The following is a 56,680-nucleotide window of genomic DNA, read 5'->3' as shown; positions in this document are numbered from 1 at the left end:
TCGTCACCTATCGTCCGGCGGAAAAGGCAGCATGGACGCTCATGCGGGGCGGCAAGAGCGTGGCGTTGGCCTTCGGCAAGGACTTCGTCAACGAGCCCGTCGCCTCGCGCCCCGACTTCAGGGCGGAGGGCGAGGTCGTGTTCGCCGGCTATGGCATCGTGTATCCGGATGGCCAGCGCGACGATTACAAGGGCCTGGACGTGCGGGGTAAGATCGTCGCGATCCTCGCCGGCGCACCCAAGGGTCTGCCCAGCGACGTCACCGCCCATTTCGGTGATGACGGGCAGAAGGCCCGGCTGGCGGCAGCGCGTGGCGCAAAGGCCGTGCTGGTGATCGAGACGATGGCGCGTCGCCGCGAGATGACGGTCGAGGGCTTTGCGCCCTATTTCGCCTATCCGCGCACCGGTTGGGCAGGCCCGGACGGCGTTGCCAACGACGTTTCGCCCGATGCGCCGATGGTCGGCCAGGTCAGTCAGGCCGGGGCCGCCAAGCTGTTCGAAGGCGCCCGGATCCGCTGGGCCGATGTGCTCGCCGCCGAAACGCGCGGCCGCCGCATCCCGACCGGTCCGCTTGTTGGCACACTCGGCGTGGCCACCAAGACCCGCCTTTCTACGCGCGAGAGCCGCAACGTGGTAGGGATGATCGAAGGGAGCGATCCGGCGCTGAAGAGCCAGGCGGTCGTGCTTTCCGCGCATCTCGACCATGTCGGTGTCGGCGAGCCCGTGAAGGGCGACACGATCTATAACGGCGCGATGGACAATGCGATCGGCGTGTCGATGCTGCTCGAAATCGCCAAGGCGATCGAGCAAGGCAAGCGCCCACGCCGCACGCTGCTGTTCGTCGCGCTGACCGCCGAGGAAAAGGGCCTGATCGGGTCCGACTATTTCGCCCATTTCCCGACCGTACCCAAGGGCACGATTGTCGCCGACGTCAATTTCGACATGCCGATCCTCACCTACCCGCTGGTCGATCTGGTAGTGCTGGGCGGCGAGCGATCGAGCATCGGCACCGTGGTGACGGCGGCGGCCAGAGCGGAGGGGCTGGGCGTGGTGCCCGATCCCGCACCCGAGGAAATGTTCTTCGTCCGATCGGATCATTACAGCTTCGTCCAGGCCGGCATTCCGTCGGTATCGATCGACACCGGCCCCGGCGGCACGGGCGCGGCGGTCGCGCGCAAGTTCCTCGACGAGAATTACCACAAGCCCTCCGACCAGATCGACCTCCCGTTCGACTGGAATTCGGCGGTGAAGTACAAGCATGTCGGACTCGCCACTGTGCAGGCGCTCGCCAATGGCGATGCGCAGCCCAGCTGGAACAAGGGCGATTTCTTCGGCATTCTGTTCAGCGGCACCGGCGCGCGATGAGCACCGTGCGCCTGCTGGTCTTCGGCCCCGGCTATACCGCCGCGCGACTGATGGCAGCGGTGGAGGCGGCTGGAGGATCGACCGCGACGGTGACCCGCGCCACCTTCGGCGATGCGGCTCGAACACGCTCCGAAATAGCCCGCGCCACCCATATCCTTTCCAGCATTCCACCGGGCGAAGCCGATCCGGTGCTGGTGGCTTATGGTGCGGATCTGGCGGCGGGCGGGAAATGGCTCGGCTATCTTTCGTCCACCGGCGTCTATGGGGACACCGGCGGCGGATGGGTCGACGAGAGCGCGCCATTGCGGGGCCGGCGCGGCGGCCGTCTCGATGCCGATCGCGCCTGGGGTCTTCTGCCCAACGCGCATGTCTTCCGCCTGCCCGGGATCTATGGCCCGGAGCGCTCGGCGCTGGAGCGCATGGCGGCCGGTGCAACGCGCGTGTTTTTCCCCGGACAAGTGTTCAGTCGCGTGCATGTGGATGATCTCATCGCCGGCGTGATCGCTGCGTTCGAGGGGCCGCCGGGGGCCTACAACCTGTCCGATGACCTGCCCGCCCCCCAGGCGGAGGTGCTCGCCTATGCAGCCGAACTGCTGGGGATCGACGCCGGTCCGGCGGTTTCGCCGGACGCGGTGGACCTTAGCCCCGCCTCGCGCGCCTTCTATGCAGAAAATCGCCGTGTCGCGAACGGCAAGGCGAAGCGGCTGCTGGGCTGGCGGCCGCGCTACGCCGATTACCGGTTGGGCCTTCGCGCCCTCAAGGCAAGCACCAGCCCGACAAGCACCAGTACGCCGCCGGCCACCGCCAGCAGCGACCAACGATAGCCTTCGAACAACGTCGAGAGCAGCATTGCGATCACGGGGATCAGCACGCTGGTATAGGCGGCCTTGGCGGGGCCGATGGTACGGATCAGCTGGAAGTAGATGGTGAAGGTGATCGAGGAGCCGATCACGCCGAGATAGAGAATCCCGAGCAGATAGGCGGGCCGCGTCTCGATCACGGGCGGGCCGACCGTTACGAGGGCGAAGCCCGCGTCGAGTGCCGATCCGATCAGCATCGCCCAGCCGAGCGTGGTCGCCATCGGATAGGCCTTGGCGGTGCCGGTCGCCTGCATCACGTTCGCGACCGAGGCGGACAGCACGCCCAACAGCGCGATGCCGATGCCGATCAGCGCCTCATGCGGGCCGACGGGGTTCAGCCGAGCCTCGTGGAGGAAGAGCAACGCCACGCCCGCCATTGCCACGACCGATCCGATCAGCAGCTGTCGTCCCATCTTCTGGCCGAGGAAGAGGCGCGCGAGGATCGCGTTGGGAACCAGCAGCAGCGCATAGACCACTGCGACCACACCAGAGGTGACGTGCGATTCTGCCCGATAGACGAAGTTGAAATTGAGCACGAACTGGGCGAGCCCGAGGCACGCCGCAAACGCCAGCCCGCGCGCGTCGAGCCACAGCCGATCGCGCCGTGCCGCCGCCCAGAGCAACGTCGTCACCCCGGCGACGAGAAAGCGATAGCTCACCGACCAGCTCGGCGGCACCACTGCCAGCTGGTCCTTGATGACGAGCCAGGTGGAGCCCCAGATCAGCGTTACCAGCAGAAACGGAATCAGAACCGTCAGCCGGGAGGAACGAGGGGGTTGCGCGCCGATCACAGCGCGGCGATCGCCTCGGCGAGCGGGCGGATCGCGTCCTCCGTCTGGTCCCAGCTGGTGACGAGGCGCACTTCGCCTTCGGCCCAGTCATAGAAGTCGAAGCCGAGCGCGCGCAAGGCATTGGCCTCCGCCGGACTCGCTTTCAGAAACACTTCATTAGCCTGTACCGGGTGCACCAGCCGGTCGCCCGCTGCCTCTGCGAGCAGCCGCGCGCCGGCATTGGCCGCGCGGGCATTGGCGAGCCAGACCCCGTCCTTGAGCATCGCCAGCAGCTGCGCGGCGAGATAGCGGCCCTTGGAGAAGAGCAGCCCGGCGCGCTTGCGGCGATAGAGCGTCACGTCGGCCAGTTCGGGCCGGAAGAAAATCAGCGCCTCGGCGCTCATGCCCCCGTTCTTGACGAAGCCGAAACTCAGCGCGTCGACACCGGCACGCCAGGTCACCTCGCCCGGATGGCAGCCAAGGTGCGCGACGGCGTTCGCGAAGCGGGCCCCATCCATGTGCAGGCCCAGCCTGCGGGCCTTGGCGGACTCGCCGATCGCCGCCACCTCGTCCGGCGTATAGACCAAGCCATATTCGGTGGCGTTGGTGATCGAGATCGCGTGCGGCTGCACCTGGTGCACGTCGTTGCGGATCGGGTCGATCACGGCATGGATCGCTTCGGGCGTCAGCTTGGCGCCGGGCCCGGCGGCAGTGAGCAGCTTGGCGCCGTGCGTGTAGAATTCGGGCGCGCCGCCCTCGTCGCAATTGATGTGCGCGTCGCGGTGGCAGATGATGCCGCCATGCGGCGGACAGAGCGCAGTCAGCGCAAGGCAGTTCGCGGCGGTGCCGGTCGGCACCCACAGCGCGCGAGCCCGGGTGCCGAACAGGTCGGAAAAGGCGCCGTCAAGCTGCTTCGACCAGGCGTCGCCGTCATAGGCGGTGTCGAGCGTGTTGGCCTCGACCAGCGCTTGGAGCACGGGCGAGCAGACGGCGGCGGCATTGTCCGAAAAGAAGCGCATGGCCAGACCCTTGCGGCCTGGCACACGCCCGGTCAACGGTCTGTTACGGCGCCCGGCGCAGCGGCTGAGCCTCACACAGGATCAGCGCGAACCAGTCCTTCTCGTCGGTCCATTGCTCGATCGGCGTCCAGCCCCCCGCCCGGAGCAGCTGGCGGGCGCCGTTGGGGCCGTATTTGTGGCTGTTCTCGGTGTGGATCGTCTCGCCTGCCGCCATCGCAAAGGGCCGGCCGTCGACGGTGAAGTCGACATCGCGCTGCGTCTCAAGATGCATTTCGATCCGCGCATAATCGGCGTTCCAGATCGCGCGGTGGCGGAAGGCGTCGATCGGGATCGTGCCGTCCAGCTCGCGGTTGATCCGCTCGAGCAGATTGAGGTTGAACGCCGCCGTCACGCCCGCCGCATCGTCATAGGCGGGGACTAGGATGTCGGGTGACTTCACCCGATCCATGCCGATCAGCAGCCGGGCGCCCTCGCCCAGCCATTCGCGCATCGCGCGCAGCAGGTCGACCGCGTGCCAGGCGTTCATGTTGCCGATCGTCGAGCCGGGGAAGAAGCCGAGCTTGGGCATCTTGGCTACCTGTTCGGGCAGCGGCACGGGGCGGAGGAAATCGGCCTCGACGGGATAGACCGGCAGACCGGGGAACGCCTGGGAGAGCTGGGCGGCGGAGTGGCGCAGGAACTCGCCCGAAATGTCGATCGGTACATAGGCTGCGGGCTCGATCGCGCGGAGCAACCGCGGCGTCTTCACCGAGGAGCCGGAGCCGAATTCCACCACCGCCGCATTGGGGGCCGCCAGACTACCCAGATCGGCGGAGATCGACTCAAGCAACGCTGTCTCGGTACGGGTCGGATAATATTCGGGGAGTTCGGTGATCTCTTCGAACAGCTCCGAACCCCGACGGTCGTAGAACCAGCGTGCAGGGATCGCACGCGGGCTGGCGGCAAGGCCGGTCAGCACGTCGGCGCGGAAATGGGGGTCGGCAAGGCTGGCCTGGCCGTCTTCGAGTTCCTGCTTGAGCATCAGAGGTCCTTCGCCAGACGTACGCCGGTGAACTGCCAGCGCTGGTGGGGATAAAAGAAATTGCGGTAGCTGGCGCGGACATGTCCGCGCGGGGTCGCGCAACTGCCGCCGCGCAGCACGAACTGCCCGCTCATGAACTTGCCGTTATATTCACCGACCGCGCCCTCGGCGGCACGGAAGCCGGGATAGGGGCGGTAGGCGCTGCCGGTCCATTCCCAGACATCGCCGAACCACGCAGGGCCGCTGGTCGACGGGCGCGGCTCGACCGGCCCGGCTGCGTCGAGCTGGTTGCCCGACAAGGGATCGGCGTTCGCCGCCGCGGCTTCCCACTCGAATTCCGTCGGCAGCCGGGCACCAGCCCAGCCGGCATAGGCGTCAGCCTCGAAAAAGCTGACATGGGTGACGGGCGCGGCCGGGTCGATCGGGCGGCGGCCGTCGAGCCCGAACCGGGTCCAGACGCCGTCGATATGCTGCCAATAAAGCGGGGCCGCGACCTGATTCGCCTGCGCCCAGGCCCAGCCGTCCGACAACCAATGGCGCGGATCGGCATAGCCGCCGTCGGCGATGAAGGCCGCCCATTCCCCGTTGGTGATCGTGCGGTCCGCCAGCGCGTGCGGCGCAAGCAGCGTCTGATGGCGGGGGCCTTCGCAGTCGAAGGCGAAATCCTCATGCGCGCGCGACGCGCGCACGTCGATCCCGACCTCAGTCACCCCCTGCTTTCCCGAGATCCAGCCGATCGGGGCAGGCATCGCCACCGGCACCTTGGCAGCACCAGGCCAGACCGCCGGTTCGAGCGGATTGACCGAGAAATGGTGGAGAATGTCGGTAAGCAGCAGCTCCTGATGCTGCTGTTCGTGCTGGCAACCGAGCACGATCAGCGCCAGAATATCCGGAGCGAGCGTTGGGATCGCATCGCAAATCGCTGCATCGACCGCAGCGCGATAGGCGTGGACTTCGTCCAGCGTGGGGCGCGAGAGCATGCCCCGGCGCGGACGCGCATGGCGCTGGCCTTCGGCCTCATAATAGCTGTTGAACAGGAACGGCCAGCGATCGTCGAACAGGCGATAGCCGGCAACATGATCGCGCAGCACGAACGTCTCGAAGAACCAGGTCGTATGGGCGAGGTGCCATTTCGCCGGGGACGCGTCGTCCATCGACTGGATCGTCGCATCCGCATCCGACAGCGACCCGACGAGCGCGGTGCTGAGCGCCCGCACCGCCGAGAAATGGCGGACGAGCGCATCGGGAGCAGCGAATATGGCCGGTTCCGTTCGCACTCTGTTCTCCTACCGCAAGCATGCCCGCCGGGCAACCCATACGGAGGGATGCGCGAGGCCGGAGGGCTATTGGTCGCTAGGCCCCCCAGGCACCCACAGAACGTCTGCTTCTCCCTTTTGGTTCATGGTGCGCGCTGCCACGAACAAAAAATCCGAAAGTCTATTGAGATAGATGAGTGCGTTAGCGCTGAGACCGCCCTGGTCGTTCGCGGCGACGGCAGCGCGTTCGGCCCGGCGGGTGATCGCGCGTGCGAGGTGGATCGCCGCTGCCGCCGGACTACCGCCGGGCAGCACGAAACTGTTCAACGGCGCGAGGTCTTCGTTGCATGCGTCGATCGCAGATTCCAGCCATGCGATCTGCTCGGCCGTGATCCGCAGCGCGCCTTCGCGATCCCCCGGCGTGGCGAGATCGGCCCCGAGATCGAACAGATCGTTCTGGACACGCGCGAGTGTGGCGTCGAGCGGATCGCCGTCTGCAAGCGTGGTCCGCGCGACGCCGATCGCGCTGTTCGCCTCGTCGACATCGCCGATCGTCTCCATCCGCGCGGAAGCCTTGGAGACGCGCGAGCCGTCGGCGAGGCCGGTGGTGCCGGCGTCGCCGGTGCGGGTGTAGATCTTATTGAGCTTGACCATGGCGGCGGAGCGTAAGGCGGATGGGCCTTCGCGGCTAGAGGGCGAAGGGACAGGGTGCGGGTCCCGGGCGGCGGCGGATGCCACGCAAATGCGGGCGGTCTCCGCTCCCGGCCCCAGCCCGCCCCCTTCCCCCTAGGTCGCACTACTCGCGCCGAGGCGGCCCTCTGGGAGCGGGCGAGTGTTACGCCATTACGTTGCGGCCGCGCTGCACGGTGGCGCTGTGCCCGATGCTTGCCTTGAGGCTGCGCTCGGCGACCGTCTCCACGAACACCCAGTCGTTGCGGGCCTGATCGGGCGTCAGCGTCAGCGCCATGTAGCCGCGGCGGCTGGTGTCGCACCATTTCAGCTCGGGATTCGCCCTCACCATGGCGGCTGCAACCACCTTCGGATCGGTCTTGAGCGCGCTTTCGAACCCCGGGGAGGTCACCGCGTGACCGGCAAACTCGACGCCTGCCGCCTTGCCGTCCTGCGCGAGGTCGAATGCCCAGGCATTGTGGCTGTCGCCACACACCACCAGCAGGTTGGCGCCCATTGCCTGCGAGGATTTGAGGAACCGCGCACGCGCCGCCGGATAACCGCCCCAGCTGTCATAGCCGAGCGGCAGCCCCAGCGTGCCCGCGGTCACGCCGGCCTGGACATAAGCCTTGGCGCGCGGATCCGCGTCCGGCGCCAGCCAGCCCAGCGCCTCGGCCGGCGTCGTCAGGTTGCCCATGATCGTCCCGAAGCCGACCACCTGCCAGCGCTGCCCTGCCTTCACCGAACGACGCATGGCATGATCCAGCCACACTTCCTGCTCGCTGCCGAGCATGGTCACCGCCGGATCCTGCCAGGCACCGTCGCGGAAGGCGGTGAGCGCCTTGACCGGATCGGCCTCCTTGAACAGCGGCGCGACATCGGGCTGCTGGCTGCGCGCGAGCAGCCGGCTCTCGGTGCGGAAGAAGGTCGCCAGCGTACCGATCTCATAGGTGCCCCAGGGCGTTTCGGAGACAGGCATCCACTCGCGGAACACCTGCATCGCCGCCGCCTTGCGGGCGCTCCAATCGCCTTCCTGGTCCGGCTGGTGGTTTTCGGCACCGCCTTCCCAGCTGTCGTTCGCGCTTTCATGGTCATCCCACTGCACCAGCATCGGCTTGGCGGCATGCAGCGCCTGGAGGTCGGGATCGGCGCGGTAGCTGGCATAGCGCAGACGATAGTCGGCGAGATGGATCATCTCGCCCGCCGGCTCGGGCCAGCGCCCGCCGATCGCGCCGCCGGTCGGCGCATAGCCGCCCCTGGCATATTCGTAGAGATAGTCGCCCAAGTGCACCCACACGTCGATGTCGTCGCGTGCGGCCGCATGGCCATAGGCGTTGAAATAGCCGAACGGCAGGTTCGAGCAGGAGAAGATAGCGATTCCGAAGCGACGCGCGTCGCCCAGCGGCAGGGTCTTGGTGCGGCCGATGGGCGAGAAGCTGCCGTCCGGCCCAACGAACCGGTAGAAATAGCGGGTGTCGGGCGACAAACCGGCGACCGTCACCTTGGCGGTATGGTCGCGCCATGGGCCGGTGATCTGCTCGCCCTCCGCGACGATCCGGGTGAAGTCGGCACTGGTAGCGATCTGCGCGCGCAGCTTCACCGCGCCGCCATCGGCGGGGATGTAGCGCGTCCAGAGCAGCATCGTGTCCGGACCGGGCTCCCCGCTCGCCACCGAGTGGGTAAAGCCCCGCGCGGCGGCTTGCGCCAGCGCAAAGCCGGGCAGCGCAAGCGCTCCCAAACCAAAGGTGCCGGTAAGCATCAACGAGCGGCGGTCTATACGGAGGTTCATCTTGTCGCGTCCCTTTGTCGGTCGGTCGCTCCGTGCCGCCGCTTGGTGTCGTGTTCGTGACAGCCGCGCAAAGCTGGGCTAGGCAAAATGACGAATCAGTGTTCGGGGCGTTGAATGATGGGGTCCGCACCCTGCTGGATGGGAAGTCCGCCGGCAGCACAGAGACGAAGGCACACGTGAACCTAACCCGAATCGTGCCGGTTCTTCCCCGGCCTCAACGCCGTGGCAGCACGGCTGCATCCCTCGTCGAGCCTACCGAGGCCGTCTGATGGCGACTCGCATCGACACGCTCGGTATGGCCGCGCCCAGGGCCGGGCTCGGTGCCGTCGTGGCTGCTCTTCCCCGCTGGCTGATGCTGCTCGCCACTGCGATCGCGGTGCGCGCCGTCACCTTCGGCAACCCGCTGATCGCGGTGGACGAGCAATTCTACTGGGTGACCGCACAGCGGATGCTGCACGGCGCCCTGCCCTTCGTCGACATCTGGGACCGCAAGCCGATCGGGCTGTTCCTGCTCTACCTGCCCGCAGCAGCTCTAGGCATGCCCTGGGGCATCCTGGCGTATCAGCTGTCGGCACTTGCGTGCGTCGTACTGACCGCTGGCCTGATCGCCCGCATCGCGGACCGCGTTGGCTGGGGCGCGGGGGCCATGCCGGCGGCACTCCTCTACATTCTGATGCTCAACGTGGCGGACGGCCAGGGCGGGCAGGCGCCGGTCTTCTACAATCTTCTGACCATTGCCGCGGTCGCGCTGATGCTGCCGCGCGCGGACGATCGCGACGGGTGTCCGGTACGGGTAGGCCGCAACCTGCTCGCGATGCTGCTGATCGGCCTTGCCCTGCAGGTGAAATATACCGTCCTGTTCGAGGGGCTGTTCCTAGGCCTGTGGCTGCTATGGCGCGAAGCGCGGCTGGGCGCGGGCGCCCTCCATGTCGTGCGACGCGGAATCGGCTATGCTGGCATGGCGATGCTGCCCACGCTCCTCGCCGCGGCCGTCTATGTCGGGCTGGGGCATTTCGACGCTTGGTTCTACGCCAATTTCGGCTCGATCCTCGACCGGCGGAGCGACCCCTTCATCGATCTGGTCGGCGCGTTCTTCGAAGTGATGGTGCCGCTGGCGCCGCTGCTCGTGCTGAGTACGCTCGGCTGGATGCGGCTGCAACGGGCAGGCGCGGTCAGTCCGGCGGACCGGCTGCTGATCGGCTGGCTGATCGCCGCGATGGTGGGGCTGATCGTGTTCGGTTCCTGGTACCCGCATTATGCGCTGCCCGCGATGGTGCCGGCCAGCCTGTGCTGCGCCGCCTTTTTCGCGCAGGACTCGGTCGGCCGCCGGATCGTTGCCCCGGTGTTGCTGGGCGTTGCGCTGATCGCCGGCACTGCCTGCGTCGTCGTCGCCCAAGCCAAGCGCGGCAGCGCGGCACAGCTTGCGACGCTTTCCGATGCGATCGGACGGGACAGCGGCTGCCTCTACGTCCATTCGGGGGACTCGATGTTGTATGGCGCGACCGGCCGCTGTGCGCTCAGCCCTTGGCTGTTCCCAAGCCACCTGTCGCGCGAGCGGGAGAACGGCGCGCTGGGCGTCGACCAGATCGCCGAGGTAGACCGGATCTTCGCAAAACGCCCGGCGGTGGTGGTGATGCGTACCCCCTTCCGCGGCGAGCGCATTGCAGTGCGAACCCGGGTGCAGCGCTATCTTCATCGCCTGGGCTATGTGGTGCGCGGCACCTATCTGATGGGCACGGTGCCGACCACCGTCTATGCCGCGCCCGACAACGCCCCGGCCGCCACGCCCGGGCGTCTGGCGAGCAGACCGGCATAATAGTCCATCAACGCCGCAGCGTGATCGGCGTCGCTACGCACCTTCGCCGCGCCGTTGCGCGCGGCGTGACGCAGAATCGCCTGGTCTCGGCGAAATAGGCGCCGGATGGCGTCCGCTGCAGACAGCGTATCTCGCGCGGCATAGGTTTCGGCGAAGGGCGGTTCGGCGATCTCGGCAAAACCGCCCTCGTCCGGCCCGATCAGCGGCAAGCCGGAGGCCAGCGCCTCCCATGCGACCAGCCCGAACGGCTCCGCGTCCGATCCGTGGATCAGCGCGTCCGAGCTCGCCAGAATGCGGGACAGGTGCAGGCGATCATAGACGGGCCGGAAGATTCGGATATGCGGGCTGCCCGCGATGAGCGCTTCCAGCTGGTGGCGCTGCGGCCCGTCGCCAAGCAGCATCAGCCCCACCGGCAGATCGTTCGCCGCCGCCTCCACCGCCTCGATCACCAGCGGCCAGCGCTTTTCCTTGTGATGGCGCCCGAGCCCGAGCAGCAGGTGCCCCTCCGGCGGCAGGCCCAGCTGAGCGAGCATGGCGATGCGCAGCTTCTCGTCGCGCAGATCGGGGGAGAACCAGCCGCGATCGATGCCGAGCGGCACGGACGCATCCACCTTCAGGCCGCGCCGTTCGAACCGTTTCGCCAGCGCAGGGCCGTTGGTCACGAAGGCATCATAGCTTTCGAGGAAGCGCGCCATGTAGCGGGTGTACCAGCCAAACGCCTGCTCGACCTGGAGCGGCGTCGCGACGCTGTCCAGCCAGCGTTGCGGATAGGTGCCCACCAGATCGCCATGCGCGAAATAGACCTTCAGCGCATCTCCCCGCCACCGGGCCACCGTCCAGGCCGGAAGCCAGGGCGAGCTGTTCTCTACGATGTCGGGCTGGAGCCGATCGAGCACGGCCCAGACGGGCTCGTCCTTCACGAAGATCCGGTAGTTGCGATCGAGCAGCAGCGGGGGGGCCTTCACCCAATGGATCGCCCCGCCGCCGGGCCGCTCTTCCACTGCATCTTCCACGCCGGGGGCGACGACGATCAGTTCATGCCCCAGATCGGCCATCAGGCCCATCTTGCGATCAAGATAGGTGCGCACCCCGCCGCCGGTAGGCGAGTAGAACTCGTTGACGTCGACGATGCGCATCGGCCCCCTCAGTCGAGCGGGCCAAAGCCTCCCAGCCCGCGCAGATACTGCGCACGAATGTTCACGCGCGTCACTCCGTTCCCGACATGGACGATCGCCTGACGCAATTTGGGACGGCTGCGCCCCAGGCGCTGGTTCGAGGGAAAGCCCGCGCCATCGGTCCAGAAGTCAAACTTGTTCTTGCCGTCACGATCATGGGTGAACAGCACGGCATAGGTACCCGGCGCAGGAACGCGGATGCACATCGTCACCGGATCCGAGGGCGGGGTATTCGCCCAGATGCGACGGAAGGTCTTGCCTTCCTTAACGAGATCACGATCGTCCTTTAGGAAATCCTCCTCGGACGCGGGATAGAGCTCCAGCTTCAGCCGGCCGCTATGATCCTTGAGGCCGGTGATCTCCGCCTGGATGGCGGGGCCGCGGCCGCCGGTGCAGGCGCCGGCATCCTCGCCCAGCACCTGTGCCTGCGCGCCATGCGCGGCGGTGGCGGCAAGCATCGACGCGGCCAGAAGCGCAGTGCGGTTCATGCGGTTTTCCTCGTGAGCAATGCGTGCAGGCCGAAACCCGCGATCAAGACCATATGGGCAACCAGCGAGAGGCCGGCGATCAGCGCCATCAACTCGGAAAGCGCCTCGCCCTGGCCGATCACCATGATCGCGAAGCTGGCGAACAGCAATTCCTTGTTGGGCACGAGCGGCAGGCGCCAGGCGAGCAGCCGCCCTGCCGACAGCAGCAGCCAGATGCCGATCGAAACCTGCGGCATCGCGAAATGCCAGGCAAAGGCGATCAGCACCGAACTGGTAACGATGCGCAGGCAGTGGATGCCGAACACCCACCAGAGCTGTCCGCGCGGCAGCGAGAAGACGCGCTTGGAGAACACCAGGAAGGGCAGCGACATCGCGAAGATCACCGCGATCGAGCCCATCAGCGTGTTGAATTCGGCGGGCTTGAGCAGATCGATTCCGAAGGGCAACGCGAGCGCTACCACCGCCAGGGTCATCGCGTTGCCGGCGATCGCCGACAGGATCGTCACGTCCTTCACCGCGCCGAACGGGGCCGCCACCATCTGGGTGCGCTGGCGGGCCCATGCGTAGAAATAGGCCTCGCCCGAATAGCCGAGCAGCACCTCGTTCGCGATCCGCTTCTTGTGAAGCGCGATCATGCCGTCGATCGGGATCCGCCAGAGCTTGCGGAAGATGATGTAGTCGAAGGTCGGCGAGCCCAGATAATAGAGCACGAAGACCAAATAGAAGAGCGGATTGGTGGGCATCGCCCGCTTCAGGCTATCCACCCCGCCGCCGAACAGCTCGCGCGCGAGGCCCGCGACCATGAGCAGCGTCAGCGCCGCGCCCAGCCACATGGGCCAGCGCCGCTTGATCTTTTCGACGGGCTCCAGCCCCGCCAGGTCCGGTGCAGCGGGAATCGCCGCCGCTTCGACCACGCGGGCGTCCATCGAAGCCTCTCCAGCCTGCCTGTTCAATCCGTTCAAAAGCGCCACCGACAAGCCCGAAACAATCTCAATCTTCCCGCGTTCTGGCGTTTCCCCGGCTCTCCGGCGCCTCGCGCGACGTTGGGCTAATCCCAACACATTGCGGTTTATTCCGGCAGCGATTTGGGCTTTAGAAAGGCAAACCGCAAGTAGATGCTGTATCGCTCGCCCCCCTCCACGCCGCTGCATGTCATGGCCTTCGCAGAGACTCTGCAGGGCGGTGGCGTCGAACGGGCACTGCTGCGCATGGCGACGGGGTGGCTCGAAAGGGGGCATCGGGTAACGCTGGTGCTCGGCGCCTGCGAAGGGCCGCTCGAAGCCGAACTGCCGCCAGGCATCGAGGTGATCGAGCTGGGCAGCCCGCATTACCCCATCCTGCTGCGGCTGCCGGGCGTGGTGCGGAACGTGGATCCGGACGTGATCTTCTGCCCCGGCAACTATTATACCGCGCCCACCGCGATGATCCGCATGCAGCTGGGCAAGCGGTGCCCGCCGATCGTCGCCAAGGTATCGAACGCGCTGGTCCGACCGGAAATGTGGCGGGTCGTCGCCTGGGGCTATCACCGCTGGCTGCGCTGGCACCCCTGGTTTCTCGATCATGTGGTGGCGATGACGCCGGCCATGGCGCGTGAGGCGATCGCCGAAATGGCTATCCCGGCCGATCGGGTGAGCGTGATCGCAAACCCGCCGGCCGAGCGGATCGCCGATGCGGAGGCCATGGCCCTCCCGGTTGGCCGCTATATCGTCGGCGTCGGGCGTCTTGAGCCGCAGAAGCGCTGGGATCGGCTGATCGCCGCGCTTCCGCGGCTTGCGGATCCGTCGATTCGCCTGCTGCTGCTGGGTGAGGGCAGTGCCCGTGCAGCGCTGCAGGCGCAGATCGACCGGCTTGGGCTGGGCGAGCGGGTAACGATGCCCGGCCATGCGGGGGATCCGCTGCCCGCGCTGAAGGGCGCGACGGTGGCAGCGCTCACCTCCGATTATGAAGGCGTGCCGGGCGTGATTCGCGAGGCATTGTCGCAAGGCACGCCGGTCGTCGCCACCGAGGCGAGCGTCGCGGTCCGCGAACTCATCGATTCGCCTGCCGTTGGAACCGTGGTGCCGAGAGAGGACCGCGATGCGCTGGTGTCCGCACTGAACCATTGGCTGGAGCCCGGCCGTGCGCGGCCCGCCCCCCGCGCGGACAAAGGCGATCCCGTCGGCGACTATCTTGCATTGTTCAGCCGGCTGGCGCGTCAGCGCATCGCGTAACGCAAGCCAACCCACAGCGTGCGCGGGGTCGCGCGCTCGATCACGTTGCCGCCGCTGATGGCGGCCTGCACCTCCGCATCGAACAGATTCTCCGCGCGCCCTTCCACGCGGAGCGATCGGGTAAGCGGCAGGCCCAGCGTCGCGTCCACGGTCCAGGCGGCGTCGAGCCGGGCGCTGTTCTGATCATCCTCGAACCGCGCGCCGGCATAGCGCGCCGTCACCGACGCATTGGCCACCGCCGCGCGCCAGGCAAGCGTCGCCGATCCCAGGAAGCGCGGCGTCTGGGCCGGGCGCAACCCCTCGAGCGACATCGCCGCGCCGGAGGCGTGGACATGGGAATCTGCATAGGCCCAGGATCCGGCGAGGCTCCACGCGCCGCGCGTCCACTGCCCGTCCAGCTCGATGCCCTTCGCCTCCACCGCGTCCAGATTCTGCCGCTGGCGATAGGCACCCGCCGCCGAGACGAAACCGACGCCGGGGAAGGTCCCCGGACCTCGCGCCAGGGTCACATTGGCGATCGCGCCGTCGAGGCGGTTCCAATAGCCGGTCGCGCGGAAGATCAGGTCCGGCAGCGGCCGCAGGTCGACGCCCACTTCCCCGCCCCATAACCGCTCGGGATCCAGGCCGGGGTTCGCCGCGGTAGCGTCTGCGCCCGCGCGGAACGGACGGTAGAGTTCGTTCAGGGTCGGCAGGCGCCAGCCGCGATAGCCCGCGGCGCGCAGCGTCACCGGACCGAACGCATAGGCGGCACCGAGCCGACCGGTCGGTTCCCAGCCATGCCGGTTTGCGTATCGCGAATCGGTCAACGCCGGGCCGGACGCCAGCGGCGCTTCGAACAGACTGCCGTCGTAGATCGTCCAATGGTCGAGCCGGCCGCCGGCATCGAGCGTCCAGCCGCCGCTGTTGTAGCTGGCATTGGCGAAGCCGCCGGTGGTGAGGCTGGCGCCCCCCGCGATGCGGCGGCGCGTCGGGTTGGTGCCTACGAAGGTATAGAGTTCCCGTGTCTCACCCGAGACGCGGCGGAGGTCGCCGCCCAGCCGCAGCGCCACACCGCCGCCCACCGGCGGGGCGATCTCGATGCGACCGCCGATGCCGGTTGCGGGCACTTCCTGCTGCACCACGGGGCTCACCGTGTCGCGCGCGGCGGAGATGCTGGCAAAGCCGCTCTCGAACTGGCGCACCTGGAGATAGGCGAGCGCCGACCAGCCCCACGCGCCCTTCTGCCCGTTGCCGCGCCGGACGAGCCGCACGCTGGCATCGGCGCCCTTGCTCAGCACGTCGGTAAAGGCGGTGCCGCGATCGCGCTGGTCGGTAAAGCCGGAGAGATTGGTCTGGAGCTCGGTGCCGCCCCCGACGTCGGTCACACCGCGCACGGCGAGGCTCGCCTGTTCATAGGGGGCGGCACGGTCGACCCGCCCGGGACGGACGATCGGCACGAAGCCATCGCTGCGCCCATATTGCCCCGCGACGGTGAAGAACCCGCCGGTCACCGGCACGGCCGCCACGCCGCCGGCATCGACGCTGTCGCGGCTGCCGGAGAAGGCCCCCAGGTTCAGCCGCCCGAGGTCGACGGGGCTGCCGCTCTCCAGCTCGACCGTACCTGCCAGCGCGCCCGGCCCGGCAAAGCCACTGCCGCCGCCGCGCGTTACCCGCACCTTCGCCAGTCGTCCGGGCATATAGGCGGGGAACGGTACCCAGCCGCCAAAGGGGTCGGTCTGCGGCACGCCATCGAGCAGCAACAGCGCCCGGCTGGAGGCGTTGCCGCCGAGGCCGCGCAGCGTGATACCCTGGCTGGTCGGATGCGCCGAGCTGGAGGTCGATCGGCGGAACTGCGCGAGCCCCGCCACATCGGCGAGCACGTCCTCGATCCGGTTGCTGGCGGTGTCGGCAAGCCGCGCCCGGTCGATCGTCACCACGTCATAGGCGGCGTCGCCCGGCGGCACGTCAAGGCCGCGGCCGGTGACGACGATCTCGGACTGCGAGCTGTCCTGCCCGAAGGCAGGCATCGCCACGCACAGCGCCGCGACGGCGCATCCCAGTTTTTCAAGCATGTGGTGCGACGGTATCCGGATGGGCGGCGACAAAGGCCGGATGGGAGACGGCAGCCGCCTCGGCGCGCAGCAGCAGCGGATAGGCGTCCAGCGGCACGGCAAAACGGCGGGCGTTGAACAGTTGCGGGACCAGGAAACAGTCCGAGATGTCGGGTGCGACACCCCCGAGGAAGGGGCCCTCGCCGCCCGCATTGCGCACCATCGCCTCCAACGCCGAAAAACCCTCGGTCATCCAGTGCGCCGTCCAGGCGGAGCGCGTCGCGACATCGGCGCCGACCGCGTGCTCCAGATGGCGCATCACCCGCAGATTGTTGATCGGGTGTACGTCCATCCCGATCACCATCGCGCGTGCCAGCGCATCCGCCCGCGAATCCGGATCGACAGGGATCAACCGCGGTGCGGGATAGCGCGCATCGAGCCAGTCCAGAATTGCCAGGCTCTGGGTGACGATGCGCCCATCGGCTTCCAGCGCCGGCACAAGTCCCTGGGGATTACGAGCAAGGTGCTCGGGGCTGCGCTGCGCGTTCTCCAGCAAAGGAATCTCATGCCGCACATAGTCCACGCCCTTCAGGTTGAGCGCGATTCGCACCCGGTACCCCGCCGAGGAGCGGAAATAATCGTGCAGCACCAGCATGGGCTTGCCCCCTACGACTTTTCGCTGTCGTCGTCGTCGCTCTTGGGCTTCTTGCCGTTCTGGCGCGCGTTGCTCTCCAACGCCACCTTGATCATCGCCACCATCGGATCGGCGAGCGCCAGCCCGAGCACCCCGAACAACGTGCCGGATAGGATCTGCGACGACAGCGTCAGCGCCGGCGGCAGGTCGACGGTGCGCTTGGCGACCATCGGGATCACGACATAGCCGTCGAAATTCTGCACGGCGAAATAGATGACGATGGCCCAGATGCCGGTTTCCTGGCCCGCGCTGAAGCCCACCGCCGCCATCAGCACGCCCGAGATGATGGCGCCGACATTGGGGATGAAGGCCAGCACGCCCGTGATGATGCCGAGCAACAGCGCCATCGGCACGCCGGCGATGCTGAGAAAGATCCAGGTGAGCACGCCTTCGAACAGCATGCCGAGCAGGCGGCCGGCAAGCAGCCGGCGCATCGTCGTCGCCATGCCGCCGAGCATGTGAGCAAAGGCATGGCGCTGGTCGAGCGGCACCATCCATTGCAGCCCGCGCTCGTAGATACGCGGCTCTAGCGCAATGAACAGGCCAAGGATCAGGATCATGACCATGCTGGTCACCGCGCCGATTGCAGTCCCCACCGCGCTGGTGAGCTTGCCCACCGAGCCCAGCGCCTCGCGCAGCATGCCGTTGATATCGGATCGGCCGGGCATCAGCCCCATGTCGGACGCCCAGCGCGCGACGCGGTTGGCCTGTGCCTCCAGCGTAGTGCGCAGCTGCTCCGCCTGGTCGGCGATCTGCATGCCGGTGCGGTAGAAGACGAGGCCGAAGAACGCGAATACTAGGATCAGCACCAGGCCGATACGCAAGCCGCGCGGAATCGGCAGCACCTTGCCGATCAGCCGGGCTCCGCCGTCCAGCATAGAAGCGAAGACGAGGCCGGCAAAGATGATCAGCAGCGGCTGGATCAGCAGCACGACCAGCGCGATGCCCACCGCCATGCCCAGCCAGACGGCGGCCTTTTTGAATTCGGCGCGGGTGGCGGGGTCGCGAAATTCGTTCGGGCCCGGTTCGCGCACGACGCGGACGTGCGCGGACTCCAGCGGATCGTTGCTCATTTTTCCTCGTGGGTAGGGTGCAGCGAAATGCCGAACCGGTCGCCACGGAAACCCGTGAACCATGTCAGCGGGTTCCATGTGGACGAGCCGTCCCGCGAAAAAGTGATGAATTCGGCCCTGCCGCCGATGTTTTCCCATGGCACTGGGCCGCCCAGGCCATTCTGCTCGAGGCTGAAGCGGCTGTCGGCGCTGTTGTCGCGATTGTCGCCCATCAGGAAGACATGGTTTTTCGGCACGACCGTCGGCGGATAATTGTCGCCGGGGGAATCGCCCAGATCCGCGACATCGTAGCTGGCGCCGTTCGGCAGCGTTTCGCGGAACAGCGTCAGACTGCAATAGGCCTTGCCCTGATGGACCACGCGGCGACCCTCGTAGAAGATCGACCCGCCGCGTTCGGGATCGGGATCGCAGCGGGTGTTGCCGTCGATCGGCACCAGGCGCTCGCCGAGTGACTCGCGCGGGACCGGCTTGCCGTTCAGCCAGACGACGCCGTCTCGCACGGCGATGGTGTCGCCCGGCAGGCCGATCACGCGCTTGATATAATCGGTGCTGTGCTGCGGCGGGGTCACGATGACGATGTCGCCACGCTCCGGCAGCCTGCCGAAGATCCGCCCCGGGATGGGCGGCAGCAGGTGGAAGGTGGGCGTGACAAAGGAGTAGCCGTAAGGATATTTGCTGACGATCAGCTGGTCGCCGACCCGCAGCGTGGGCAGCATCGACTCCGACGGGATGTAAAAAGGTTTGGCGATCAGGCTGTGAAAGGCGAGCACCCCTAGCACCAGCCAGACGATGCCGCGCAGTTCCGCCCACCAGTCTGTGCCCTGCCGGGTGGCGCTTTGGCGTCGCTCGCTTCGCTTGCTGCGCAACACCAGTTCGTCCACCCCCATCACATATCCTTTTCCGCCGGCAAGGCCTCGATCATCACCATCGCGAACGCCCAAGGATGATCGTCCGTAAGCGTCAGATGCACCTTGGCCACGTGTCCCGGTGGAGTCATGGCGTCAAGTCTCGCCTTGGCCCCGCCGGTCAGCGCGAGCGTAGGTGCGCCAGACGGTGCATTAACCACGCCGATATCCTTCATGAACACGCCTCGGCTGAACCCGGTTCCGACCGCCTTGGAAAAGGCTTCCTTGGCCGCAAAGCGCTTGGCAAGCGTGGGGGCGTAATTGTGCGGGCGCTTGGCGGCCTTGGCCAGTTCTACCGCGGTGAACACGCGCTGCTCGAACCGCTGACCATAGCGATCGAGCGAGTTCCGGATCCGCTCGATATTGCAGAGGTCTGAGCCCAGGCCGAGGATCATGCCCTCACCGCGCCGAATCCATCAGGGCGCGCATGCGCTGCACGACCGGCGCGAGCCCGTCGAAGATCGCCTCGCCGATCAGGAAATGACCAATATTGAGTTCCATCACCTGCGGAATCGCAGCGATCGGCACCACATTGTCGAAGGTGAGGCCGTGGCCGGCATGCGGCTCGATGCCGTTGCGCGCGGCGAGCGCCGCTGCATCGGAGAGACGCTTCAGCTCCACCGCGAGCGCCTCGCCGGAAAGCTCGGCATAGCGACCGGTGTGCAGCTCGACGACCGGGGCGCCGAGGCGGATCGCCGCGTCGATCTGACGCGCTTCGGGCTCGATGAACAACGATACGCGGCTGCCATTGTCCCGCAGCCGGGCGACCATCGGCGACAGCAGATCGAACATGCCCGCCGCGTCGAGGCCCCCCTCGGTTGTACGCTCCTCGCGCTTTTCCGGCACGATGCACACGGCGTGCGGGCGATGCCTCAGCGCGATCGCCAGCATCTCCTCCGTCGCCGCCATTTCCAGGTTGAGCGGAACGGTCAGTTCGGTCGAGAGCCGGGCGATATCGGCATCGGTGATGTGCCGGCGATCTTCGCGCAAATGCGCGGTGATGCCGTCCGCCCCTGCTTCCGCGGCAAGCAGCGCTGCGCGCACAGGGTCCGGATAGCCGCTGCCGCGTGCGTTCCGAACGGTGGCGACATGGTCGATATTGACCCCGAGGCGCAGCTTGCCGGTCATGCGGTGATCGCCCGGCTCCCGGGCTTGATCGCCGGGATCGCCGCCAGCTCGGGCGGGAGCTGGTCCGCCGGATAGGCCGGCACGTCGAGCTTGGTCAGCGCGATCAGCGGCACGCCGACATCGGCCTTACCGTTCGAGCGATCTACGAGGCAGGCGGCGCCGACGAGTGTGCCGGGATGCTTGCGGATCGCCGCGATGCACTCGCGCGACGAGAGCCCGGTGGTAACGATGTCCTCCACCATCACGACGCGCGCGCCTTCGGGAATCTCGAAGCTCCGGCGCAGCTGGAACTCGCCGTCCTCGCGCTCGACGAACACCGCCTTGCAGCCGAGCGCACGCGCCGTCTCATAGCCGGGGATGATGCCGCCGATCGCGGGAGAGACGACGATGTCGACCTCGCCGAAGGTCTCGCGAATCAGCTTGCCCAGCGCGCCGCACACCCGCTCCGTGCGGACCGGATCTTCGAAAATACGCATCTTCTGGAGAAATACGGGAGAGCGCAAACCCGAAGACAGGATAAAATGCCCCTCAAGCAACGCGCCTGCGTCGCGAAATTCGTCGAGGATGGCGTCTCCGGTCAATGTCTGGGCTCCTGAAGTCAACGGTGGAACGATCCTTTAAGTGGCGGGCGCTGTCATCGCAACCGCACGCGAAAAAGGTTGAGCATGGCCTTTTCCCAGCTATACCTTTGGTTCAAAGGGCCGCTAGGATGCCCCGGTTGTGCGTTCCTGGAGAGGGGTGACAACACCTTATGCGCAGTTTCTTGGTACCGTCGATCTTGCTGGCCGCTGGTCTGGCCTTCGCTTCACCGGGATCGGCGCAACCCGCCGCCCCGCCCCCTGCCCCGTCTACGGCTGCAGCCGCCCCCGCAGCACCGGCCGCCAAGGTCGCCGATCCGACGCTCGATGCCGCCGGCAAGCCGCTGCACACGGCGGTACCCGGCGTCGGTGAGCCGGTCGACAAGGCCTTCTATCTTCAGCAGCAGGTGACCCCGACCGGCCAGGAAGCGCACTGGTTCCACAACGTGATCCTGCTGCCGCTGATCACGATCATCTCGATCTTCGTGCTGCTGCTGCTGGTCTGGGTGATTATCCGCTATCGCCGTGCGGCCAACCCGACGCCGTCGCGGACCAGCCACAACACCGCGATCGAGATCCTGTGGACACTCGCACCGGTGCTGATCCTGGTGGCGATCGCCATTCCCTCGATCAAGCTGCTCGCGGCGCAGTTCAAGCCAGCGCCCAAGGGCGCGGTGACGCTGAAGGCGATCGGCAACCAGTGGTTCTGGTCCTACGAATATCCGGACAACGGCAACATCCAGCTGACCGCCAACATGCTCAAGGAAGAAGGGCAGGTCGGCAAGGGCCAGCGCTATCGCACCGATGCCGACGGCCCCCGCCTGCTCGCTACCGACCAGCGCGTGGTGCTGCCGGTCGGCGTGCCGATCCGGCTGGTGACGACCGCGACCGACGTGATCCACAGCTGGGCGATGCCTGCTTTCTGGATCAAGCTGGACGCGATCCCCGGGCGCTTGAACGAGACGAGCTTCATCATCCAGAAGGAAGGCGTCTATTTCGGCCAGTGCTCGGAACTGTGCGGCGCGCGCCACGCCTATATGCCGATCGCGGTCGAGGCGGTGAGCCCGGCCAAGTTCGCGCAATGGGTCGCCTCCAAGGGCGGCACGATGCCGGGCGCCAAGGCCGAGCCGGCGAGCACCACCGCGATGGGCAACGACGCGACCGACGCCACCGCCAACGGCACGACGGATCCCGAACCCACCGTCAATGCAACCGCTACCGCGGCACCGTCCAACCAGCCTGCGACCGCGAATCCCGCCGGCGCCGGCAACACGGGCAACTGAGCCATGACTGATACCGCGCTCCCCTACTCCGCCGCGCACGACCATGCGCATGGCGACCATGACGCCGATCACAAGCCCAGCTTCTTCGCCCGTTGGTTCATGTCGACCAACCACAAGGACATCGGCACGCTCTACCTGATCTTCGCGATCATCGCGGGCATCATCGGCGGCGCGATCTCGGGCATCATGCGCGCCGAGCTGATGCAGCCCGGCATCCAGTACCTGCCCTGGTGGGTCGCCAAGCTGCACGGCGAAGGCACGTTCGACGAGGCAATGCACTTCTGGAACGTGCTGATCACCGCGCACGGGCTGATCATGGTGTTCTTCATGGTGATGCCGGCAATGATCGGCGGGTTCGGCAACTGGTTCGTGCCCATCATGATCGGCGCGCCGGACATGGCCTTCCCACGAATGAACAACATCTCCTTCTGGCTGACCGTGGCGGGCTTCATCCTGCTGATGCTCTCGCCCTTCGTCGGGGTGGGCGCGGGCACGGGCTGGACGGTCTATGCGCCGCTCTCCACCTATGGCGAGCCGGGGCCGTCGGTCGATTTCGCGATCTTCTCGCTCCACCTGGCGGGCGCGGCGTCGATCCTCGGCGCGATCAACTTCATCACGACGATCTTCAACATGCGCGCGCCGGGCATGACGCTGCACAAGATGCCGCTATTCGCCTGGTCGGTGCTGGTCACCGCATTCCTGCTGCTGCTGGCACTGCCGGTACTGGCCGCGGCGATCACCATGCTGATCACCGATCGCAACTTCGGCACCGCCTTTTACGACCCGCAATATGGCGGCGATCCGGTGCTCTATCAGCACCTGTTCTGGTTCTTCGGCCACCCCGAAGTATACATCATGATCCTGCCCGGCTTCGGCATCATCAGCCACATCATCGCGACGTTCAGCCGCAAGCCGGTGTTCGGCTATCTCGGCATGGCCTATGCGATGGTGGCGATCGGCCTGGTCGGCTTCGTCGTCTGGGCGCACCACATGTTCACCACCGGCTTGCCGGTGCAGGTGAAGATGTACTTCACCGCCGCCACCATGGTGATCGCGGTGCCGACCGGCGTGAAGATCTTCTCGTGGATCGCGACGATGTGGGGCGGCTCGATCAGCTTCAAGACCCCGATGGTCTGGGCGATCGGCTTCATCTTCATGTTCACCGTCGGCGGCGTGACCGGCGTGGTCCTCGCCAATGGCGGCGTCGACGACTATATGCAGGACACCTATTACGTCGTCGCTCACTTCCACTATGTGCTGTCGCTGGGCGCCGTGTTCAGCCTGTTCGCGGGATTCTACTATTGGTTCCCGAAGATGACCGGCAAGATGTACAGCGAACTTCTTGGCCAGATTCACTTCTGGGTGTTCTTCGTCGGCGTAAACCTGCTGTTCTTTCCGATGCACTTCCTGGGCCTGCAGGGCATGCCGCGCCGCATCCCCGACTATACGGACCAATATGCCTATTGGAACCACACCGCCACGGTCGGCTACATGATCATGGCGGCCGGCATGGCGGTATTCTTCGTGAACGTCATCTACTCGCTGCTCGCGGGCAGGAAGGCGGAAGCCAACCCGTGGGGCGAAGGGGCGACCACGCTCGAATGGACGCTGTCGAGCCCCCCGCCCTTCCACCAGTTCGAGACGCTGCCGAAGATCGACTGATCCGATCCAGGCAGAACGAAAAAGCCCCGGGGGGATACCTCCGGGGCTTTTTGCATGCCGGTCGACGCGCTTTCTATGCAGGTGGACGCGCTGGCGCGAAGGGCGCTGTGTTACCCCATCGTGACGGAGCCGATTTGGCCTCGCACCCAGAAACGGGGAGGGAACGCGGTTTTGCCCCCGCGAACGATGAGCGACCACGCCCCGGGATCCGCCGGATGTCGTCGCACCACTGGCACGGGCCACCGGCACGCGCCGCGCGACACGCCTAGCCGACGAGCGGCGGCAGGGCGTCACGATTGGGTCAACATCATGCCTTCTCGCTCTAGTCTAGAACCGCGTCGACGCCGTGACCCGAACGCTCCGCGGCGCACCCGGCATCGTCCAGACATTGGCGTAGGAACTGGCGATATAATAGGTGTCGAAGAGGTTATCGACATCGGCGCGCACGGTCAGCCTCCGGGTGACCGCGACGCTGAGGTTCGCCCGGGCGATGGTGTAGGCCGGCAGGCGATAGCTGGTTCCAAACGGATCGCCTGCACGGCGCCCGACATGCGTCACCCCGCCGCCCAGCGCCACGCGGCCCAGCGTCTTCTCTACGAACAGGCTGCCCATATCGTCCGGCACATTGTTGAGCGCGGTGCCGATCAGCGCCGAGTTCACGTCATTGCGCACCCGCGCCTGGAGATGCGTGTAGGTGCCGGTGACGAGCATATCGTGTGCCATCTTCCAGTTGAGCTCGATCTCGCCGCCGCGTGAGCGCTGCCGGCCGATCTGGGTCCTCTCGAAGGGATCGATCGCATTGGGGTTGAGCACGTTGCGTTTGATCATGTCGAACAGCGCCGCCTGGCCGGTGAGGCGCTGGCCGAACAACGCCCATTTCACGCCAACCTCGACCGATTCGCTGCGCTCCGCGTTGAAGGTGCTGGTGCCGTCCGACGGATTGAGCCGCAGCGACTGGCCCCAACTGGCGTAGAAGGCCAGCGCATCGCCTGCCTTCCAGGTGAGCGCCGCGCGTGGAGTGATGCCCTTGTCGACCGTCTCCAGGCGGGCTGCGGTCAGGCGATTGACCACCGTCTCTCGGAAGCTGTTCCACCGCGCGCCCAGCAGCAGCGTGAACGGCCCCGCGCTGATAAGGTCCTGCGCATAGACGCTTTCGCTGCGATACCAGCTGTGGCGACTGGCGAAACGCGGTGGCACCGGCAACGGGCCCTGGGCATAGACCGGATCGAACAGGTCGATCGGCAGCAGCGGCCGGGTGGGCGTCCCGCGGGCGCGGTCCAGCACGAAGTCCATGCCGTAACGGACTCGATCGACGCCGATACGCAGATCGTGCGCCATTCCCAACAGATCGGCCTTGGCGGTGAGCTCGGCGCGGAGCGACAGATCGTTCCAGACGAAGTCGTGGTATCGCCGGTCGCGTCCGGCAGTGCGACCATCGGGCTGCAGCCCGCGTGGTCCGAAATCGACCATGGTGCCGAAACCGCGCAGCGATCCGTCGCGCTGGTTGGCGGCCAGTTCCAGGCGCAGATCCTTGCCCAGATCGGCGAACAGGCTGCCTTGCTGCCAGAAGCTGTTCTGCACCACATGGCCGTCGACGGGTTCGCCGAGGAAGGTGGCGCGGTCCATCCCCCGCGCATTGCCGCCCACCGCCGCCACGCCGCGATCGAGTACACTCGTATTGCGCATATATTCGGCCTGGTAGAGCAGCCGCAGACCAGCACCCGGCGACCAGGCGAGCGAGGGTGCGATCAACCGACGCGATCCGTCGACATGGTCGCGGAAGCTGTCATGCCCCTCGGCTACGCCAATCAGCCGCGCGGAAAGCCCTGCCGCGAGCGGACCGGTCACATCGGCGGTGCCACGCCAACTGTTCCAGCTACCCACGCTGACATCGGCAGCCCCCTGGAACGTATCGATCGGCGCCTTGGTGACGATGTTGATCGCCCCGCCCGGTTCGCCCAGTCCGGAGAGCGCCGCCGTGGCCCCCTTGAGAATTTCGACCCGCTCGATCGTCGCTGCATCCACCGGCGCGTTGAATCCGAAATTGCCGCTGAAGCGGTTCACCCGGATGTCCGGCCCTGCATTCTCGTCGCCGGCAAATCCGCGGATCGCCACTTTGTCCCACAGGCCGCCGAAGTCATTCTGCCGGGAAACGCCGCCGGCCAGGTCGAACAGGTCGGCCAGGCGGGTGGGGTTCACGGCATCGAGTACCTCGCGATCGAGCACACGCACCGATTGCGGATAGGCGAGGGGCGGAACGTCCGCGCCAAGGATGCTCGCATTGGCCGCGCGCGCCGTGACGACGATATCGTCGTGCGGCATCCGTTCCTGCGCCAGCGCCGGCTCGGCCGCCGTGCCGGCAAGCAGGACGAGAAGCGCACGGCGCGCGCGTGATGTAGATGCGAACATTTGGCGTGGGTCCCCGCTACCCGGTCTGGATCGTTGCGGGGGCGCATAGGCATAATAATAATTAGTTGCAATAGCAGGAGGTCGACAGCGCCGAATCCACTGGCGCACGGTGGCGGAAGGGCGCATCAACGCCCAAACTTCGTAACTTCTCGCGGCTATCCTGCTGCACCGGCCCCGGACCTGCGGCTCGCGCGTTGATCGGGGACACGGCATTTCCTGGAGACTCGCATGCGTACCTCTTATGCCGACTGGATGAAGATCGGCCTCGACAGCTGGATGCTCGGGATGGAAGCCTCCACCGTCATCGGGCTGCGGCTCACCAAGCTTGCCGCCGGCGGGCCTGCCGCCACGGCAGAGGCCCAGCGCATGGTCGCCGAGAAGATGCAGGCGGCTTGGGAACTGCAGGTCGCTGCCGCCACCGGCCGACTCGGCAGCACGCCGCAAGCCCAGGCAAGCAAGGCGTTGCGGCATTATCGCCGCAAGGTGCGCGCCAACGCCAAAAGGCTTGGTTGACAGGCCCCTTTCGCCCGCCCGAAGCGCGCCGTATATCGGGAGCGATGACGTCCGTGACCAACGCCAATCCCGCTATACCCGCCGATTGGCGCGATTTCCTTGCCCTCACCAAGCCCCGGGTGATGACGCTGGTGGTCTTCACCGGCCTGTGCGGCATGCTCGCCGCCCCGGTACCCATCCATCCGGTGCTCGGCTTCACCGCGATCCTCTGTATCGCGCTGGGCGCGGGTGCTGCCGGTGCGCTCAACCAATGGTATGAAGCCGATCTCGACGCCAAGATGAAGCGCACCCAGGGCCGACCGCTGCCCGCCGGGCGCATGGATCGGCAATCGGCGCTGCATTTCGGCGTGGGTCTCGCGGCATTCAGCCTGGTGCTGATGTATTTCGCGATCAACCTGGTCGCGACGCTGATCCTCGCCGTCTCCATCCTTTTCTACGTGTTCGTCTACACGATCTGGCTGAAGCGCCGGACGCCGCAGAATATCGTGATCGGCGGTGCGGCGGGCGCCTTTCCGCCCTTGATCGGCTGGGCAGCTGCCACCGGCGATGTCGCGGCGCTGCCGCTCCTCCTTTTTGCGCTGATCTTCCTGTGGACGCCGCCGCATTTCTGGGCGCTCGCGCTGTTCGTGAAGACGGATTACGCCAACGCCGGCGTGCCGATGCTGCCCGTCGTCGCAGGCGAACGTACCACCCGCATCCAGATCGGCCTCTACACCCTGCCGATGATCGCCGCCGCCGCCGCGCCCTGGCCGCTGGGGCTTACGGGCATGATCTACGGCCTCACTGCCGCGCTGATGTCGGGCATCTTCCTCGCCATGGCGGTGCAGGTCGCCACGCGCCGGACCGACCCGGACGACCGTATGATCCCGGAAAAGCGCCTGTTCAAATTCTCGATATTGTATCTTTTCGTGCTATTCGGTGCGCTTGTGATCGACAGGTGGGTGGGATGAACGACTCACGCGGAGAGGATGTGATTCGCATGCCGGCATCGGAGCTGGAGTTGATCCGCGCGCGCCAGCGTTCGCGGGCGCGGGTGATGGCGTGGCTGCTCGGCGGCTTCGTTGTGCTGGTGTTCGCGATTTCGGTGGTGAAGATGAAGCTGGGCCACGGCGGATGAGGATCAGCCGCAACCTGCGCGTCGGCCTGATGGGTGCCGTGTTGGTGTGCGGCATGACCGGACTCGGCTTCGCCGCAGTGCCGCTGTACCGGATCTTCTGCGAGGCGACGGGCCTGAACGGCACCACCCAACGCGGGCTGCGCGCGCCCGGCGCGACGGGTCAGAAGATCACGATCGCGTTCGACAGCAATGTCAGCCCCAAGCTGCCCTGGAAGTTTGCACCCGAACGCCGCGCGGACACGATCGACATCGGCGGCCGCGACATGGCGTTTTTCACCGCCACCAATATGTCCAACCATCCGATCACCGGCACGGCGACGTTCAACGTCACCCCCGCACAGGTCGGCAAATATTTCACCAAGATCCAATGCTTCTGCTTCACGCAGCAGACGCTCAAGCCCGGCGAGACCGTACGCATGCCGGTGATCTTTTTCGTGGATCCGAAAATCTTGAACGATCCCGACGCCCGCGACGTCGAGGAGATCACGCTTTCCTATACATTTTATCCTGTGGATTCGCCGAAGACACCAAGCTAGCATCACGCAAAATAGAGAGAGGATTGGGGATACGCCCATGGCTGGAGCAAAGAACCACCAGTACCATATCCTGCCGCCGAGCATCTGGCCGCTATTAGGTTCGCTGGGCGCGCTGATCCTCGCTTCGGGCGGCGTGATGTGGATGCACAAGCTCGCCAACGGCACGCTCGTGCTCACCACCGGCTTCGTGCTGGTGCTGCTTACGATGTTCGGCTGGTGGGGCAAGGTGATCCAGGAGGCGCATGCCGGCGATCACACGCCGATCGTGCAGCTCCACCTCCGCTACGGCATGATCCTGTTCATCGCTTCCGAAGTGATGTTCTTCGTCGGCTGGTTCTGGGCTTGGTTCGATTTCTCGCTCTTCCCCTCCACGGTCGAGGCGGTTGGCGGCACCTGGCCGCCCAAGGGCATGGAAGTGCTCGACGCGTGGCAGTTCCCGCTGCTCAATACGCTGATCCTGCTCTGCTCGGGCTGCACCGTCACCTGGGCGCACCACGGTCTGATCCATAACGAGCGTGGCGGCGAGCTGCGCGGGATCTGGGGCCTGATCGGCGTGGGCGAGAACGACACGGTAAAGAAGGGCCTGTGGCTTACCGTCGTGCTCGGCGCGATCTTCAGCTGCCTCCAGGCCTATGAGTATATGGAGGCCCCCTTCCCCTTCAAGGCGGCGAGCGAAGGCGGCTCCAGCTATGGCGGCGCCTTCTTCATGGCGACGGGCTTTCACGGCTTCCATGTGATCGTCGGGACAATCTTCCTGATCGTCAACCTGGTGCGCGCCTATCGCGGCGACTTCACGCCCAAGCAACATTTCGGCTTCGAGGCGGCGGCCTGGTACTGGCATTTCGTCGACGTCGTCTGGCTGTTCCTGTTCGCGTCGATCTATGTCTGGGGCGGTTGGGGCGCGCCGGTCCACGCTGGCTGACGTGGCCGATCCGATCCAGAGTCACGAAGGGGGCGGCAGGCCACTGCCGCCCCCGATCGCATCCGGCCTATACGGATGCTGCCCGCGCTGCGGCGCGAAGACGCTGTTCCGAAGCTTTACCGCTTTCGCCGATCGCTGCTCCGCCTGTGGGCTGCAATTCTCCGATTTCAACGTCGGTGACGGGCCGGTGGTGTTCCTCACGCTGGGAATCGGCGCGATGGTGACGATCCTCGCGCTGTGGGTGGAGTTCGGACTCTCGCCGCCCTTCTGGGCGCATCTGCTGCTCTGGCCGCCGGTCACGCTGGCGCTGGTGGTGGGATCACTGCGGGTGGCGAAGGGCCTGCTGCTTGCCCTGGAATTCCGCAACCGCGCCCGGGAAGGGCGACTCCACGAGGACTGACATGCGCCGCCTGCCGCTCCTCCCCACGCTCCTGGTCGGCCTCGCGGTCGCCGGCATGATCGCGCTCGGTTTCTGGCAGCTGGACAGACGCGCGCAGAAGCAGAGCGCGCTCGCCGTCTTCGCTGCAAACGCCATGCAGCCCACGATCACGATCGAGAGCGGCGCCGCCGATTCCTCGTTGCTGTTCCGCCATGCCCGGTCTGCCTGTCAGGCGGTGACAGGCTGGACACGCCAGGGCGGCCGCGGGGCACAGGGCATGCAGGGATGGCGGCAGATCGCGACGTGCCGAACCCATACGGATGCCACGCTGCTCGTAGACATGGGCGTGACGCGCGACCCGATGTTTCGTCCGCGCTGGCCCGGCGGGGTGGTGAGCGGCACCCTCACCCGCGCTCCCGATCACCGCCCGCTGATCGCAAGCATGTTCGATTCCACGCCGCAACCACTGATGCTGGTGTCGGAACAGGCCGCACCGGGGCTGGAGCCGAGCACCCCGCCGGACATCGCCAGCGTGCCCAACAACCACCTCGCCTATGCGGTGCAGTGGTTCCTGTTCGCGGGCGTGGCGATCATCATCTATGCGCTCGCGCTGCGGCTCCGGGCACGCGGTGCGCCACAGCCTGGCGTAAGGTAAGTTACCGGCAGCGAAGCGTGCCGGTGATCGACGCTTTGGTCGCCACTCACTTGCCCGTCGCCATACGCCTGGACTACGGAAACTGTGTGGGAAGCGGTCATTGCTCGCCGAAGTGAAATTTGACAGCATCGCCGGATGAAGCCCCGCCTGGTGATGCTAAGCCTTCTCGTCACACCACTCTCTGGTGGGTGCGATCAAGCGCCGAGGAACTATGCAGCGAACTGCTCGACTCCGCTAGCTCATTGGGGCCGAGAGAAAGACGGCGTCGGTCATTTGAGAGTAGTGCAGCCCGTCTACATAGGGTCAGACGGCTCAATCATCTGGAATAAAACTATCATCTCCGATGCAATCTTGCGTCGCTACATGCTCCAAATGAACACCGAGAACCCAAGACCGCAAGCGGTGCTCGAAGTATCGCCCGCTGCAGATTGTAAGCGCGTTCGGGCCGTGCGTGCCATCATGGATGCATCTCCGATGTGCAAAGGTCCGCAGTCGCTCTGCAGTGAAGGATGGGGCTGGCGACAGTGGCCCGAACTTGGCGGTCCCTAACGTCCGCAACTGGGGCGGAAGCCGGCTCCCTTAACTTTCGTCGTCCCGGGCTTACGCTGGGAACCCGCTTCCTCGGCAGCGGAGGAAACGGGCCCCGGATCATGTTTGAGGCGACGACGCAGTGAGGAAAGGGCGCACGTCGATGCGCCCGAAGATGTGCGAGGCTTATAGCCGCTTAGTCCTCTGCGTCTTCCGCCGCCGGATACACCTTCCCCACATGCGGCTCGCCCCGCGTCGCGGCGAAGCTCTCCTGCCGCTGGCGTTCGCGATAGCGTTCGCGATCCGCATCGGTGCGCTCGTCAAAGCAGGCCGCGCAGCTGACCCCCGCCTCGTAGCGCGGCGAGCGACGGTCTTCGACGCTTACCGGGCGGCGGCAGGCGTGGCAGAGTTCGTAGCTGCCGGGCGCCAGGCCGTGGCCCACTGTCACGCGCTGGTCGAACACGAAGCATTCGCCCTCCCACAGGCTCTGCGCCTCCGGCACCTTTTCCAGATAGTTGAGGATGCCGCCCTTGAGGTGGAACACCGCTTCGATGCCCTCGGACTTGAGGAACGCGGTCGACTTCTCGCAGCGGATGCCGCCGGTGCAGAACATCGCGACCTTGGGCGGCGCCTCGCCGCGCCCCAGCAGTTCCTCGCGATGCGCGCGAAACCACTCGGGAAAGTCGCGGAAGCTCTTGGTGTGCGGGTCGATCGCGCCACGGAAGGTACCGGCGGCGACCTCATAGTCGTTCCGCGTATCGATCACGATCGTGTTCGGATCGGCGATCAGGTCGTTCCAATCCTCGGGCGCCACATAGGTGCCGACACTGGCGAGCGGATCGATGTCTGGCTGCCCCATGGTCACGATCTCGCGCTTGAGGCGCACCTTCATCCGGTAGAAGGGCTGCTCGGCGGCACGGGCATATTTCACATCGAGCCCAGCGCAGCCCGGCAGCGCGCGGACATGCGCGACCACCGCCGCGATGCCCTCGTCGCTGCCTGCGATCGTGCCGTTGATCCCCTCGCGCGCGAGCAGCAGCGTGCCCTTCACGCCTTGCGCGCAGCAAAGCTTGGCCAACGGGCCCTGCAGCGCCGCCGGGTCGTCGAACCGGGTGAATTGGTAGAGCGCCGCCACACGGATCGGCAGCGCGGCAGTATCCGCAGCTTCAGTCATTTCGGCGGCTGTACTCCAGCGCGCGCGATTAGACCATGAAGCTTTCACCGCAGCCGCAGGTTCCCTTGGCATTGGGATTGGTGAACACGAAGCCAGCGGTGAAATCGTCTTCCACCCAGTCCATCGTCGAGCCGATCAGGTACAGCACCGACCCGCCATCGACGAAAAAGGTGCCGCCGGGGGTCTCGATCCTCTCATCGAACGGCTTGGCCTCGGCGACGTAATCGACCGAATAGGCGAGGCCCGAACAGCCCCGCCGCGGCGTGGAAAGCTTGACGCCGACCGTGCCCTCCGGCGCCTTCGCCATCAGCGCGGCGATGCGCGCCTCGGCGGCGGGCGTAAGGTGCAGCGCGGCGGGGCGCTGGCGGGAGGTGGTCGCGGTGGTCATCGTCTCTTCTACCTTCTTAAGCCCCTCCCCTTCAGGGGAGGGTTGGGGTGGGGGACTCTCCACGAGCGTCGGACTCGCTCGTCGGTCAGGCCCCACCCCCAACCCCTCCCCTGAAGGGGAGGGGCTATTGGGATCACAACATCCCCAGTTCCAGCTTCGCCTCGTCGCTCATCTTCTGCGGGTCCCAGGGCGGATCCCACACCAGATTGACGTCGGCGGTGGCGATGCCCGGCACCGCGCTCACCCGCAGCTCGACTTCGCCCGGCATCGATTCCGCCACCGGGCAATGCGGCGTGGTCAGCGTCATGGTGATCGCGGCATGGCCGTTGGCGGTAATGTCGACGCCGTAGATCAGCCCCAGATCGTAGAGGTTGACCGGGATCTCCGGGTCATAAATCTCCTTGAGCGCGTCGATCACCGCTTCGTAGAGCGGACCGCCGGGCTCGCCTGCACCCGCCTCGACGGGCTTCTGCGAGAGGAAGCCGGAGAGATAGTCGCGCTTGCGCTCGGCGGCGGGCTCGATCGCCTCGTCGACCCGCGCCTTGGGCGGCGCCTCGACGGCCTCGACTTCTTCCACCACGATCCTGCGTTCTTCGTTCATCCGAAGATCCTCGTCACTCGTTCGATTCCTCGCACGAGCGCGGCCACATCGGCCGGCCCGTTATACACGCCGAAGCTCGCCCGCGCGGTGGCGGGGACCTCCAGCAACTCCATCAGCGGCTGGGCGCAGTGATGCCCGGCGCGGATCGCGACATTGCCCTCATCGAGGATCGTCGCGACGTCGTGCGGGTGCACGCCCTCCACCGCGAAGCTGACGATGCCGGCGCTGTCCGCCGGGCCGAACAACCGCACGCTGTTGATGCCCGCGAGCGCGGCGCGCGTCTCGGTCACCAGCGCGGTTTCGTGGGCGTGGATGCGGTCCAGCCCGATGCCGTCGACATAGTCGATCGCCGCATGCAGCCCGACCACGCCGACGATGTGCGGCGTGCCCGCCTCGAACCGGCCCGGCGGCGGCGCATAGGTGGTCTTGGCGAAGGTCACGCGGTCGATCATCGAGCCGCCGCCCTGATAGGGAGGCATCGCGTCGAGCAGCGCGTACCGGCCCCACAGCACGCCGATCCCGGTCGGGCCGTAGAGCTTGTGACCCGAGAAGACATAGAAGTCACAGCCGAGCTCGGCGACGTTCACCGGGAGCCGGGCGACCGCCTGGCAGCCGTCGATCAGGACCTTGGCGCCGACCTTGTGCGCCAGTTCGGTCGCCCGCCGCACGTCGAGCACCGAGCCGAGCACGTTCGATACGTGCGCAAGCGCGACCAGCTTGTGCCGGTCGGTCAGCATCGCGGCCATCGCGTCGAGATCGATGCGATGGTCTTCGGTGAGCGGCACCACGTCGATGTGTGCGCCGATCTTCTCGGCGGCCATCTGCCACGGCACGATATTCGAATGATGCTCGAGGGCCGAGAGCAGGATGCGGTCGCCGGCCTTGAGCTGGGTGGCAGCGTAGCACTCAGCGACGAGGTTGATCCCCTCGGTCGCGCCGCGGACGAACACCACTTCCTCCGGCTTGCCGCCGATGAACTTGGCGACCCGCGCCCGCGCCGCCTCGAAGGCGAGCGTCATGTCGGCCGAGCGCTGATACACGCCGCGATGCACGGTGGCATAGGTTTCGCCATAGCCGCGCGCGATCGCATCGAGCACCGGGCGGGGCTTTTGCGACGTGGCGGCGGTGTCGAGATAGGCCCAGCCCGCGGGGATCGCGGGGAAGTCCGCAAGCACGTCAAGCGGGGCTGCGGTCGTCACTACGGAACTCATAAGCCCCTCCCCTTCAGGGGAGAGGCTGGGGTGGGGCATGACCGAGAGGCATGGGCCGCACTCCAAATGAAGTCCCCCACCCCAACCCCGCGCCGGGTGAACAGCGCCCCGCGCTGTTCAGGCGCTGCCGGGGGCAGCGCCGACCCGGTGCGCCTGAAGGGGAGAGGCTTGAGCGCGGTGTAGCTCACGACACTCACAGCGCCGCCTCCAGCCACCTGGCCGCGTCAGCCGCAAAGGCTTCGCGCACCGGCTCTTCGCCGATCCGCGCCAGCGCATCCGTCACGAAAGCATGGGTCAGCAGCGCCTTGGCCTGCGCGTCCTCGATGCCCCGGCTCTGCAGATAGAAGAGCGCGTTGCGATCGAGCTCACCGACCGTCGCGCCGTGCGCGCACTTCACGTCGTCGGCGAAGATTTCGAGTTCGGGCTTGAGGTTCACCGTTGCGGTGCGCTGGAGCAGCAGCCCGCGCAGCGACTGTTCGCCATCGGTCTGCTGCGCGCCGCGCGCGACTTCCACCCGCGCGGCAAGGCTCGCCACCGACTGGTCGGCCGCGACCGCGCGCCAGATCTGGCGCGACGTGCCTTCGATCTGCTCGTGCCGGACGGCCACCGCGGCTTCCTGCCGCTGGGTGCCGCCGGTGAGCAGCGCGCCGCCCATCTCGGCGAAGGCGCCCTTGCCGGTCAGCGTCAGCGCGCCGTCGATCCGGCTGCCCATGCCCCCCGCACCGAGGAAGATCGAGACGAGGCTCGCCGCCTCGCCGATCTCCGCCTCGTCGCGGATCGAGACGAACCCGCCGGTCTGCACCAGCCGCACCGAGCGCATCAGCCGCGCGCCCTTGCCGAGCGCGATCGCGGTCAGCCGGTTGGCCCAGCCGGTGCCGGCATAGGTCTCGACCACCGTCGCGACGGCATCGTCGGCGAGCAGGATGCGCGCGGGCACATGATTCTCGCCGCCGGTGCCGAGGTGCACGATCTGGATGCAGGTCGCGGCATGCTCGGGGCCCAGGTGCAGCGCCCAGCCCTCGCCCACCGCCAGGCTGCCGAGCGGGTGGTCGGTCGCGGCGATCTGCCGCGTCACTTCCACCGGGCCCGGGCGGCTGTGCGCGGGCTCGAACACGCCGTCGACGAAGCACAGGCGCGGGCCGTCCAAGTCGAGGAACAGATCGGCAGGGTCGACGGTGGCCGCCACCTGCGGGCTCTCGGCTGCGGCGCGCAGCGTGTCCATGTCGGACCAGCGCCACGCCTCCTGCCGCGCCGAGGGAAGATCGAGCACGGTCACGCGGCCAGCGCTCCATAGCCTTCGCGCTCGAGTTCATGCGCCAGCTCCGGCCCGCCGGAGCGGACGATGCGGCCATCGGCGAGAACATGGACGAAGTCGGGCTTCACGTAATCAAGCAGGCGCTGATAGTGGGTGATCAGCAGCACCGCCTTGTCGGGCGCGCGCATGATGCGGTTGATGCCCTCGCCCACCGCCTTCAGCGCGTCGATGTCGAGGCCGCTGTCGGTCTCGTCGAGGATGGCGAGCTTGGGGTTGAGGATCCCCATCTGCACCATCTCGTTGCGCTTCTTCTCGCCGCCCGAGAAGCCCACGTTCACCGGCCGCTTGAGCATCTCGGCATCCATGCCGAGCGCCGCCGCTTGCGCGCGCGCCAGCTTGAGGAATTCGGCGCCCGAAAGCGGCGCCTCGTCCCGATGGCGGCGCTGGGCGTTGGCCGCCTCGCGCAGGAACTGGACGTTCGACACGCCGGGGATCTCGACCGGGTACTGGAAGCCGAGGAACAGGCCCGCGGCGGCGCGCTCGTGCGGCTCGAGTTCCAGCAGATCCTGCCCGTCAAAGGTCACGCTGCCGCTGGTCGCCTCGTAGCCATTACGGCCGCCGAGGACATAGCCGAGCGTCGACTTGCCGGCACCGTTCGGGCCCATGATCGCGTGCACTTCGCCCGCGTTCAGCGACAGGGTCAGGCCCTTGAGGATTTCCTTGCCGTCGATTTCGGCGTGCAGGTTCTGGATATTCAGCATGGGGTTCAGATCGCCACGGTCACGAGAGAGAGGGTCTTGGGCTGCGCGCCCGCGTCATAGGCATCGACCAGTGCGCCGTCGGGCAGCTTCCACATGATCTTGTACTGCTTGGGCGCGGTGACGCTGGCCTTGATGTCGGCTTCGATCGCATCGAGCACCGGCGTCAGCTTGCGCCAGGCGCTCGGCTGATAGGGTCGATCGTTGAGCAGCAGGCGGCCGGCCTGGAAATCGGAATCGAGAAAATCACGGCACTGCTTGATCGCGCTCGCGACCTTGGCCGAACGCGCACCGGCATCGGCAGGCGCCACGCCGATCGCGCGGACGATGCAGCGCGCATGGTTGGTCGCCGCGCCGAACTGCGCCGAGCTGTCGATCGCAACGCCGCCCTGGAGAGCAAAGGCAACCGCGAGAAGGGCGTTCAACATCATCTATACTCCTGCGGGCCCGGAACGCGGCCCTGCGTCGTCGCTACGCCCGCGCGGATGAGCGCACGCTGAGCGACGCTGGAAATGGAACTATGGCCGATCACCCGACCGACCCTTCGAGCGAGATGCCGAGCAGCTTCTGCGCCTCGACCGCGAACTCCATCGGCAGCTGCTGCAGCACTTCGCGGGCAAAGCCGTTGACGATCAGCGCGACGGCGGCTTCCTGGTCCAGCCCGCGCTGGAGCGCGTAGAACAGCTGGTCGTCGCTGATCTTGCTGGTCGTCGCCTCATGCTCGATCTGGGCGCTCGGGTTCTTCACCTCGATATAGGGCACGGTGTGCGCGCCGCACTGGTCGCCGAGCAGCAGCGAATCGCACTGGGTGAAGTTGCGGACATTCTCCGCGCTCGCCGCCACGCGGACCAGCCCGCGATAGGTGTTGTCGCTGCGCCCGGCCGAGATGCCCTTCGACACGATGGTCGAGCGGCTGCCCTTGCCGAGATGGATCATCTTGGTGCCGGTATCGGCCTGCTGGCGATTGTTGGTCACCGCCACCGAATAGAATTCGCCGACCGAGTTCTCGCCCGCCAGCACGCAGCTCGGATATTTCCAGGTGATCGCCGAGCCGGTCTCGACCTGGGTCCAGCTCACCTTGGAATTGCGGCCCTGGCACAGCGCGCGCTTGGTGACGAAATTGTAGATGCCGCCCACGCCATTCTCGTCGCCCGGATACCAGTTCTGGACGGTCGAGTATTTGATCTCGGCATCGTCCAGCGCGACCAGTTCCACCACCGCGGCATGCAGCTGGTTCTCGTCGCGCATCGGCGCGGTGCAGCCTTCGAGATAGGAGACGTACGCGCCCTTGTCCGCGACGATCAGCGTGCGTTCGAACTGGCCCGTATTTTCCGCGTTGATGCGGAAATAGGTGGAGAGCTCCATCGGGCAGCGCACGCCCTCCGGCACATAGACGAAGGTGCCGTCGGAGAAGACCGCGCTGTTGAGCGTGGCGAAATAATTGTCCCGCTGCGGCACCACCTTGCCGAGCCACTTCTGCACCAGCTCGGGATACTCCCGGATCGCCTCGCTGATCGACAGGAAGATGACGCCCGCCGCCTTGAGCTCCGCGCGGAAGGTCGTCGCCACGGAGACCGAGTCGAACACCGCGTCGACCGCGACCTTGCGCGCGCCCTCGACGCCGGCGAGCACCTTCTGCTCCTCGATCGGGATGCCGAGCTTCTCATAGGTCCGGCGGATTTCCGGATCGAGTTCGTCGAGGCTGGTGATCGTCTTCTTCTGCTTGGGCTCGGCGTAGTAATACGCGTCCTGATAGTCGATCGGCGGCACGTTGAGCTTGGCCCAGTCCGGCGCCTCCAGCGTCTGCCACAGGCGGAACGCCTTCAGCCGCCAGTCGAGCATCCATTGCGGCTCGTTCTTCTTGGCGGAGATGTAGCGGACGGTATCCTCGCTCAGCCCCTTGGGCGCGAACTCCTGTTCGACATCCGAGGCGAAGCCCCATTCGTACTTCTTGTTCGCGGCGGCGAGCGCCTCGGCATTCTTGGTGGCCATCAGAAAGATACCTGGCTTTCTCCGGCGAGCGCCGGAGAAGGAGAAGAAAGGTCGGGGGTGGAAGGCGCGAGCCCATGCACCGGTGCGGTGAGGCCCGCAAGCGCCGGAGGACCGCTGAGGCTGGCGAGACTGACCTGGGCAAGCGCGGACCGCACCGCATCGCTCACCACGCCCCAATGCGGCTTTACCCGGCAATTGCCTTCCACAGCGCAGTCATGTCGGGCCGAGTCGACGCAGACGGTCAGCGCGATCGGGCCCTCAATCGCCTCGACGATATCGGCAAGGCTGATCGCCGCGGGCGGTCGTGCCAGCCGGAAGCCGCCGCCGGTGCCGCGCGCGCTTTCGATCAGGCCGGCAGCGGAGAGCTTGCTCACCAGCTTCTGCACGGTCGGCAGGGGCAAGCCCGTCTCGCTCGCGAGCAGCGTCGCGTTGAGCCGGCACGACGCGCCGCAGTGCCGGGCGGCAGCCGCCAGCATCACCACGGCATAATCGGCGAGGCTCGAAAGACGCATCGACTCCCAATCGGACAAAGTTGATCCGATTGGCCATGTGGGCCTAGCGGCCGCTGAGGTCAACCGTCTCGGGGATCACATCGGGGAGAAAGTGGAACTTCTCATTCTCCAGTGTCGCCGCCAGTACCGGATCGATCGCGTCACGCAACGATCCCGGGGTATGCCCTGTAAAATGCTTGATCTCGTTGATCATGTGCGACTGGTCGGCAAAGGGCACCATCACCTCGGCAAGCGGGGCGCCCTGGTGGATCCGCATGGCAGCGCCGATCGCCCGAAACTTGCGGCGAAGGTGATTGGGCGGCCCGGCGAAATACTCCTTGCACAGCCGCTGCACCTGCCGCTGCCCCATGCCGGTTTCCACCTGCATGGCGTCATACAGCGCATCGATGGTGGGATCGCCGGAGGCCGCCCATTCCCGCACGATGCGCAGGAAGGCGATATGCGCCGTCGGCACGCGCCGTGCGGCATCCAGCCGGCGCATCAGCAACGGCTCTACCGCCGCCGCCATCTCTTCCAGCGTCTCCAGGCGACAGAGCTCGGCATGCAGCGCGTGGATCTCCGGACCGAAGATCTCCGCCGCATCGACCAGCCGATCCGCCACCTGATCGGCCGGTCGACCGATCAGCGTGCGCCAGCCGATGCCGCGCAGCGACATGCCGAAGCAGCGGAAGGGCCCCTCGATGCGGTAGGTCCAGTGCGCGGTGCCGGGGCCGGTGACCATGACCGGCATCGTCGCCTCGCGATGCCCGTCCGGGAAGGTCACATGCCCGCTGCCATGCAGGAGAAAGCGCCACTGGCCGAGATCGACCCGCTCGACGCCTTCGATGCACTGTGTGTATGTGCGCGAGGTAAAAGCTATCGACATGGGGTATCAGCCGCCCGGCGGACGGCTGAAAGCGAATGTCAAAAGCCGGACCCGCTCCGTCGCTTTCGCGCGGCGCGACCGCCAACTGGCCCTCTTCGGCGCCACGCATGCGAAGCTGTTCCCCTGTGCTTCGGTTCGTCGCACAGCTGGAGCATGTTCGCGCACGGAGCGCAACGGAAAAGAGGCCCGGCCAGTTGCCTGGCCGGGCCGAAAGGAAAGGGTTCCCCCCGTTAAGCGGAACCCCTCGGGTCGCAGGGATGCTCTACCCGATTCGGGAGGCCCGGTATTGTACGGATTCGACATCCCAGCCTTTGACGACGTTTGCCTTGCGATGCATGAGCGGTGCCATGGGCAATATTCTTCTCGACCTGGTCTACGCGCTCGATGCGGAGCAGGCGCATCGCGCCGCGATTCGGGCGCTGGCGCTGTGGGGAAGCGCCGGCACGCCGCTGGGCAGCGGTCCCGAATCGGCGACGCCGGTCACCTTGGCGGGCCTGACATTCCCGAATCGGGTTGGTCTTGCTGCCGGCCTGGACAAGGATGCCGAAGCGATCGCCGGACTGTTCGCGCTGGGCTTTGGCGCCGTGGAGGTCGGCACGCTGACGCCGCGGCCACAGCCGGGCAATCCCCGCCCCCGCCTGTTCCGGTTGGTGGAAGACGAAGCGGTAATCAACCGCATGGGCTTCAACAATGGCGGCATCGACGCGGCGCTGGCACGCATCGCACGGCTGAAGAAGCGGCCCGGAATGCTCGGCATCAATGTCGGCGCCAACAAGGATTCGACGGATCGCGTCGCCGATTATGCGCTGGGCGTGACCAAGGCGGCCCCGCATGCGGACTATATCACGATCAACGTCAGCTCGCCCAACACGCCGGGGCTGCGCGATCTGCAATCCCGCCCCGCACTTGACGAACTGCTGGCAGCCGCGGACGCCGCGCGGGGGAAGACGCCGCTGTTTCTGAAGGTCGCGCCCGATCTCGACCGCGCAGGGCTTGAGGGCGCGGTACGCGCGGCGATCGACAACCATGTCGATGCGCTGATCGTCTCCAACACCACCATCTCGCGCCCGCCCCTCGCTTCCCCGCATGGCGGCGAAGCCGGAGGCCTGTCGGGCAAGCCGCTCCAGGCGCTCGCCCGCGCCAAGCTGGTCGAGGCCCGAGAGCTTTCGGGCGGGGAGGTACCGTTGATTTCCGCCGGCGGCATCGACGGCCCGGACGAGGCGAAGCGGCGCATCGATGCCGGCGCGGTGCTGGTGCAGGTCTATTCGGCCCTGGTCTATCGCGGCCCCGGACTGGCACGCGCGATCGCCAGGGCGCTCGCCTGACGGCTTGCCTCCGGGGCAAAGCGCGCTAGGCCTAGGACCATGAAGAACCTGGCCGCGCTGCTCCTCCTACTGTTCACGCCGCTGCTCGCCCATGCCCAGGGCATGGTAAGCGCTGCCGATCCGCGCGCCGCGGCGGCAGGCGTGGAGATACTGCGGGCCGGCGGCAACGCCACCGATGCCGCGATCGCGACGATGCTCGCCCTGGGCGTGGTCGAGCCACAAAGCTCGGGCCTGGGCGGCGGCAGCTTCCTCGTCCTCTACGACGCCAAGACCCGCGCAACCACGACGGTAGACGGCCGTGAGACAGCCCCGATGGCTGCCGACGACCATTGGTTCTATGACGCTGGGGGCAAGCCGCTCAGCCATTTCGCGGCAGTGCCGGGCGGGCGCAGCGTCGGCGTGCCGGGTGCGCTTCGCGCGATGGCGCTGGCGCATGCGAAGTCCGGCAAGCTCGCCTGGGCGCAATTGTTCGCGCCGGCCATCCGCCTCGCCCGCGACGGCTTCGTGCTGAGCCCGCGGATGAACAACTCGCTCGCCCAGTTCTCCGGCCATGTCGACCCCGCCTATCGCGCACTGTTCTTCGGCAGCGACGGCAAGCCGCTGCCTGCCGGCACCACGGTGCGCAATCCGGAGCAGGCGGCGCTGCTCGAACGCATCGCGAGGCAGGGGGCGGACAGCTTCTATGTCGGGCCCCAGGCCGCGAAGCTGGTCGCTACCGTCAACGGGGCGGCCCGCAACCCTTCGAAGATGACCACCGGCGACCTTGCGGCCTATGATGCCAAGGCACGCCCGGTCCTGTGCGGGCGCTATCGAGGCTACAAGGTCTGTTCGATGGGACCGCCTTCCTCGGGCGGAATCACGGTGCTGATGATCCTGGCGCAGCTCGAGCGCTTCGACATGGGCAAGCTGGGCAAAGAGTCGGCCACGGCCTGGCATCTGTTCGCCGAAAGCTCGCGCCTCGCCTATGCGGATCGCGATCTCTACCTGGGCGACCCGGACTTTGTCTCGGTGCCGCTGAAGGGCCTGCTCGACCGCGGCTATATCGCCCGCCGGTCCGCACTGATCAATCCGGCAAGCACGATGCCAAGCGTCGCCGCCGGCACGCCGCCCGGCGCGCCGAAGCGCGTGCTCGCCAAGGTGCAGGAAGTCGCCGGCACCACCGACCTTGCGGTGACCGATGGTACCGGTAACGTCGCGGAGGTCACGACGACGGTGGAGGGGCCGTTCGGATCGGGCCTCACCGTCGACGGCACGATCCTCAACAACCAGCTGACCGATTTCGACATCGTGCCGGTGAAGGACGGGTATCTCGCCGCCAATCGGGTCGAAGGCGGCAAGCGCCCGCGCAGCTCGATGGCGCCGACGATCGTGTTCGGGCCGGACGGCAAGGTACGCCTTGCGGTAGGCGCAGCGGGCGGGTCGACGATCATCGCGCAGGTGGCGAAGGCGATCATCGGCGTCGTCGACTGGAAGCTCCCGGCGCAGGATGCGATCGGCCTCGGGCTGCTCTATGCGCCGGGCAAGACCGCCATCGCCGAGCAGGGGACCCAGCTGGATGCGATGCTGCCGGCGCTGCGTGCGCTGGGCGAGGATGTCCGCGCCGCGCCGCTCGGCCTCAAGGCCAATGCCATCGAACGCGTGCGTGGCCGCTGGGTAGGCGCCGCCGATCCGCGCAGCGAAGGCGTGGCGATGGATCAGGACGGCACGGTAACGGTTATACAGCGGGTGGGTGCCAAGCCCAACCGCCCGTCGGAATGACGTAGGACGCTCAAGGACAAGATGGGGCGCCTGCAGGGGAGTAGGAATGCGCAAGCTCGAACATTTCGATAATCTGGTGGCGATGTTCTTCGCCCGCGCCACGGAGAAGGGAAACGCCCCCTTTCTGTGGCACAAGGCCGGCGGCGAATGGCACCCGACCAGTTGGGCCGAGGCCGCGCGACAGGTGGCGAGCCTCGCCGCCGCCCTGAAGACGCTGGGGCTGCGACCCGGCGACCGGGTGATGCTCGTTTCCGAAAATCGCCCCGAATTCTGCATCAGCGACCTTGCGATCATGGCGGCCGGCTGCGTCACGGTACCCACCTACACCACGAATACCGAACGCGATCACCAGCATATCCTGGAGAATTCGGGCGCTTGCGCGGTCATCGTTTCCAACACCAAGCTGGCCAAGACGCTGCTGCCGGCGATGCTGCGCTCCTCGGCGGGGCGCATCGTGATCGGCATCGACGATGTCCGCCTGGCCCAACAGGGCAGCCTGGAATTTCACGATTTCCACGAACTGATCGCCGCGCACCCGGCCGACCCTGCCGCCACCGCGGCGGCCGTGGCGTTCAAGCGCGAGGATCTGGCCTGCATCATCTACACCAGCGGCACGGGCGGATCGCCGCGCGGCGTGATGCAGCATCATGGTGCGATCCTCCATAACTGCCAGGGCTGCACCACCGTCATCTCCGAGGATTTCGGCTGGAGCGACGAGGTGTTTCTCTCCTTCCTGCCCCTCTCGCACGCCTATGAGCATACCGGCGGCCAGTTCTTCCCGATCGCGCTGGGCGGGCAGATCTATTATGCTGAGGGGCTGGAGAAGCTCGCTTCCAACATCGAGGAAGTACGCCCGACTATCATGGTCGTCGTGCCGCGCCTGTTCGAGGTGCTGCGCACCCGCATCACCAAGCAGGTGGAAAAACAGGGCAATTTCGCGACTTTCCTGCTGGAAAAGGCCGTTGCGATCGGCAGCCGCAAGGCGGCCGGCGCCTCCGGGCTGCGCGACGCGCCGATGAACCTGCTGCTCAATGCGACGCTGCGTCCAAAGCTAGCCAAGCGCTTCGGCGGGCGGATCAAGGCGCTGGTCTCCGGCGGCGCGCCGCTCAATCCGGAAGTCGGCACTTTCTTCGAATCGCTCGGCCTTACCTTCCTGCAGGGCTATGGCCAGACCGAGGCCGCCCCGGTCATCTCGTGCAATCGGCCCAAGGCCGGGCTGAAGATGGACACGGTGGGGCCGCCGCTTGAAGGCGTCGAGGTCCAGATCGCCGAGGACGGCGAGATCCTGGTGCGCGGTGAGCTGGTGATGCACGGCTATTGGCGCAACGAGGCCGAAACCGAGCGCGTGCTGAAAAATGGCTGGCTTCATACCGGCGACATCGGCGTGATCGACGATCAGGGCCGCATCAAGATCACCGATCGCAAGAAGGACATCATCGTCAACGACAAGGGCGACAATGTCTCGCCCCAGAAGATCGAGGGCATGCTGACGCTGCAGCCGGAAATCCTGCAGGCAATGCTCTATGGCGACAAGCGCCCCTATATGACCGCCGTGATCGTGCCCGATCCCGAATGGGTGCAGGAATTCTGTGCGAAGACCGCGACGCCCTGCAAGTTCCGCGACCTCTCGCGCGATGCCGATTTCAAGGCGACGATCGGGGCGGCGGTGGAGCGGGTGAATCGCGACCTTTCGGTGATCGAGCGGGTGCGCAAGTTCATCCTCGCCGACCAGGCGTTCACGATCGAGAACGAGCAGCTGACGCCCAGCATGAAGATCCGCCGCCACGTGCTGAAGGCAGTGTATGCGGAGCGGCTCGACGCGCTGTATTGATACGCCCCGATCGCGCGGTCTGCCCCCACTGGGGTTGACCTCGCGACCGGACTAGGGTTCCAGCCAGCACGACCGAACGAAATTTTGGATCCCCGCCCCTGCGGGGACGACGGAGTGCATAGTGGCTGAGCTGGACCCGCAAGAAGCGATCCTGGACCGTATCCGGCAGTGCGACACGCTCGCCGGGCTGGAGGAGATCCGTGTCGAGATGCTCGGCAAGGCGGGTGTCATCACCGCCGAGCTGAAAACGCTGGGCAAGCTGAGCCCGGAAGAGCGGCAGACCGTCGCCCCCGCGATCCACGCCCGGCGCGAGGCCGTCACGGAAGCGCTTGCGACCGCCAAGGCGGCGCTGGAGCAGGCCGCGCTCGACGCCCGCCTCGCCAGCGAGACGGTGGACATGACGCTGCCGGTCGACGGCGTCGCGCCCGGCTCGGTCCACCCGGTCAGCCAGGTGATGGACGAGCTGGCCGAGATCTTCGCCGATCTGGGCTTCGCGGTCGCCACCGGCCCCGAGGTCGAGGACGACTGGCACAATTTCACCGCGCTCAACATTCCGGAGACGCATCCGGCGCGCGCGATGCACGACACCTTCTACATCGCCGGCGAGCACGAGCGGCCGATGGTGCTGCGCACCCACACCAGCCCCGTGCAGATCCGCACGATGACGAGCCAGAAACCGCCGATCCGCATCATCGCGCCGGGCCGCGTCTATCGTTCGGATTCGGATGCGACGCACACGCCGATGTTCCATCAGATCGAAGGGCTGGTGATCGACAAGGGCATCACGCTCGGCCACCTGAAATGGACGCTGGAGACGTTCCTCAAGGCGTTCTTCGAGCGCGACGACATCGTGCTGCGCCTGCGCCCCAGCTATTTCCCCTTCACCGAGCCTTCGGCCGAAGTCGATGTCGGCTTTACCTGGAAGGACGGCAAGCGCGTGATCGGCGGCAGCGGCGACGCGCCCGGCGGCGGCTGGATGGAAGTGCTGGGCAGCGGCATGGTGCACCGGCGGGTGATCGAGGCCTGCGGGCTCGATCCGGACGAATGGCAGGGCTTCGCCTTCGGCACCGGCGTCGACCGGCTGGCGATGCTCAAATATGGGATGGACGACTTGCGCCCCTTCTTCGACGGCGATCTGCGCTGGCTCAAGCATTACGGCTTCTCGGCCCTCGACGTGCCCACGCTGAGCGGGGGAGTCGGCGCATGAAGTTCACCCTCTCTTGGCTCAAGGAGCATCTGGAGACCGAGGCCTCGCTGACCGAGATCCTCGAGGCGCTGACCCGTGTCGGCCTCGAGGTCGAGGGTGTCGAGAACCCCGCCGAGCGATTGGCCGGCTTCCGCGTGGCGCGCGTGCTGACCGCCGAGCGCCATCCGCAGGCGGACAAGCTGCAGGTCCTCAGCGTCGATTTCGGCGAAGGCCCGCTGCAGGTCGTGTGCGGCGCGCCGAACGCGCGTGCGGGGCTGGTCGGCGTGTTGGGGCTGCCCGGCGCGGTGGTGCCGGCCAACGGCATGACGCTCAAGGTCGCGGCGGTGCGCGGCATCGAATCGAACGGCATGATGTGCTCGACCCGCGAGCTGGAGCTCGGCGAGGACCATGACGGCATCATCGAGCTGCCCGCCGATGCGCCGGTGGGCAAGGCCTTTGCCGACTATGCCGGCCTCGACGATCCGGTGATCGACGTGTCGATCACACCGAACCGCCAGGATTGCATGGGCGTACGCGGCATCGCGCGCGATCTGGCGGCGGCGGGCCTTGGTACGCTCAAGCCGCTCGATGCGGTGGTCGCGGGGCTTCCCGCGATCGTGCCGCAGGGCGCAGGCCCCGATGTGCGCACCGAAGATGCGGCGGGCTGCCCGGCCTTTTACGGCCAGGTCGTGCGCGGCGTGAAGAACGGTCCGTCGCCGGGCTGGCTCCAGCAGCGCCTCAAGGCGGTGGGGCAGAAGCCCATCTCGACGCTGGTCGACATCACCAACTTCGTGATGTTCGGACTCGGCCGCCCGCTCCACGTCTATGACATGGCGAAGCTCTCCGGCGGGCTGGTCGCGCGCAAGGCGAAGGACGGCGAGACCGTGCTGGCGCTGAACGGCAAGAGCTACACGCTCACCGACACGATGACCGTGATCGCCGACGATGCGGCGGTGCACGACATCGGCGGCATCATGGGCGGCGAGCATTCGGGCTGTTCGGATGACACCACCGACGTGCTGATCGAATGCGCCTATTTCGATCCCGAACATATCGCGCGAACCGGCCAGAAGCTGCTGCTGACCAGCGATGCGCGCACGCGCTTCGAGCGCGGCGTCGATCCGGAATTCCTCGACGAGGGGCTGGCGATCGCGACGCGGCTGGTGCTGGCGCTATGCGGCGGCACCCCGAGCGAGGTCACCCGCAGCGGCACCCCGCCCAAGGTGGGCGCGGTGGTCGGCTATGATCCGAATCTGGCCGAGACGCTGGGCGGCCTCGCCGTGCCGGCGGAGCAGCAGGTGGAGATCCTGGAAAGCCTCGGCTTCGTCGTGCAGCCGCTCGATAGCAATGGCGACCCGGTCGAGCTGGGCGAGGGTTTCGAAGCCTTCCGCGTCACCGCGCCGAGCTGGCGCCGCGACGTCGACGGTCCGGCGGACATCGTCGAGGAAGTGATCCGCATCGCCGGCATCGATACCGTGCCGTCGGTACCGCTGCCGCGCACCCCCGGTGTTGCGACGCCCACCGCCACGCCCGAGCAGAAGCTCGAGCGCCGGATGCGCCGCACCGCCGCCGCACGCGGGCTGAACGAGGCGATCACCTGGAGCTTCCTCCCCGAGTCGCAGGCCGCGGTGTTCGGCGGCGGCGCCTGGACGCTCGCCAACCCGATCAGCGAGGACATGAAGGTCATGCGGCCCTCGCTGCTGCCCGGCCTGCTGGCCGCCGCCGAGCGCAACCTCAAGCGCGGCGCCACCAGCGTCCGCCTGTTCGAGGTCGGCCGCCGCTATCTGGCGGACAAGGAGCGCCTGACGCTCGGCGTCGTGCTGACGGGATCGAAGGCCGCGCGTGGCTGGCAGGCCGGCAAGGCCCAGCCCTTCGACGCGTTCGATGCGAAGGCCGAGGCGCTGGCATTGCTGGAGGCCGCCGGCGCACCGGTCGCCAACCTGCAGGTGATGGGCGAGGCTGGTGCCGCCTATCACCCCGGCCAGTCCGCGACGCTGCGGCTCGGCCCCAAGAACGTGCTGGCCAGCTTCGGCATGGTGCACCCTTCCGTCCTCAAGGCATTCGACCTCGACGGCGCGGTGGCGGCGGTCGAGATTCATCTCGACGCGCTGCCTGCCAAGAAGGCCAGCGGCTTCACCCGCCCGGCCTTCACGCCCCCGGCCTTGCAAGCAGTGACGCGCGACTTTGCCTTCCTCGTTCCCACCGCGCTTGCGGCCGGGGATCTCGTCCGCACCGTGAAGGGTGCGGACAAGGCGACCATCGTCGATGCGCGCCTGTTCGACGTGTTCACCGGTCAGGGCGTGCCGGAAGGGCAGAAGAGCCTCGCGGTTGAAGTCACGCTGCAACCGGGCGAAAAGAGCTTCACCGACGCAGACCTGAAGGCCGTGGCCGACAAGGTCGTCGCGGCGGCGGCGAAGCTTGGCGCAACCTTGCGGGGATGATGCGATGATCGAGCGGTTCCTTCCCGGGCTCGACGCCCTTCTGGCGGAGCCGCTCGATACGCATTCGGTGTCGATCGCCTTTCCCGGCGACATGGATCCGAACGAACGCGAGCATCGCTTCGGCGTGTTCCTCGATGCCGAGTTGCGCATCGCCGGGCTCGGCACCTGCGGCGGCGGTACGCTGATCGAAACGCTGGACGATGCGGGGCAGTGGCGGCCCGCCTGCGCCATTCTCGACGTCGACCTGACCGACCTGGAACGCGGCCGCGCCTTCTGTCGCGACGAGCTGGTGGCGCTGGGCTGCCCCGAGGGCACGCTGATCCAATATGACGACCAGGAAGATCAGTGGGACGGCGTCGCCTGGCAGCTCAACCAGCCGCGCTCGTTCGACGAAGACATGTTGCCGTATCGCGATTCTTGATCGCCAACCGCAAAAAGGGCTTGCGCTACCCCCGAACCTCGGTTAGGCGCCGCACCTCACCGCGCGCCCGTAGCTCAGCTGGATAGAGCATCAGACTACGAATCTGAGGGTCGGACGTTCGAATCGTTCCGGGCGCGCCAATTTTCTCCTGACATCGCTGGAAGCCTTTTCCCGAACGGGTGGCAGTGCGCATGCCTCCGGCCGATCGGTCCGGGAATCGGCAGCAGTGCGCCCCGCCCGCGTGCGATCGCGACGCACTGCTTCAGATGCTAGAGGGGGCGTAGGCCCCTTGGTGGACGCCGGTTCCGCCGGGCTCAGAAGAGCCCGTCATCGTCATCGTCGTCATCCATAACCGTAGGTGCGTTCGACACCGTGCCGGGCAGCGCGAAGCGCTGATGGATCTCGCGCTCCCGCGCCATGGTGTAGCTGCGGGCCATGCCGTCCAGCAGTTCTGCCAATGCCGCTTCCACCCCCCCCTCGGCGTCGCCGCAGGGCGTGCCGAACAGCTTGAGCTGCAACACGACGCTACGCAGCTTGTCGCCGAAGGCCGCCTCGCAATCGACGTTGCTGGTGGTGGTTTCCAGGATGCGGTTCACGGCGGCGGCGTCTTCGGTCAGCCCCGCCATGCCGTCGCGCATGCGCTGGGCGCCGTCGCGGATGCAGGCGAGCGAGTCGGTGAGCGCTTCCGCCGCGTCGCCGCCATGCTCGGCCTCGGGATCGCGCAATGCCGTGACGGCGGCGACCAGCGATTCCACCGATTGGCGGATCTCGGCCGAAATCGTCGCCAGCGTGGTCGCGAAACCGCGGATTTCGGAGGCGACCATCGCCAGCGCCTTGCCTTCGTCCCCCAGCCGGTGGCAGCGCAGATCGGTATTCCACGCCATCAGATGCACGTCGTGGTTCACCCGGTGCACCACTCGCAGCCGCTGGGCCAGGCGCTCCGCGCTGTCCGAGGTCGATCCGCCGAGCGTCTGCGCCTTGGCGTCCGCATCGCGCAGCCGTGCGGTGACCTGCGCGACATCGGCGACGCTCTTTTCCAGCGCACCGAGGAACACACTGTTATCCCCGCCCGTCTGCTCGCGGTCGCCTTCGGCCTTGATTTCCAGCAGCTGGGCCGCGCTCGGCGCGATGCCGCGCAGGCTTTCCGTCAACCGTCGGGATTCGGCTTGGAAGGCCTCGATCGTGTCCGATGCCTGGGCGGCGAACAGCGCGACCATATGGCCGACCACCGGAATTGCGTCTGCCGGATCGGCGGCGTCGCGATAGGCGATCAGCGCCTGGATTCCGCTGGCGACATGCTCCAGCCGCTGGCGGGTGCTGTCGCCGACCTGCATGGCGCCGATCGCCGTCGCCACCTTGCCGTGGATCTCGCGCGCGACCGCGGCGATGCGCGCGGCACGGGCTGCGTCGGCGGCCTGGTGGCGCTGGAGTGCTTCGGCGTCCGCCGCCAGCTTGCGCGGGACATGCGGGATCACCTTGGCGCATTCGGCGGCGAGCTGGCGATCGACGTCGATCAGCGCCGGGATACTCGCGGTCAGCTGCTCGATCTCGATGCCAATCCCCGCGATTTCGACCTCGCCGACGTCCAGGCGAACGTTCATCGTGTCGGCGAAATCGGCAAAGCCGTTGCGGCCAGCCGCCGCGACCTTGATGTTGAGTCCGCAGATACGCAGGAAGTCGAGCGTGCGCTTCACCTGCGCGATATGGTTGGCGAGCGGCCGCGCGCCGCCGGCAATGCTCTCCAGCCCCGCCTGGCGCGCCGCCTGCACCGCGGGAAGCCGCTCCAGCCGATCCGCCGTCGCCCGCATGTTGTCGACCGCCGCCTCCGCCGCATCGCGGCCGAGCGCGTTGGTGACGCCTTCGAGCGCGCCCACCAGCCGCTCGACGATCGCATAGGCCTGGGCCAGCGCCTCGCCGGCCGACACGAACCGCGCGTCGAGCTGGCTCGCGACCTGGCTGATCGTCGCCTCGATCTCGGCAAGCGAGAGTTCGGATTCCGGATTGGGTTCAGGAATGGGTGCGGCGTACATGGCCGTCTCCTTTACAAGCGGTCATCGTGCGGCAGCGGCCAGCAGATCGCGGGCGATATGGCTCAGGGGGATTACCTTCTCGGCGGCGTCGCGGGCGATCGCCTCCTTGGGCATGCCGAAGACGATCGAGCTCGCCTCGTCCTGCGCGAAGGTCCGCGCGCCGGCCTGGCGCATCTCCAGCAGCCCGCGCGCGCCATCGTCACCCATACCGGTCATGATGATGCCGACCGCATTCGATCCCGCCGCGCGTGCCGCCGAACGGAACAGCACGTCGACCGAAGGGCGATGCCGCGACACCAGCGGTCCGTCGCGCACGGAGACATGATAGCGCGCACCCTGCCGCTCCAGCATGGTGTGCTTGCCGCCCGGGGCGATCAGGACATGGCCGCGCAGCACCGGATCGCCGTCCTCGGCTTCCTTCACATCGACTTCGCACAGCCCGTTGAGCCGCTGCGCGAAGGCGCGCGTAAAATGTTCGGGCATGTGCTGCACGATGACGATGCCGGGGCTGTTGGCAGGCAGCGCTTCGAGCACCTCGCGCAGCGCCTCGGTCCCGCCGGTGGAAGCCCCCATGCACACCACCATCTCGGTGGTGCGGCTCATCGGCTTGCCGCTCGGCGGCGGCAGCACCGCATCGGCGGTCAGCTTCTTGGCCGGACCCTCGGGCGCCCGCACCGCCTTGCCGGGCCGTCCCCCGATCTTGGCGCGCGCCGCCGCCTTCACCACGTCGCGGATCTGGAGATGATGCTCGGCGAGGTGATCGGCCACGCCGACACGCGGTTTCAGGATCACGTCCACCGCGCCGGCTTCCATCGCCTGGAGCAGCGTTTCCGACCCGCTTTCGGTGAGCGACGAGCACATCACCACCGGCACCGGGCATTGCTGCATCAGTTTTCGGAGGAAGGTGATGCCGTCCATGCGCGGCATCTCCACGTCCAGCGTGATGACATCGGGCACCTGTTCCTGGATGCGCCGGGCGGCGCTGAACGGATCGGCGGCGGTGCCCATCACTTCGATCGAGGGGTCTTCCTCCAGGATCGCGGTAAGGGTCTGGCGCACACTGGCTGAATCGTCGACGATCAGGACGCGGATCTTGTTGGGCATCACATGCCTCGCCGGAAGACGGTGTTGGCGACCTGTTCGAGCGGCAGCCCCAGGCCGGTGATCGATTCCGAGTGGCCGAGGAACAGGTAGCCGCCCGGCGCAAGGCAATCGTAGAGCTGCGACACGACCTTCTTCTGTGTAGCCTTATCGAAATAGATCAACACGTTGCGGCAGAAGATGAGGTGCATGGCCTCGCCCACCGGATACCGGTCGTCCATCAGGTTCAGGCGTCCGAAGCCGATCGCGCTGCGCAGGCGCGGTACCATCCGCACCTCGCGCCGGGCCGGATCGTTCGAGACCATCACATATTTGCGGCGCAGCGCCGAAGGCACCGGATCGACGAGTTCCGCCGGATAGATGCCGGCCCGGGCTGCCGCCAGCACTTCGGTATCCAGGTCGGTGGCGAGGATCCCGTAATCGGGCCCGCCGGTCCGGTCGGCGTAATCGTCGAGCACCATGGCAAGCGTGTAGGGCTCCGGCCCGGTCGAGCAGGCGGCGCTCCAGGCCCGCACGCTGCGCACACCGCGTCCGGTCAGCTCGGGCAGCACGCGATCGACAAGATGGTCGAAATGCGCCGGCTCGCGGAAGAAGTCGGTCTTGTTGGTGGTCACCGCGTTGATCAGGTGCAACCCTTCGGTCGCGAGATGATCCCCGCTGAACACATATTCGCAATAGCGGTCGAGCGTATCGACGCCGATCGCCCGCAGGCGACGACGAAGCCGACCTTCCAGCATCGTCTTCTTGGTCTCGGGCATCTTGATGCCCGAGACCTCGTAGATATAGGCGGCGAGCTGTGCGAAATTGCGCTTGCTCATGGAATCGAGCCCGGAGGGGGTCGACGGATCCAGCGCTAGTGCTGCGGACAAGGGCTGCTCCGTGACGCTCAGGCGGCAGCGCGGGTGACGAGCACCTGCGCTTCTTCGGTGGAGAAAATCTTCGCCATGTTCACTAGCACGACGAATCCTTCGGACCGCTTAATAACGCCCTCGATATAATCCGAAGACCAGCGCACGCCGATGTCCGGCGCCGCGTCGAGCTGGTCGGTGGTGACGCTGCACACCTCCAGCACACGGTCCACCACCAGGCCGAGCATCAGCACCCGATCGGCTACCGGCACGTCGACCACCAGGATGCGGGTGGCCGGCGTCGGCTCGAACGGTGAGAGGCCGAGCCGCTGCCGGAAGTCGATCGTCGGCACGCCCTGACCGCGCATGTCGGTCAGGCCGAGCAGATAACCGGGCCCGTTGGGGATGCGGAAAGTCTCGCGATAGTCGAGGATTTCGCGCACCAGCGAAACGGACACGGCGAAGACTTCCGCGCCCAGCCCGAAGGTGACGAGCTGAAGTTCCGCCGCGTCGCTCATGCCGCCGCTCCGAAAGCTTCGTCGCGATCGTCCGGGCCGCCGGGCGTCAGATCGAGCGCGAAGCCGGCGACGCGGGCCTGCTGGTCGGCGACGCTGTTCGGCTTGGGTCGGGGCGCGGCCTTGGCGGCCGGCTTGGCTGCGGGGCGGCGTGCGGGAGCGGCGGCACGCGGCGCGGCACCGCGCACGGCATCGACCTTGAAATAGGAGATGCTGGCCTGGAGCTCCTCGGCCTGCGCCGCGAGTTCCTCGGAGGTCGCACTGATCTGCTCCGATGCGCCGGCATTCTGCTGCGTCACCTGGTCGAGCTGCTGGATCGCCTCGTTGATCTGCGCGGCGCCGATGTCCTGCTCGCGGCAGGCGGCGCTGATCTCGCTGACCAGCTCGGCGGTACGGCGGATGTCGGGCACCAGCTTCTGCAGCATGTCGCCCGCTTCGGCCGCCGCCTTTACCGTTTCGGTGGACACCGAGCTGATCTCGGCAGCGGCGCCCTGGCTGCGCTCGGCAAGCTTGCGCACTTCCGAGGCGACCACCGCGAAGCCGCGGCCATGTTCGCCGGCGCGGGCCGCTTCCACGGCGGCGTTCAGGGCGAGCAGGTCGGTCTGGCGTGCGATTTCCTGGACGATGCCGATCTTCTCGGCGATCGTGCGCATCGCACCTACCGCGCGATCGACCGCGACACCGCTGGTTTCCGCATCCTTGGCCGACTGGCGCGCGATCTTCTCGGTTTGCGCGGCATTGTCGGCGTTCTGCTTGATGTTGGCGGCCATCTCTTCCATCGCCGCCGATGCCTGCTCGGCTGCAGCAGCCTGCTCGGTAGCGCCCTGCGACACCTGCTCCGAGCTGGACGAAAGTTCCTGGCTGCCCGACGACACATTCGTCGCGGCCAAGGTCGAGTCCGAAACAACGCCGCGCAGGCGTTCGACCATCCGTACCAGCGCGTTGCCCAGCACGTCCTTGTCGGAGGCCGGCTTGTGCTGCACGGTCAGGTCGCCGTCGGCGATCCGGTCGGCCAGCGTCGCGCTGACGCGGAGGTTGGCGACCATGACGTTGACGGTATCGACCAGGTCCTTGATCTCGTCGTTGCTGTTGATCGAAATCTCCTGGCTGAGATCGCCGATCGCGACGGCGCTGACCGCAGTGGAGACGCGGCGCAGGCCCTGCGAAACAATGTGGGAGATCCAGAAGGCACCCGCCACAGCGATCAGCAGCGCAAGACCGGCAACGACCCACAAGGTGGTCGCGGCGCTGGCGTACAGCGCGTTGGTGTCCTGATCGGCCTGCGCCATCTGCTGCTTGGAGATCACGACCAGCTGATCGGCCAGATCGCTCATCGCCGTCGCCAACTCACGCGAACGGGAGATCGAGATAGCCCCGGCCTCCTTGTTCTTGTTCGCCAGCGCCAGTGTGCGGACCTGGTCGTTGACCGGTACGAACTCGGTGAACTTGGTGTTCAGCTGCGTCCAGAGCGGTTTGCCCTGGGTGCTGGCGGTAGCCATCCCCTTGGCGATCTGTGCCTGCACCTGCTCACGTGCCTTCATCAGTTCCGCGTCGAACTTGCGGGTGAGCGCCTCATCCTCGGTCAGCGCCATGTTCTTTTCCTGGCGCAGGATATAGCTGATCCCGCCGCTGACGCTCTGGGCGGTCTCCTGCCGCTGTGCCGGCCCGGAGATCACGTCGCTGATCGCCTGATTGAGCGTGGAAAGGCGTGAATTGGCAACACCGACCACGGCGAGCAACAGGACGATCAGAACACCGAAGGTGATTCCAAGCTTCAACTTGATGGTAGCACGCATGTATGTGTCCTTGGTGCGTGAAGAGGGGGCTTAAGCGGCGTGGCCGAAGGCAGCGTCCTGCTCGTCGGCACCGCCCTGGGTCAGGTCGAGCGCGAAGCCACTGACGCGTGCCTGCTGGTCCGCCACGCTGTTGGGCTTGTGGCGACGCGCAGGGCTGGCGGCGGGCTTCGGCGCAGGGCGACGTGCCGCGATCGGTGCGGAACGGGCGCGCTGCTGCTGATCGACGCGGAAATAGGCGATGCTGGCCTGAAGCTCCTCGGCTTGCGCCGCGAGTTCCTCGGAGGTCGCGCTAATCTGCTCCGACGCGCCGGCATTCTGCTGCGTCACCTGGTCGAGCTGCTGGATCGCCTCGTTGATCTGGCTGGCGCCGATGTCCTGCTCGCGGCACGCGGCGCTGATCTCGCTGACCAGCTCGGCGGTACGGCGGATGTCCGGCACCAGGCGGCCCAGCATCTCGCCCGCTTCCGCTGCCGCCTTCACCGTTTCCGACGAGACCGAGCTGATCTCCGCAGCGGCGCCCTGGCTGCGCTCGGCGAGCTTGCGCACTTCCGAGGCGACCACCGCGAAGCCGCGGCCATGTTCGCCGGCGCGGGCTGCTTCCACAGCGGCGTTCAAGGCGAGCAGGTCGGTCTGGCGTGCGATTTCCTGGACGATGCCGATCTTCTCGGCGATCGTGCGCATCGCACCCACGGCGCGGTCGACGGCGACGCCGCTGGTTTCGGCATCCTTGGCCGACTGACGCGCGATCTTCTCGGTCTGCGCGGCATTATCGGCGTTCTGCTTGATGTTGGCCGCCATCTCTTCCATCGATGCGGAAGCCTGTTCGGCGGCGGCGGCCTGTTCGGTCGCGCCCTGCGACACCTGCTCGGCGCTCGACGACAGTTCCTGGCTGCCCGACGAGACATTGGTGGAAGCCAGCGTCGCATCGGAGATCACGCCGCGCAGGCGATCGACCATGCCGTTCACGGTCTCGACCAGATCCTTGATCTCGTCGTTGCTCGACACCTGCAGGCGCTGGTTGAGATCGCCTTCGGCAACGGCGGTGACCGCCGAACCGACCTGGCGCAGGCCATTGGAAACGGTCCGCGAGATCCACCAGGCGGCGCCCACGGCAATCAGCAAGGCGACGCCGGACACGATGTAGAGCGCCGTATTGGCATTGGCGTAGACGACGTCGGTTTCGCGTTCGGCGGTGTCCATCTGCTGCTTCGACAGCGTGACGAGCTGCGCCACCGCCTGGCTCATCGCCTGCGCCAGGTCGCGCGACTTGCCCATCGACAGTGCTGCGGCCTCGACATTCTTGTTCGCCAGGCCGAGCGAACGCACCTGGTCGTTGACCGGCACGAACTCGTCGAACTTGGCTTCGAGCTGGGACCAGAGCGGCCGGCCCTGTTCGGTGGCACCGGACACCCCCTTGGCGATCAGCTGCTGCAGCTCGCCACGCGCCTTCATCAGGTCCGCATCGAACTTGCGCATCTGCTCGTCGTCGTTCGACATCGCCAGATTCTTCTCCTGGCGGATCACGAAGCTCAGTTTCGTCTCGATCGTCTGGGCCAGTTCTAGGCGCTGGGCAGGGCCGTGGATCACGTCCGTGGTGGCCTGGTTCAGGGCGCCGAGCCGTGTGCTCGCCACGCCGACCACGGCAAGGAGCAGCGCGACGAGCACGCCGAAGGTTAAACCGAGTTTCAATTTGATGGTGGCACGCATGGTCATCGTTCCTCGATACGGAGACGCACCGGCGACGGCGGCCGTGCGTGGGGGGAGTGGAGGGGGTGGGTCACGCGGCGGCCGCGATGGCGACGCCATCGCCGAGGTGCGCGGCG

At 66.9% G+C, this 56,680-nt stretch carries 52 protein-coding genes and 1 tRNA gene (1 of these 53 cut by a window edge); 20 read left to right on the top strand and 33 right to left on the bottom strand.

Annotated features, from left to right (window positions below; genetic code table 11):
- Together A7X12_RS07840 and A7X12_RS25000 are read left to right on the top strand one after the other, a co-directional pair.
- A protein-coding gene (locus A7X12_RS07840; RefSeq protein WP_064311110.1) for a M28 family peptidase crosses the window boundary here: on the top strand, positions 1–1,364 show its 3' portion. 244 nt of this gene lie to the left of the window's left edge; the window shows 1,364 of its 1,608 coding nt (coding positions 245–1,608); the start codon falls outside the window, past its left edge; its stop codon occupies positions 1,362–1,364.
- A complete protein-coding gene (locus A7X12_RS25000) occupies positions 1,361–2,188 on the top strand; it encodes an NAD(P)-dependent oxidoreductase (RefSeq protein ID WP_084445206.1) in 828 nt (275 codons plus the stop codon). Before A7X12_RS07840 ends, A7X12_RS25000 begins: the two co-directional genes overlap by 4 nt.
- On the opposite strand, the gene A7X12_RS07835 is transcribed toward A7X12_RS25000, so the two are convergent.
- The 6 genes from A7X12_RS07835 to A7X12_RS07810 all read right to left on the bottom strand — a co-directional run bounded on the left by A7X12_RS07835 (position 2,098) and on the right by A7X12_RS07810 (position 8,748).
- Entirely contained in the window at positions 2,098–3,015 is a 918-nt protein-coding gene (locus A7X12_RS07835; protein ID WP_064311109.1) for a DMT family transporter, read from the bottom strand. The genes A7X12_RS25000 and A7X12_RS07835 overlap by 91 nt on opposite strands.
- Entirely contained in the window at positions 3,012–4,013 is a 1,002-nt protein-coding gene (locus A7X12_RS07830) for a threonine aldolase family protein (protein WP_064311108.1), read from the bottom strand. Before A7X12_RS07830 ends, A7X12_RS07835 begins: the two co-directional genes overlap by 4 nt.
- A gap of 43 nt (positions 4,014–4,056) precedes the next feature.
- Entirely contained in the window at positions 4,057–5,034 is a 978-nt protein-coding gene (gene egtD, locus A7X12_RS07825; protein ID WP_064311107.1) for an L-histidine N(alpha)-methyltransferase, read from the bottom strand.
- Positions 5,034–6,251 carry an ergothioneine biosynthesis protein EgtB gene (gene egtB, locus A7X12_RS07820; protein ID WP_064311143.1) on the bottom strand — a complete coding sequence of 406 codons (1,218 nt, stop codon included), beginning with the start codon at positions 6,249–6,251 and terminating at the stop codon, positions 5,034–5,036. The genes egtD and egtB overlap by 1 nt, the downstream gene beginning before the upstream one ends.
- Positions 6,252–6,377: 126 nt before the next feature.
- Positions 6,378–6,944 carry a cob(I)yrinic acid a,c-diamide adenosyltransferase gene (locus A7X12_RS07815; protein WP_064311106.1) on the bottom strand — a complete coding sequence of 189 codons (567 nt, stop codon included), beginning with the start codon at positions 6,942–6,944 and terminating at the stop codon, positions 6,378–6,380.
- 181 nt (positions 6,945–7,125) lie between these two features.
- On the bottom strand, positions 7,126–8,748 hold the full coding sequence (locus tag A7X12_RS07810; protein WP_064311105.1) for an alkaline phosphatase D family protein: 1,623 nt from the start codon (positions 8,746–8,748) through the stop codon (positions 7,126–7,128).
- Positions 8,749–9,016: 268 nt separating this feature from the next.
- Between A7X12_RS07810 and A7X12_RS07805 the strand changes: the two genes are divergently transcribed.
- Positions 9,017–10,564, top strand: coding sequence for a hypothetical protein (locus A7X12_RS07805; protein WP_064311104.1), 1,548 nt, complete (start codon positions 9,017–9,019; stop codon positions 10,562–10,564).
- Here A7X12_RS07805 and A7X12_RS07800 read toward each other — a convergent pair.
- The 3 genes from A7X12_RS07800 to A7X12_RS07790 are packed head-to-tail and all read right to left on the bottom strand — an operon-like array spanning position 10,501 to position 13,153.
- A complete protein-coding gene (locus tag A7X12_RS07800) occupies positions 10,501–11,700 on the bottom strand; it encodes a glycosyltransferase (RefSeq protein WP_064311103.1) in 1,200 nt (399 codons plus the stop codon). The two genes, A7X12_RS07805 and A7X12_RS07800, sit on opposite strands and share 64 nt — an antisense overlap.
- An 8-nt stretch (positions 11,701–11,708) precedes the next feature.
- On the bottom strand, positions 11,709–12,227 hold the full coding sequence (locus A7X12_RS07795) for a DUF2141 domain-containing protein (protein ID WP_064311102.1): 519 nt from the start codon (positions 12,225–12,227) through the stop codon (positions 11,709–11,711).
- A complete protein-coding gene (locus tag A7X12_RS07790) occupies positions 12,224–13,153 on the bottom strand; it encodes a hypothetical protein (RefSeq protein ID WP_064311101.1) in 930 nt (309 codons plus the stop codon). The genes A7X12_RS07795 and A7X12_RS07790 overlap by 4 nt, the downstream gene beginning before the upstream one ends.
- Positions 13,154–13,342: 189 nt before the next feature.
- Between A7X12_RS07790 and A7X12_RS07785 the strand changes: the two genes are divergently transcribed.
- Positions 13,343–14,437, top strand: coding sequence for a glycosyltransferase (locus A7X12_RS07785; protein ID WP_084445204.1), 1,095 nt, complete (start codon positions 13,343–13,345; stop codon positions 14,435–14,437).
- On the opposite strand, the gene A7X12_RS07780 is transcribed toward A7X12_RS07785, so the two are convergent.
- From A7X12_RS07780 to pyrE, 7 genes are read right to left on the bottom strand one after another with little or no spacing between them, the layout of a single operon-like run.
- Positions 14,422–16,488, bottom strand: a complete 2,067-nt coding sequence (locus A7X12_RS07780) for a TonB-dependent receptor plug domain-containing protein (protein WP_064311100.1) — start codon at positions 16,486–16,488, stop codon at positions 14,422–14,424. The genes A7X12_RS07785 and A7X12_RS07780 overlap by 16 nt on opposite strands.
- Positions 16,481–17,122 carry a maleylacetoacetate isomerase gene (maiA, locus tag A7X12_RS07775; RefSeq protein WP_064311099.1) on the bottom strand — a complete coding sequence of 214 codons (642 nt, stop codon included), beginning with the start codon at positions 17,120–17,122 and terminating at the stop codon, positions 16,481–16,483. The genes A7X12_RS07780 and maiA overlap by 8 nt, the downstream gene beginning before the upstream one ends.
- An 11-nt stretch (positions 17,123–17,133) precedes the next feature.
- Entirely contained in the window at positions 17,134–18,234 is a 1,101-nt protein-coding gene (locus tag A7X12_RS07770; protein ID WP_064311098.1) for an AI-2E family transporter, read from the bottom strand.
- On the bottom strand, positions 18,231–19,121 hold the full coding sequence (lepB, locus tag A7X12_RS07765) for a signal peptidase I (RefSeq protein WP_064311097.1): 891 nt from the start codon (positions 19,119–19,121) through the stop codon (positions 18,231–18,233). The genes A7X12_RS07770 and lepB overlap by 4 nt, the downstream gene beginning before the upstream one ends.
- Complete coding sequence (gene acpS / locus A7X12_RS07760; RefSeq protein ID WP_064311096.1) at positions 19,121–19,534, bottom strand: holo-ACP synthase; 414 nt, start codon at positions 19,532–19,534, stop codon at positions 19,121–19,123. Before acpS ends, lepB begins: the two co-directional genes overlap by 1 nt.
- 4 nt (positions 19,535–19,538) lie before the next feature.
- Positions 19,539–20,267, bottom strand: a complete 729-nt coding sequence (locus A7X12_RS07755; protein ID WP_064311095.1) for a pyridoxine 5'-phosphate synthase — start codon at positions 20,265–20,267, stop codon at positions 19,539–19,541.
- Positions 20,264–20,848, bottom strand: coding sequence for an orotate phosphoribosyltransferase (pyrE, locus tag A7X12_RS07750; protein ID WP_064311094.1), 585 nt, complete (start codon positions 20,846–20,848; stop codon positions 20,264–20,266). The genes A7X12_RS07755 and pyrE overlap by 4 nt, the downstream gene beginning before the upstream one ends.
- A 170-nt stretch (positions 20,849–21,018) precedes the next feature.
- Here pyrE and coxB point away from each other — a divergent pair, with 170 nt between their 5' ends.
- Entirely contained in the window at positions 21,019–22,128 is a 1,110-nt protein-coding gene (gene coxB / locus A7X12_RS07745; RefSeq protein WP_064311093.1) for a cytochrome c oxidase subunit II, read from the top strand.
- A gap of 3 nt (positions 22,129–22,131) precedes the next feature.
- Positions 22,132–23,790, top strand: a complete 1,659-nt coding sequence (ctaD, locus tag A7X12_RS07740) for a cytochrome c oxidase subunit I (protein WP_064311092.1) — start codon at positions 22,132–22,134, stop codon at positions 23,788–23,790.
- Between the two features lie 327 nt (positions 23,791–24,117).
- Here the strand turns inward: ctaD and A7X12_RS07735 are convergent, their stop codons facing one another.
- A complete protein-coding gene (locus tag A7X12_RS07735; RefSeq protein ID WP_064311091.1) occupies positions 24,118–26,199 on the bottom strand; it encodes a TonB-dependent siderophore receptor in 2,082 nt (693 codons plus the stop codon).
- Positions 26,200–26,427: 228 nt separating this feature from the next.
- Between A7X12_RS07735 and A7X12_RS07730 the strand changes: the two genes are divergently transcribed.
- From A7X12_RS07730 to A7X12_RS07705, 7 genes are read left to right on the top strand one after another with little or no spacing between them, the layout of a single operon-like run.
- A complete protein-coding gene (locus tag A7X12_RS07730) occupies positions 26,428–26,712 on the top strand; it encodes a hypothetical protein (RefSeq protein WP_064311090.1) in 285 nt (94 codons plus the stop codon).
- 44 nt (positions 26,713–26,756) lie between these two features.
- Positions 26,757–27,662, top strand: a complete 906-nt coding sequence (locus A7X12_RS07725; RefSeq protein ID WP_064311089.1) for a heme o synthase — start codon at positions 26,757–26,759, stop codon at positions 27,660–27,662.
- Between the two features lie 29 nt (positions 27,663–27,691).
- Positions 27,692–27,829 carry a hypothetical protein gene (locus A7X12_RS25910; RefSeq protein WP_198161970.1) on the top strand — a complete coding sequence of 46 codons (138 nt, stop codon included), beginning with the start codon at positions 27,692–27,694 and terminating at the stop codon, positions 27,827–27,829.
- Positions 27,826–28,365, top strand: a complete 540-nt coding sequence (locus tag A7X12_RS07720) for a cytochrome c oxidase assembly protein (protein WP_064311088.1) — start codon at positions 27,826–27,828, stop codon at positions 28,363–28,365. The genes A7X12_RS25910 and A7X12_RS07720 overlap by 4 nt, the downstream gene beginning before the upstream one ends.
- Before the next feature lie 37 nt (positions 28,366–28,402).
- Positions 28,403–29,287 (top strand): cytochrome c oxidase subunit 3, encoded by an 885-nt coding sequence (locus A7X12_RS07715; protein WP_064311087.1) that lies wholly within the window; start codon positions 28,403–28,405, stop codon positions 29,285–29,287.
- A gap of 1 nt (position 29,288) precedes the next feature.
- Positions 29,289–29,687, top strand: a complete 399-nt coding sequence (locus A7X12_RS07710) for a DUF983 domain-containing protein (protein ID WP_443029294.1) — start codon at positions 29,289–29,291, stop codon at positions 29,685–29,687.
- A gap of 1 nt (position 29,688) precedes the next feature.
- Entirely contained in the window at positions 29,689–30,321 is a 633-nt protein-coding gene (locus A7X12_RS07705; RefSeq protein WP_064311085.1) for an SURF1 family protein, read from the top strand.
- 724 nt (positions 30,322–31,045) lie between these two features.
- Here the strand turns inward: A7X12_RS07705 and trhO are convergent.
- The 10 genes from trhO to A7X12_RS07655 form a co-directional block, all read right to left on the bottom strand.
- Entirely contained in the window at positions 31,046–32,023 is a 978-nt protein-coding gene (trhO, locus tag A7X12_RS07700) for an oxygen-dependent tRNA uridine(34) hydroxylase TrhO (RefSeq protein WP_064311084.1), read from the bottom strand.
- A gap of 28 nt (positions 32,024–32,051) precedes the next feature.
- Positions 32,052–32,411 carry a HesB/IscA family protein gene (locus tag A7X12_RS07695; protein ID WP_064311083.1) on the bottom strand — a complete coding sequence of 120 codons (360 nt, stop codon included), beginning with the start codon at positions 32,409–32,411 and terminating at the stop codon, positions 32,052–32,054.
- A gap of 133 nt (positions 32,412–32,544) precedes the next feature.
- A complete protein-coding gene (locus A7X12_RS07690; protein WP_064311082.1) occupies positions 32,545–33,012 on the bottom strand; it encodes an SUF system Fe-S cluster assembly protein in 468 nt (155 codons plus the stop codon).
- Positions 33,009–34,223: a cysteine desulfurase gene (locus A7X12_RS07685; RefSeq protein WP_064311081.1), complete on the bottom strand. Its 1,215-nt coding sequence runs from the start codon at positions 34,221–34,223 to the stop codon at positions 33,009–33,011. Before A7X12_RS07685 ends, A7X12_RS07690 begins: the two co-directional genes overlap by 4 nt.
- A 193-nt stretch (positions 34,224–34,416) precedes the next feature.
- Positions 34,417–35,499, bottom strand: coding sequence for a SufD family Fe-S cluster assembly protein (locus tag A7X12_RS07680; protein ID WP_198161963.1), 1,083 nt, complete (start codon positions 35,497–35,499; stop codon positions 34,417–34,419).
- A complete protein-coding gene (sufC, locus tag A7X12_RS07675; protein ID WP_064311080.1) occupies positions 35,496–36,239 on the bottom strand; it encodes a Fe-S cluster assembly ATPase SufC in 744 nt (247 codons plus the stop codon). Before sufC ends, A7X12_RS07680 begins: the two co-directional genes overlap by 4 nt.
- Before the next feature lie 5 nt (positions 36,240–36,244).
- Positions 36,245–36,667 (bottom strand): hypothetical protein, encoded by a 423-nt coding sequence (locus A7X12_RS07670; protein ID WP_232318401.1) that lies wholly within the window; start codon positions 36,665–36,667, stop codon positions 36,245–36,247.
- Positions 36,668–36,764: 97 nt separating this feature from the next.
- Positions 36,765–38,228 (bottom strand): Fe-S cluster assembly protein SufB, encoded by a 1,464-nt coding sequence (gene sufB, locus A7X12_RS07665; protein WP_064311079.1) that lies wholly within the window; start codon positions 38,226–38,228, stop codon positions 36,765–36,767.
- Positions 38,228–38,740, bottom strand: a complete 513-nt coding sequence (locus tag A7X12_RS07660; protein ID WP_064311078.1) for an SUF system Fe-S cluster assembly regulator — start codon at positions 38,738–38,740, stop codon at positions 38,228–38,230. Before A7X12_RS07660 ends, sufB begins: the two co-directional genes overlap by 1 nt.
- 43 nt (positions 38,741–38,783) lie before the next feature.
- Complete coding sequence (locus A7X12_RS07655) at positions 38,784–39,605, bottom strand: AraC family transcriptional regulator (protein WP_064311077.1); 822 nt, start codon at positions 39,603–39,605, stop codon at positions 38,784–38,786.
- A 347-nt stretch (positions 39,606–39,952) separates the two neighbouring features.
- Between A7X12_RS07655 and A7X12_RS07650 the strand changes: the two genes are divergently transcribed.
- From A7X12_RS07650 to A7X12_RS07620, 7 genes are all read left to right on the top strand, one after another.
- Complete coding sequence (locus tag A7X12_RS07650; RefSeq protein ID WP_157105529.1) at positions 39,953–40,930, top strand: quinone-dependent dihydroorotate dehydrogenase; 978 nt, start codon at positions 39,953–39,955, stop codon at positions 40,928–40,930.
- A 39-nt stretch (positions 40,931–40,969) separates the two neighbouring features.
- Positions 40,970–42,688: a gamma-glutamyltransferase gene (ggt, locus tag A7X12_RS07645; RefSeq protein ID WP_198161961.1), complete on the top strand. Its 1,719-nt coding sequence runs from the start codon at positions 40,970–40,972 to the stop codon at positions 42,686–42,688.
- 46 nt (positions 42,689–42,734) lie between these two features.
- On the top strand, positions 42,735–44,519 hold the full coding sequence (locus A7X12_RS07640) for an AMP-dependent synthetase/ligase (protein WP_064311075.1): 1,785 nt from the start codon (positions 42,735–42,737) through the stop codon (positions 44,517–44,519).
- 121 nt (positions 44,520–44,640) lie between these two features.
- Positions 44,641–45,726, top strand: a complete 1,086-nt coding sequence (gene pheS / locus A7X12_RS07635) for a phenylalanine--tRNA ligase subunit alpha (protein WP_064311074.1) — start codon at positions 44,641–44,643, stop codon at positions 45,724–45,726.
- Positions 45,723–48,146, top strand: coding sequence for a phenylalanine--tRNA ligase subunit beta (gene pheT, locus A7X12_RS07630; RefSeq protein WP_064311073.1), 2,424 nt, complete (start codon positions 45,723–45,725; stop codon positions 48,144–48,146). Before pheS ends, pheT begins: the two co-directional genes overlap by 4 nt.
- Before the next feature lie 4 nt (positions 48,147–48,150).
- On the top strand, positions 48,151–48,567 hold the full coding sequence (locus A7X12_RS07625; RefSeq protein ID WP_064311072.1) for a hypothetical protein: 417 nt from the start codon (positions 48,151–48,153) through the stop codon (positions 48,565–48,567).
- Positions 48,568–48,630: 63 nt separating this feature from the next.
- A tRNA-Arg gene (locus A7X12_RS07620) sits at positions 48,631–48,707 on the top strand.
- A gap of 174 nt (positions 48,708–48,881) precedes the next feature.
- Here the strand turns inward: A7X12_RS07620 and A7X12_RS07615 are convergent.
- From A7X12_RS07615 to A7X12_RS07590, 6 genes are all read right to left on the bottom strand, one after another.
- Complete coding sequence (locus tag A7X12_RS07615) at positions 48,882–50,597, bottom strand: hypothetical protein (protein WP_064311071.1); 1,716 nt, start codon at positions 50,595–50,597, stop codon at positions 48,882–48,884.
- 21 nt (positions 50,598–50,618) lie between these two features.
- Entirely contained in the window at positions 50,619–51,701 is a 1,083-nt protein-coding gene (locus A7X12_RS07610) for a protein-glutamate methylesterase/protein-glutamine glutaminase (RefSeq protein ID WP_064311070.1), read from the bottom strand.
- Positions 51,701–52,516 carry a CheR family methyltransferase gene (locus A7X12_RS07605; RefSeq protein WP_064311069.1) on the bottom strand — a complete coding sequence of 272 codons (816 nt, stop codon included), beginning with the start codon at positions 52,514–52,516 and terminating at the stop codon, positions 51,701–51,703. The genes A7X12_RS07610 and A7X12_RS07605 overlap by 1 nt, the downstream gene beginning before the upstream one ends.
- 68 nt (positions 52,517–52,584) lie before the next feature.
- Positions 52,585–53,064, bottom strand: a complete 480-nt coding sequence (locus A7X12_RS07600; RefSeq protein ID WP_064311068.1) for a chemotaxis protein CheW — start codon at positions 53,062–53,064, stop codon at positions 52,585–52,587.
- Complete coding sequence (locus A7X12_RS07595; protein ID WP_064311067.1) at positions 53,061–54,857, bottom strand: methyl-accepting chemotaxis protein; 1,797 nt, start codon at positions 54,855–54,857, stop codon at positions 53,061–53,063. The genes A7X12_RS07600 and A7X12_RS07595 overlap by 4 nt, the downstream gene beginning before the upstream one ends.
- 30 nt (positions 54,858–54,887) lie before the next feature.
- Positions 54,888–56,564 carry a methyl-accepting chemotaxis protein gene (locus A7X12_RS07590; protein WP_064311138.1) on the bottom strand — a complete coding sequence of 559 codons (1,677 nt, stop codon included), beginning with the start codon at positions 56,562–56,564 and terminating at the stop codon, positions 54,888–54,890.
- Positions 56,565–56,680 lie beyond the last annotated feature (116 nt).

The sequence above is a fragment of the Sphingomonas sp. TDK1 genome (assembly GCF_001650735.1).
Lineage (GTDB): Bacteria > Pseudomonadota > Alphaproteobacteria > Sphingomonadales > Sphingomonadaceae > Sphingomonas.
This window is presented reverse-complemented; position numbering and strand designations above follow the sequence as displayed.

Excerpts from the sequence above, each read along its gene's own strand:
- A7X12_RS25000 (WP_084445206.1), top strand. The coding sequence starts at position 1,361 with ATGAGCACCGTGCGCCTGCTGGTCTTCGGCCCCGGCTATACCGCCGCG.
- egtD (WP_064311107.1), bottom strand. The coding sequence starts at position 5,034 with ATGCTCAAGCAGGAACTCGAAGACGGCCAGGCCAGCCTTGCCGACCCC.
- A7X12_RS07625 (WP_064311072.1), top strand. The coding sequence starts at position 48,151 with ATGATCGAGCGGTTCCTTCCCGGGCTCGACGCCCTTCTGGCGGAGCCG.
- ctaD (WP_064311092.1), top strand. The coding sequence starts at position 22,132 with ATGACTGATACCGCGCTCCCCTACTCCGCCGCGCACGACCATGCGCAT.
- A7X12_RS07685 (WP_064311081.1), bottom strand. The coding sequence starts at position 34,223 with ATGAGTTCCGTAGTGACGACCGCAGCCCCGCTTGACGTGCTTGCGGAC.
- A7X12_RS07650 (WP_157105529.1), top strand. The coding sequence starts at position 39,953 with ATGGGCAATATTCTTCTCGACCTGGTCTACGCGCTCGATGCGGAGCAG.
- lepB (WP_064311097.1), bottom strand. The coding sequence starts at position 19,121 with ATGGGGGTGGACGAACTGGTGTTGCGCAGCAAGCGAAGCGAGCGACGC.
- A7X12_RS07605 (WP_064311069.1), bottom strand. The coding sequence starts at position 52,516 with ATGAGCAAGCGCAATTTCGCACAGCTCGCCGCCTATATCTACGAGGTC.
- A7X12_RS07610 (WP_064311070.1), bottom strand. The coding sequence starts at position 51,701 with ATGCCCAACAAGATCCGCGTCCTGATCGTCGACGATTCAGCCAGTGTG.
- A7X12_RS07735 (WP_064311091.1), bottom strand. The coding sequence starts at position 26,199 with ATGTTCGCATCTACATCACGCGCGCGCCGTGCGCTTCTCGTCCTGCTT.
- A7X12_RS07705 (WP_064311085.1), top strand. The coding sequence starts at position 29,689 with ATGCGCCGCCTGCCGCTCCTCCCCACGCTCCTGGTCGGCCTCGCGGTC.
- A7X12_RS07805 (WP_064311104.1), top strand. The coding sequence starts at position 9,017 with ATGGCGACTCGCATCGACACGCTCGGTATGGCCGCGCCCAGGGCCGGG.
- A7X12_RS07615 (WP_064311071.1), bottom strand. The coding sequence starts at position 50,597 with ATGTACGCCGCACCCATTCCTGAACCCAATCCGGAATCCGAACTCTCG.
- A7X12_RS25910 (WP_198161970.1), top strand. The coding sequence starts at position 27,692 with ATGCCGGCATCGGAGCTGGAGTTGATCCGCGCGCGCCAGCGTTCGCGG.
- A7X12_RS07660 (WP_064311078.1), bottom strand. The coding sequence starts at position 38,740 with ATGCGTCTTTCGAGCCTCGCCGATTATGCCGTGGTGATGCTGGCGGCT.
- A7X12_RS07755 (WP_064311095.1), bottom strand. The coding sequence starts at position 20,267 with ATGACCGGCAAGCTGCGCCTCGGGGTCAATATCGACCATGTCGCCACC.
- A7X12_RS07830 (WP_064311108.1), bottom strand. The coding sequence starts at position 4,013 with ATGCGCTTCTTTTCGGACAATGCCGCCGCCGTCTGCTCGCCCGTGCTC.
- A7X12_RS07695 (WP_064311083.1), bottom strand. The coding sequence starts at position 32,411 with ATGACCACCGCGACCACCTCCCGCCAGCGCCCCGCCGCGCTGCACCTT.
- A7X12_RS07670 (WP_232318401.1), bottom strand. The coding sequence starts at position 36,667 with ATGATGTTGAACGCCCTTCTCGCGGTTGCCTTTGCTCTCCAGGGCGGC.
- coxB (WP_064311093.1), top strand. The coding sequence starts at position 21,019 with ATGCGCAGTTTCTTGGTACCGTCGATCTTGCTGGCCGCTGGTCTGGCC.
- A7X12_RS07720 (WP_064311088.1), top strand. The coding sequence starts at position 27,826 with ATGAGGATCAGCCGCAACCTGCGCGTCGGCCTGATGGGTGCCGTGTTG.
- A7X12_RS07785 (WP_084445204.1), top strand. The coding sequence starts at position 13,343 with ATGCTGTATCGCTCGCCCCCCTCCACGCCGCTGCATGTCATGGCCTTC.
- acpS (WP_064311096.1), bottom strand. The coding sequence starts at position 19,534 with ATGATCCTCGGCCTGGGCTCAGACCTCTGCAATATCGAGCGGATCCGG.
- A7X12_RS07690 (WP_064311082.1), bottom strand. The coding sequence starts at position 33,012 with ATGAACGAAGAACGCAGGATCGTGGTGGAAGAAGTCGAGGCCGTCGAG.
- A7X12_RS07655 (WP_064311077.1), bottom strand. The coding sequence starts at position 39,605 with ATGTCGATAGCTTTTACCTCGCGCACATACACACAGTGCATCGAAGGC.
- A7X12_RS07810 (WP_064311105.1), bottom strand. The coding sequence starts at position 8,748 with ATGAACCTCCGTATAGACCGCCGCTCGTTGATGCTTACCGGCACCTTT.
- A7X12_RS07590 (WP_064311138.1), bottom strand. The coding sequence starts at position 56,564 with ATGCGTGCCACCATCAAATTGAAACTCGGTTTAACCTTCGGCGTGCTC.
- A7X12_RS07800 (WP_064311103.1), bottom strand. The coding sequence starts at position 11,700 with ATGCGCATCGTCGACGTCAACGAGTTCTACTCGCCTACCGGCGGCGGG.
- maiA (WP_064311099.1), bottom strand. The coding sequence starts at position 17,122 with ATGCTGGTGCTGCACGATTATTTCCGCTCCTCGGCGGGGTACCGGGTG.
- A7X12_RS07795 (WP_064311102.1), bottom strand. The coding sequence starts at position 12,227 with ATGAACCGCACTGCGCTTCTGGCCGCGTCGATGCTTGCCGCCACCGCC.
- A7X12_RS07780 (WP_064311100.1), bottom strand. The coding sequence starts at position 16,488 with ATGCTTGAAAAACTGGGATGCGCCGTCGCGGCGCTGTGCGTGGCGATG.
- A7X12_RS07730 (WP_064311090.1), top strand. The coding sequence starts at position 26,428 with ATGCGTACCTCTTATGCCGACTGGATGAAGATCGGCCTCGACAGCTGG.
- A7X12_RS07770 (WP_064311098.1), bottom strand. The coding sequence starts at position 18,234 with ATGAGCAACGATCCGCTGGAGTCCGCGCACGTCCGCGTCGTGCGCGAA.
- pheT (WP_064311073.1), top strand. The coding sequence starts at position 45,723 with ATGAAGTTCACCCTCTCTTGGCTCAAGGAGCATCTGGAGACCGAGGCC.
- trhO (WP_064311084.1), bottom strand. The coding sequence starts at position 32,023 with ATGACTGAAGCTGCGGATACTGCCGCGCTGCCGATCCGTGTGGCGGCG.
- A7X12_RS07715 (WP_064311087.1), top strand. The coding sequence starts at position 28,403 with ATGGCTGGAGCAAAGAACCACCAGTACCATATCCTGCCGCCGAGCATC.
- A7X12_RS07600 (WP_064311068.1), bottom strand. The coding sequence starts at position 53,064 with ATGAGCGACGCGGCGGAACTTCAGCTCGTCACCTTCGGGCTGGGCGCG.
- A7X12_RS07595 (WP_064311067.1), bottom strand. The coding sequence starts at position 54,857 with ATGCGTGCTACCATCAAGTTGAAGCTTGGAATCACCTTCGGTGTTCTG.
- sufC (WP_064311080.1), bottom strand. The coding sequence starts at position 36,239 with ATGCTGAATATCCAGAACCTGCACGCCGAAATCGACGGCAAGGAAATC.
- A7X12_RS07790 (WP_064311101.1), bottom strand. The coding sequence starts at position 13,153 with ATGGACGCCCGCGTGGTCGAAGCGGCGGCGATTCCCGCTGCACCGGAC.
- A7X12_RS07725 (WP_064311089.1), top strand. The coding sequence starts at position 26,757 with ATGACGTCCGTGACCAACGCCAATCCCGCTATACCCGCCGATTGGCGC.
- A7X12_RS07815 (WP_064311106.1), bottom strand. The coding sequence starts at position 6,944 with ATGGTCAAGCTCAATAAGATCTACACCCGCACCGGCGACGCCGGCACC.
- A7X12_RS07640 (WP_064311075.1), top strand. The coding sequence starts at position 42,735 with ATGCGCAAGCTCGAACATTTCGATAATCTGGTGGCGATGTTCTTCGCC.
- sufB (WP_064311079.1), bottom strand. The coding sequence starts at position 38,228 with ATGGCCACCAAGAATGCCGAGGCGCTCGCCGCCGCGAACAAGAAGTAC.
- ggt (WP_198161961.1), top strand. The coding sequence starts at position 40,970 with ATGAAGAACCTGGCCGCGCTGCTCCTCCTACTGTTCACGCCGCTGCTC.